The sequence below is a fragment of the Kribbella sp. NPDC050820 genome (assembly GCF_040653975.1).
Lineage (GTDB): Bacteria > Actinomycetota > Actinomycetes > Propionibacteriales > Kribbellaceae > Kribbella.
The window spans coordinates 1-55,369 of the sequence record NZ_JBFAHB010000016.1 but is presented as its reverse complement, the minus strand read 5'-3'; the positions used below and the strand labels follow the sequence as shown (position 1 = coordinate 55,369).

Annotated in this window: 57 protein-coding genes; 25 read left to right on the top strand and 32 right to left on the bottom strand. The window is 68.9% G+C overall.

Annotated features, from left to right (window positions below; translation table 11 throughout):
• Window positions 1–51 precede the first annotated feature (51 nt).
• The 4 genes from AB0H36_RS16795 (at window position 52) to AB0H36_RS16780 (ending at window position 3,683) form a co-directional block, all read left to right on the top strand.
• Window positions 52–891 carry an alpha/beta hydrolase gene (locus tag AB0H36_RS16795; RefSeq protein ID WP_360523144.1) on the top strand — a complete coding sequence of 280 codons (840 nt, stop codon included), beginning with the start codon at window positions 52–54 and terminating at the stop codon, window positions 889–891.
• A 225-nt stretch (window positions 892–1,116) separates the two neighbouring features.
• Entirely contained in the window at window positions 1,117–1,914 is a 798-nt protein-coding gene (locus AB0H36_RS16790) for an ABC-2 family transporter protein (RefSeq protein ID WP_360523141.1), read from the top strand.
• The gene (locus AB0H36_RS16785) at window positions 1,907–2,722 is read left to right on the top strand and encodes an ABC transporter permease (protein ID WP_360523138.1); all 816 of its coding nucleotides are present in this window, start codon (window positions 1,907–1,909) and stop codon (window positions 2,720–2,722) included. The genes AB0H36_RS16790 and AB0H36_RS16785 overlap by 8 nt, the downstream gene beginning before the upstream one ends.
• A 4-nt stretch (window positions 2,723–2,726) precedes the next feature.
• Window positions 2,727–3,683, top strand: a complete 957-nt coding sequence (locus tag AB0H36_RS16780; protein ID WP_360523135.1) for an ATP-binding cassette domain-containing protein — start codon at window positions 2,727–2,729, stop codon at window positions 3,681–3,683.
• Between the two features lie 264 nt (window positions 3,684–3,947).
• Here the strand turns inward: AB0H36_RS16780 and AB0H36_RS16775 are convergent, their stop codons facing one another.
• From AB0H36_RS16775 to AB0H36_RS16755, 5 genes are read right to left on the bottom strand one after another with little or no spacing between them, the layout of a single operon-like run.
• Window positions 3,948–4,133 (bottom strand): hypothetical protein, encoded by a 186-nt coding sequence (locus AB0H36_RS16775; protein WP_360523132.1) that lies wholly within the window; start codon window positions 4,131–4,133, stop codon window positions 3,948–3,950.
• Window positions 4,134–4,163: 30 nt separating this feature from the next.
• Complete coding sequence (locus AB0H36_RS16770) at window positions 4,164–4,475, bottom strand: hypothetical protein (RefSeq protein WP_360523129.1); 312 nt, start codon at window positions 4,473–4,475, stop codon at window positions 4,164–4,166.
• A gap of 4 nt (window positions 4,476–4,479) precedes the next feature.
• Complete coding sequence (locus AB0H36_RS16765; protein WP_360523126.1) at window positions 4,480–4,794, bottom strand: hypothetical protein; 315 nt, start codon at window positions 4,792–4,794, stop codon at window positions 4,480–4,482.
• Between the two features lies 1 nt (window position 4,795).
• Entirely contained in the window at window positions 4,796–5,107 is a 312-nt protein-coding gene (locus AB0H36_RS16760) for a hypothetical protein (protein ID WP_360523123.1), read from the bottom strand.
• The gene (locus tag AB0H36_RS16755; RefSeq protein ID WP_360523120.1) at window positions 5,104–5,919 is read right to left on the bottom strand and encodes a hypothetical protein; all 816 of its coding nucleotides are present in this window, start codon (window positions 5,917–5,919) and stop codon (window positions 5,104–5,106) included. Before AB0H36_RS16755 ends, AB0H36_RS16760 begins: the two co-directional genes overlap by 4 nt.
• A gap of 197 nt (window positions 5,920–6,116) precedes the next feature.
• On the opposite strand from AB0H36_RS16755, the gene AB0H36_RS16750 reads away from it, so the two are divergent.
• Together AB0H36_RS16750 and AB0H36_RS16745 are read left to right on the top strand one after the other, a co-directional pair.
• Entirely contained in the window at window positions 6,117–6,623 is a 507-nt protein-coding gene (locus tag AB0H36_RS16750; RefSeq protein ID WP_360523117.1) for an RNA polymerase sigma factor, read from the top strand.
• Window positions 6,620–7,684: a hypothetical protein gene (locus AB0H36_RS16745; protein ID WP_360523114.1), complete on the top strand. Its 1,065-nt coding sequence runs from the start codon at window positions 6,620–6,622 to the stop codon at window positions 7,682–7,684. The genes AB0H36_RS16750 and AB0H36_RS16745 overlap by 4 nt, the downstream gene beginning before the upstream one ends.
• A gap of 32 nt (window positions 7,685–7,716) precedes the next feature.
• Here the strand turns inward: AB0H36_RS16745 and AB0H36_RS16740 are convergent, their stop codons facing one another.
• Window positions 7,717–8,589: an alpha/beta hydrolase gene (locus AB0H36_RS16740; RefSeq protein ID WP_360523111.1), complete on the bottom strand. Its 873-nt coding sequence runs from the start codon at window positions 8,587–8,589 to the stop codon at window positions 7,717–7,719.
• 19 nt (window positions 8,590–8,608) lie between these two features.
• Entirely contained in the window at window positions 8,609–10,090 is a 1,482-nt protein-coding gene (locus tag AB0H36_RS16735) for an MFS transporter (RefSeq protein WP_360523108.1), read from the bottom strand.
• Window positions 10,091–10,175: 85 nt separating this feature from the next.
• Between AB0H36_RS16735 and AB0H36_RS16730 the strand changes: the two genes are divergently transcribed.
• Window positions 10,176–10,925 (top strand): AAA family ATPase, encoded by a 750-nt coding sequence (locus tag AB0H36_RS16730; RefSeq protein WP_360523105.1) that lies wholly within the window; start codon window positions 10,176–10,178, stop codon window positions 10,923–10,925.
• A gap of 1 nt (window position 10,926) precedes the next feature.
• Here the strand turns inward: AB0H36_RS16730 and AB0H36_RS16725 are convergent, their stop codons facing one another.
• Both AB0H36_RS16725 and AB0H36_RS16720 read right to left on the bottom strand, forming a co-directional pair.
• Window positions 10,927–11,835, bottom strand: coding sequence for a DUF4349 domain-containing protein (locus tag AB0H36_RS16725; RefSeq protein WP_360523102.1), 909 nt, complete (start codon window positions 11,833–11,835; stop codon window positions 10,927–10,929).
• A 101-nt stretch (window positions 11,836–11,936) separates the two neighbouring features.
• The gene (locus AB0H36_RS16720; RefSeq protein WP_360523099.1) at window positions 11,937–13,601 is read right to left on the bottom strand and encodes a DEAD/DEAH box helicase; all 1,665 of its coding nucleotides are present in this window, start codon (window positions 13,599–13,601) and stop codon (window positions 11,937–11,939) included.
• Window positions 13,602–13,918: 317 nt separating this feature from the next.
• Between AB0H36_RS16720 and AB0H36_RS16715 the strand changes: the two genes are divergently transcribed.
• Complete coding sequence (locus AB0H36_RS16715; protein ID WP_360523096.1) at window positions 13,919–14,599, top strand: ferritin-like fold-containing protein; 681 nt, start codon at window positions 13,919–13,921, stop codon at window positions 14,597–14,599.
• 52 nt (window positions 14,600–14,651) lie between these two features.
• Here AB0H36_RS16715 and AB0H36_RS16710 read toward each other — a convergent pair whose 3' ends face one another.
• From AB0H36_RS16710 to ligD, 5 genes are all read right to left on the bottom strand, one after another.
• Complete coding sequence (locus tag AB0H36_RS16710) at window positions 14,652–14,927, bottom strand: GlsB/YeaQ/YmgE family stress response membrane protein (protein ID WP_360523093.1); 276 nt, start codon at window positions 14,925–14,927, stop codon at window positions 14,652–14,654.
• 144 nt (window positions 14,928–15,071) lie between these two features.
• Window positions 15,072–15,299 (bottom strand): DUF3107 domain-containing protein, encoded by a 228-nt coding sequence (locus AB0H36_RS16705; protein WP_132326680.1) that lies wholly within the window; start codon window positions 15,297–15,299, stop codon window positions 15,072–15,074.
• Between the two features lie 120 nt (window positions 15,300–15,419).
• Window positions 15,420–16,049 carry a TetR/AcrR family transcriptional regulator gene (locus AB0H36_RS16700; protein ID WP_360523089.1) on the bottom strand — a complete coding sequence of 210 codons (630 nt, stop codon included), beginning with the start codon at window positions 16,047–16,049 and terminating at the stop codon, window positions 15,420–15,422.
• 153 nt (window positions 16,050–16,202) lie between these two features.
• The gene (locus AB0H36_RS16695; protein ID WP_360523086.1) at window positions 16,203–16,409 is read right to left on the bottom strand and encodes a hypothetical protein; all 207 of its coding nucleotides are present in this window, start codon (window positions 16,407–16,409) and stop codon (window positions 16,203–16,205) included.
• A 41-nt stretch (window positions 16,410–16,450) separates the two neighbouring features.
• Window positions 16,451–17,377: a non-homologous end-joining DNA ligase gene (gene ligD, locus AB0H36_RS16690; protein WP_360523083.1), complete on the bottom strand. Its 927-nt coding sequence runs from the start codon at window positions 17,375–17,377 to the stop codon at window positions 16,451–16,453.
• A 121-nt stretch (window positions 17,378–17,498) separates the two neighbouring features.
• Between ligD and AB0H36_RS16685 the strand changes: the two genes are divergently transcribed.
• The 3 genes from AB0H36_RS16685 to moeZ all read left to right on the top strand — a co-directional run bounded on the left by AB0H36_RS16685 (window position 17,499) and on the right by moeZ (window position 22,705).
• Window positions 17,499–18,416 (top strand): alpha/beta hydrolase, encoded by a 918-nt coding sequence (locus AB0H36_RS16685; protein ID WP_360523080.1) that lies wholly within the window; start codon window positions 17,499–17,501, stop codon window positions 18,414–18,416.
• Window positions 18,417–18,649: 233 nt separating this feature from the next.
• Window positions 18,650–21,280, top strand: a complete 2,631-nt coding sequence (locus AB0H36_RS16680) for a Calx-beta domain-containing protein (protein WP_360523077.1) — start codon at window positions 18,650–18,652, stop codon at window positions 21,278–21,280.
• A gap of 234 nt (window positions 21,281–21,514) precedes the next feature.
• Window positions 21,515–22,705 (top strand): adenylyltransferase/sulfurtransferase MoeZ, encoded by a 1,191-nt coding sequence (moeZ, locus tag AB0H36_RS16675; RefSeq protein WP_360523074.1) that lies wholly within the window; start codon window positions 21,515–21,517, stop codon window positions 22,703–22,705.
• Here the strand turns inward: moeZ and AB0H36_RS16670 are convergent.
• Both AB0H36_RS16670 and AB0H36_RS16665 read right to left on the bottom strand, forming a co-directional pair.
• On the bottom strand, window positions 22,702–23,481 hold the full coding sequence (locus tag AB0H36_RS16670; RefSeq protein ID WP_360523071.1) for a maleylpyruvate isomerase family mycothiol-dependent enzyme: 780 nt from the start codon (window positions 23,479–23,481) through the stop codon (window positions 22,702–22,704). The genes moeZ and AB0H36_RS16670 overlap by 4 nt on opposite strands.
• Before the next feature lie 2 nt (window positions 23,482–23,483).
• The gene (locus tag AB0H36_RS16665) at window positions 23,484–24,122 is read right to left on the bottom strand and encodes a TetR/AcrR family transcriptional regulator (protein ID WP_360523068.1); all 639 of its coding nucleotides are present in this window, start codon (window positions 24,120–24,122) and stop codon (window positions 23,484–23,486) included.
• 84 nt (window positions 24,123–24,206) lie between these two features.
• Between AB0H36_RS16665 and AB0H36_RS16660 the strand changes: the two genes are divergently transcribed.
• Complete coding sequence (locus AB0H36_RS16660; protein WP_360523065.1) at window positions 24,207–24,473, top strand: DUF2277 domain-containing protein; 267 nt, start codon at window positions 24,207–24,209, stop codon at window positions 24,471–24,473.
• Between the two features lie 21 nt (window positions 24,474–24,494).
• Window positions 24,495–24,851 (top strand): hypothetical protein, encoded by a 357-nt coding sequence (locus AB0H36_RS16655; protein WP_360523062.1) that lies wholly within the window; start codon window positions 24,495–24,497, stop codon window positions 24,849–24,851.
• On the opposite strand, the gene AB0H36_RS16650 is transcribed toward AB0H36_RS16655, so the two are convergent.
• The gene (locus AB0H36_RS16650; RefSeq protein WP_360523059.1) at window positions 24,848–25,855 is read right to left on the bottom strand and encodes a hypothetical protein; all 1,008 of its coding nucleotides are present in this window, start codon (window positions 25,853–25,855) and stop codon (window positions 24,848–24,850) included. The genes AB0H36_RS16655 and AB0H36_RS16650 overlap by 4 nt on opposite strands.
• Window positions 25,856–26,013: 158 nt before the next feature.
• Here AB0H36_RS16650 and AB0H36_RS16645 point away from each other — a divergent pair, with 158 nt between their 5' ends.
• The 4 genes from AB0H36_RS16645 (at window position 26,014) to AB0H36_RS16630 (ending at window position 33,834) form a co-directional block, all read left to right on the top strand.
• The gene (locus AB0H36_RS16645) at window positions 26,014–26,853 is read left to right on the top strand and encodes a TIGR03560 family F420-dependent LLM class oxidoreductase (RefSeq protein WP_360523056.1); all 840 of its coding nucleotides are present in this window, start codon (window positions 26,014–26,016) and stop codon (window positions 26,851–26,853) included.
• A 30-nt stretch (window positions 26,854–26,883) separates the two neighbouring features.
• Window positions 26,884–27,180, top strand: coding sequence for an MGMT family protein (locus AB0H36_RS16640; protein ID WP_360523053.1), 297 nt, complete (start codon window positions 26,884–26,886; stop codon window positions 27,178–27,180).
• 196 nt (window positions 27,181–27,376) lie between these two features.
• Window positions 27,377–30,610: an ATP-dependent DNA helicase gene (locus AB0H36_RS16635; protein WP_360523050.1), complete on the top strand. Its 3,234-nt coding sequence runs from the start codon at window positions 27,377–27,379 to the stop codon at window positions 30,608–30,610.
• The gene (locus tag AB0H36_RS16630; RefSeq protein ID WP_360523047.1) at window positions 30,610–33,834 is read left to right on the top strand and encodes an ATP-dependent DNA helicase; all 3,225 of its coding nucleotides are present in this window, start codon (window positions 30,610–30,612) and stop codon (window positions 33,832–33,834) included. Before AB0H36_RS16635 ends, AB0H36_RS16630 begins: the two co-directional genes overlap by 1 nt.
• Here the strand turns inward: AB0H36_RS16630 and AB0H36_RS16625 are convergent.
• From AB0H36_RS16625 to AB0H36_RS16610, 4 genes are all read right to left on the bottom strand, one after another.
• Window positions 33,831–34,367, bottom strand: coding sequence for a Uma2 family endonuclease (locus AB0H36_RS16625; protein WP_360523044.1), 537 nt, complete (start codon window positions 34,365–34,367; stop codon window positions 33,831–33,833). The genes AB0H36_RS16630 and AB0H36_RS16625 overlap by 4 nt on opposite strands.
• A gap of 119 nt (window positions 34,368–34,486) precedes the next feature.
• Entirely contained in the window at window positions 34,487–34,999 is a 513-nt protein-coding gene (locus AB0H36_RS16620; RefSeq protein ID WP_360523041.1) for a Uma2 family endonuclease, read from the bottom strand.
• Window positions 35,000–35,140: 141 nt separating this feature from the next.
• Window positions 35,141–35,974 (bottom strand): SAM-dependent methyltransferase, encoded by an 834-nt coding sequence (locus tag AB0H36_RS16615; RefSeq protein ID WP_360523038.1) that lies wholly within the window; start codon window positions 35,972–35,974, stop codon window positions 35,141–35,143.
• 114 nt (window positions 35,975–36,088) lie between these two features.
• Entirely contained in the window at window positions 36,089–36,721 is a 633-nt protein-coding gene (locus tag AB0H36_RS16610; RefSeq protein ID WP_360523036.1) for a DsbA family protein, read from the bottom strand.
• Between the two features lie 60 nt (window positions 36,722–36,781).
• Between AB0H36_RS16610 and AB0H36_RS16605 the strand changes: the two genes are divergently transcribed.
• Window positions 36,782–37,369 (top strand): helix-turn-helix domain-containing protein, encoded by a 588-nt coding sequence (locus AB0H36_RS16605; RefSeq protein ID WP_360523033.1) that lies wholly within the window; start codon window positions 36,782–36,784, stop codon window positions 37,367–37,369.
• On the opposite strand, the gene AB0H36_RS16600 is transcribed toward AB0H36_RS16605, so the two are convergent.
• On the bottom strand, window positions 37,350–39,101 hold the full coding sequence (locus AB0H36_RS16600) for an IucA/IucC family siderophore biosynthesis protein (RefSeq protein ID WP_360523030.1): 1,752 nt from the start codon (window positions 39,099–39,101) through the stop codon (window positions 37,350–37,352). The two genes, AB0H36_RS16605 and AB0H36_RS16600, sit on opposite strands and share 20 nt — an antisense overlap.
• Before the next feature lie 3 nt (window positions 39,102–39,104).
• Entirely contained in the window at window positions 39,105–39,692 is a 588-nt protein-coding gene (locus AB0H36_RS16595) for a GNAT family N-acetyltransferase (protein WP_360523027.1), read from the bottom strand.
• Between the two features lie 166 nt (window positions 39,693–39,858).
• On the opposite strand from AB0H36_RS16595, the gene AB0H36_RS16590 reads away from it, so the two are divergent.
• Window positions 39,859–40,536 (top strand): GPP34 family phosphoprotein, encoded by a 678-nt coding sequence (locus AB0H36_RS16590; protein WP_360523024.1) that lies wholly within the window; start codon window positions 39,859–39,861, stop codon window positions 40,534–40,536.
• On the opposite strand, the gene AB0H36_RS16585 is transcribed toward AB0H36_RS16590, so the two are convergent.
• Genes AB0H36_RS16585 through AB0H36_RS16575 form a run of 3 tightly spaced genes read right to left on the bottom strand, consistent with a single transcriptional unit; the run spans window position 40,533 to window position 44,034 of the window.
• A complete protein-coding gene (locus tag AB0H36_RS16585; protein ID WP_360523021.1) occupies window positions 40,533–42,086 on the bottom strand; it encodes a long-chain fatty acid--CoA ligase in 1,554 nt (517 codons plus the stop codon). The genes AB0H36_RS16590 and AB0H36_RS16585 overlap by 4 nt on opposite strands.
• Before the next feature lie 10 nt (window positions 42,087–42,096).
• Window positions 42,097–43,221 (bottom strand): DUF5938 domain-containing protein, encoded by a 1,125-nt coding sequence (locus tag AB0H36_RS16580; RefSeq protein WP_360523018.1) that lies wholly within the window; start codon window positions 43,219–43,221, stop codon window positions 42,097–42,099.
• A gap of 6 nt (window positions 43,222–43,227) precedes the next feature.
• Complete coding sequence (locus tag AB0H36_RS16575) at window positions 43,228–44,034, bottom strand: SDR family oxidoreductase (RefSeq protein WP_360523015.1); 807 nt, start codon at window positions 44,032–44,034, stop codon at window positions 43,228–43,230.
• Between the two features lie 165 nt (window positions 44,035–44,199).
• Here AB0H36_RS16575 and AB0H36_RS16570 point away from each other — a divergent pair, with 165 nt between their 5' ends.
• Window positions 44,200–44,835, top strand: a complete 636-nt coding sequence (locus AB0H36_RS16570) for a TetR/AcrR family transcriptional regulator (protein WP_360523012.1) — start codon at window positions 44,200–44,202, stop codon at window positions 44,833–44,835.
• A 25-nt stretch (window positions 44,836–44,860) separates the two neighbouring features.
• Here AB0H36_RS16570 and AB0H36_RS16565 read toward each other — a convergent pair whose 3' ends face one another.
• Together AB0H36_RS16565 and deoD are read right to left on the bottom strand one after the other, a co-directional pair.
• A complete protein-coding gene (locus AB0H36_RS16565) occupies window positions 44,861–45,367 on the bottom strand; it encodes a hypothetical protein (protein ID WP_360523009.1) in 507 nt (168 codons plus the stop codon).
• 8 nt (window positions 45,368–45,375) lie between these two features.
• Window positions 45,376–46,089: a purine-nucleoside phosphorylase gene (gene deoD, locus AB0H36_RS16560; RefSeq protein ID WP_360523006.1), complete on the bottom strand. Its 714-nt coding sequence runs from the start codon at window positions 46,087–46,089 to the stop codon at window positions 45,376–45,378.
• Window positions 46,090–46,116: 27 nt separating this feature from the next.
• Between deoD and nudC the strand changes: the two genes are divergently transcribed.
• On the top strand, window positions 46,117–47,052 hold the full coding sequence (gene nudC, locus AB0H36_RS16555; RefSeq protein ID WP_360523004.1) for an NAD(+) diphosphatase: 936 nt from the start codon (window positions 46,117–46,119) through the stop codon (window positions 47,050–47,052).
• Here the strand turns inward: nudC and AB0H36_RS16550 are convergent, their stop codons facing one another.
• A complete protein-coding gene (locus tag AB0H36_RS16550) occupies window positions 47,053–49,425 on the bottom strand; it encodes a hypothetical protein (protein WP_360523001.1) in 2,373 nt (790 codons plus the stop codon). It lies immediately after the preceding gene.
• 135 nt (window positions 49,426–49,560) lie between these two features.
• A complete protein-coding gene (locus AB0H36_RS16545) occupies window positions 49,561–49,800 on the bottom strand; it encodes a mycoredoxin (RefSeq protein WP_360522998.1) in 240 nt (79 codons plus the stop codon).
• 102 nt (window positions 49,801–49,902) lie between these two features.
• On the opposite strand from AB0H36_RS16545, the gene AB0H36_RS16540 reads away from it, so the two are divergent.
• A complete protein-coding gene (locus AB0H36_RS16540; RefSeq protein ID WP_360522995.1) occupies window positions 49,903–52,005 on the top strand; it encodes an ATP-dependent DNA helicase UvrD2 in 2,103 nt (700 codons plus the stop codon).
• 1 nt (window position 52,006) lies between these two features.
• Here the strand turns inward: AB0H36_RS16540 and AB0H36_RS16535 are convergent, their stop codons facing one another.
• Window positions 52,007–52,891 (bottom strand): AraC family transcriptional regulator, encoded by an 885-nt coding sequence (locus tag AB0H36_RS16535; protein ID WP_360522993.1) that lies wholly within the window; start codon window positions 52,889–52,891, stop codon window positions 52,007–52,009.
• A gap of 9 nt (window positions 52,892–52,900) precedes the next feature.
• A complete protein-coding gene (locus AB0H36_RS16530) occupies window positions 52,901–53,851 on the bottom strand; it encodes a YihY/virulence factor BrkB family protein (RefSeq protein ID WP_360522991.1) in 951 nt (316 codons plus the stop codon).
• A gap of 431 nt (window positions 53,852–54,282) precedes the next feature.
• On the opposite strand from AB0H36_RS16530, the gene AB0H36_RS16525 reads away from it, so the two are divergent.
• The 3 genes from AB0H36_RS16525 (at window position 54,283) to AB0H36_RS16515 (ending at window position 55,164) form a co-directional block, all read left to right on the top strand.
• Window positions 54,283–54,480 (top strand): hypothetical protein, encoded by a 198-nt coding sequence (locus AB0H36_RS16525; RefSeq protein WP_131467411.1) that lies wholly within the window; start codon window positions 54,283–54,285, stop codon window positions 54,478–54,480.
• 146 nt (window positions 54,481–54,626) lie between these two features.
• Complete coding sequence (locus AB0H36_RS16520) at window positions 54,627–54,914, top strand: WhiB family transcriptional regulator (protein WP_132151798.1); 288 nt, start codon at window positions 54,627–54,629, stop codon at window positions 54,912–54,914.
• Window positions 54,915–54,978: 64 nt separating this feature from the next.
• Window positions 54,979–55,164, top strand: a complete 186-nt coding sequence (locus AB0H36_RS16515) for a hypothetical protein (protein ID WP_360522988.1) — start codon at window positions 54,979–54,981, stop codon at window positions 55,162–55,164.
• Window positions 55,165–55,369 lie beyond the last annotated feature (205 nt).

Sequence of the window (55,369 nt, the reverse complement as noted above, 5' to 3'; positions counted from 1 at the left end):
GGGGTGCCAGCGGGTCGGTGGAGGCTGAAGGCAACTGAGAGGGGTTGCCTGATGAGCGCGAAGACTGTGAACAAGCTGCCGGTGCCGGGTGCGACGCTGCACTACGAGGTGACCGGATCCGGGCCGGTGCTGCTGCTGATCGCCGGCGGCGGTTCGGACGCGGGGATCTTCAGCGGAATCGTCGGCCAGCTTTCGGCCGATTACACGGTGGTGGCGTACGACCCGCGCGGCAACTCCAGGAGCCCCTACGTCGGTCAGCCCGCCGGCGAGGCCGTGGTGCAGGCGGCCGAGGACGCGCTGGCCGTGATCGACGCGGTCGCCGGCTACTCACCGGCGTACGTGTTCGGGAGCAGTTCAGGCGCGATCACCGGGCTCGAGCTGATCACCCGCCACCCCGACCGGGTGCGGATGCTGGTCGCGCACGAGCCGCCGTGCGTGGACGTGCTGCCGGACGCGGCCGACGCCGCCGCGTTCTTCCAGGACGTGTACGACACCTACCGGCGAGACGGGCTGGACGCGGCGGACGTGCTGTTCGCGATCGGCACCGGGATGGATCAGGACGAGCTGCCACCGCCGGAGGACCTGCTGCCGGAGTACCAGGAGCTGTTCCGGCGAATGCGCGCCAACGCGGCCGGCTTCTACGAGCACAAACTCCTCCCGTTCACCCGCTACCAGCCCGACCTCGACGCCCTCAAGCAGGTCACGCACAAAATCGTCCCCGCCGCCGGCCACGACTCCGCCGAGTACCTCCCCGGCCGTCCCATCCAGGTCATCGCCGACCACCTCGGCTGGCCCGTAGTGACCTTCCCCGGCCCGCACACCGGCTACGCCACCCACCCAGCCCCCTTCGCCACCCTCCTTTCCCGAGTCCTGGAAGCCGAACTCACCTGAACCCCGGCCGGGCGAGGTCAGAGGGGGCCTCGCCTGGCCGGTCGGCTAATCCAGTTGACTCCCGGCGACGAAGCGGCGTAGCGTCACGATCCTTTCCTTGACAACGGTGTGGGCTGCCATGCCATCACAGTGGTGTCCGAACCCCCGGGTCTTTCCAGATTCGGGGCAGTTCTGCGTGCCGCTGGAGCGATCGGACGCCACCTCGAGTACTGAGAGGAGGTTGCCGTGGGCGTCTACTGGGCGATCGGCGTACGGTCGTTCCGCCGGTTCTCGACGTACCGGATCGCCACCGCGTCCGGCGCGTTCACGAACACCGTGTTCGGGTTCATCCTGTGCGGCGTGTACCTGACGCTCTGGCACGAGCGCCCGGGCCTCGGCGGGTACGACGTGTCGGACGCGCTGACATTCGTGTGGTTGCAGCAGGGACTGCTGATGCCGATCGGGATCTTCGGTGCGACCACCACGGTCGAGCTCGGTGCGCGGGTGCGCAGCGGAGAGATCGCGGTCGACCTGTACCGGCCGACGCACCTGATGCTGTGGTGGCTGTCGGTGGATCTCGGGCGGGCCGTGTTCCAGCTGATCGTGCGCGGTGGTGCGCCGCTGCTCGTCGGCGCGCTGGTGTTCGACCTCAAGTTCCCTTCCGATGCGCTCACCTGGCTGGCGGTCGCGCTCGGCCTGGTCCTCGCCATCCTGGTGAGCTTCGGCATCCGGTACCTGGTCGCACTGTCCGGGTTCTGGATCACCGACTCGCGCGGCATGGAGGCGATGGCGCTGGTGCTGTCGCTGTTCTTCTCCGGCACGATCCTGCCGCTCGTGGTGTTCCCCGGGTGGATCGGCGAGTTCGCCCGGGCGACGCCGTGGGCCGCGACCCTGCAGGTGCCGATCGACATCTGGCTCGGCCGCAACCCCGGCGGGATCGGGTCCGCGCTGCTGTTCCAGTGCGGCTGGTTCCTGGTGCTGCTGCTGATAGGCCAGCTCGTCACGTTGTTCGCGACCCGGAAGGTGGTGATCCAGGGTGGTTGAGCGGCTCCGCCGGGCGCCGGCGCAGTACTGGATGCTCGTGCTGATGTGGATCCGGTCCGCGCTGGCCTACCCGGCGTCGTTCGTGCTGATGCTGTTGAGCACCATGCTGATCACGGTGACGGACTTCGCCGCGATCGTGCTGATGTTCAGCCACATCGACGCGTTCGGCGGGTTCACGCTCGGGGAGATGGCGTTGCTCTACGCAACGGCCTCGATGACGCTCGGGCTGGCCGATCTGGTCACCGGGTCGATCGAGCGGGTCGGCCAGCGGATCCGCTCCGGCTCGCTGGACGTGTACCTGATCCGCCCGGTGCCGGCGTTCATCCAGACCGCCGCGGACGAGTTCGCGCTCCGCCGGATCGGCCGGCCGTTGCAGGCGACCGTGGTCCTGGTCTTCGCCCTGACCAACCTCGACGTCGACCGGACCGTTGCCAAGGGCATCATGCTGCCGTTGTCGATGATCTTCGGATCGGTCATCTTCGCGGCGATCTTCGTGCTCGGTGCGGCCTTTCAGTTCCTCGCGATCGACTCTGCCGAGGTGGCGAGCGCGTTCACGTACGGCGGCCAGACGTTGACGCAGTACCCGTTGAGCGCGTTCGGCAAGGACATCGTGCGGGCCGTCACGTTCGTCGTACCGCTTGCCTTCGTCAACTACTACCCGGTGCTCTTCGTACTGGGCAAACCGGCCCCGTTGGGCCTGCCGTCCTGGATCGGCCTGCTGTCGCCGATGGTCGCCGTCGTGATGGTCGCGCTGGCGTCGTTGGCCTGGCGGGGCGGTCTCCGTCGCTACCGCAGCACAGGGAGTTGAGCCCGTGTCAGTCATCGAGCTGTCGCATGTGTCCCGCGCGTTCACCGTGACGTCGCGCGCCGGGTTGCGCCGTACTCGCCGAGTGGTGAACGCAGTGGACGACCTGTCGTTCACGGTCGAGCCGGGGGAGGTGGTCGGCTACATCGGGCCGAACGGCGCGGGCAAGTCGACCACGATCAAGATGCTCACCGGCATCCTGGTCCCGAGCGGCGGCACGATCCGGGTCGCGGGCGTGGACCCGTCGCGCCACCGGCTCAAGCTGGCCAAGCGGATCGGCGTCGTCTTCGGCCAGCGCACGACCCTGTGGTGGGACCTTCCGCTGAAGGATTCGTTCGCCGTACTGCAGAAGATGTACGACGTCCCGCTCGCCAGGCACCGGGAGAACCTGGAGACCTTCGTCGAACTGCTCGACCTCCAGGATCTGCTCGATGTGCCGGTCCGCCAACTGTCGCTGGGCCAACGGATGCGTGGGGATATCGCGGCGGCGCTGCTGCACGACCCGGAGATCGTCTACCTGGACGAGCCGACGATCGGGCTGGACGTGATCAGCAAGGCCCGGTTGCGCGAGTTCCTTGCCCAGGTCAACGCGGAACGCCGTACCACCGTCATCCTCACCACCCACGACCTCGACGACATCGAGGCGCTGTGCTCCCGCGTCATGGTCATCGACCACGGCCACCAGATCTTCGACGGCACCCTGCCCCACCTCAAAGCCAGTCAGTCAGCCCCCCGCACCCTGGTCGTGGACCTCGCCACCTCCCTCCCGCCCATCACTGTCCCCGGCGCCACCGTCGTCAAGGTCGACGGCCCCCGCCAGCACCTGACCTTCCCCACCACCACCAAAGCCGCCCCCCTCCTCGCCGAAATCGCCGCCAACTACCCCCTCGTAGACCTCACCATCGCCGAACCCACCATCGAATCCGTAATAACCCAGCTCTACACCCAACCCGTCAGGGGTTAACCGGCTCTTGTGACGGATGTGTGGGCGCGGGTTGAACGGGCGCACACCGTTGGGTTGTCGGGTTTGTGAGCGTCGAGGGCGGACCGCCGGGCCATCACAATCGGCTGGCGCCGGCGGTGCCAGGCAGGGTGCCGGGTTGGAGGTGGTGATTGTGATGGCCTGGCGGTCCGCTGCCTCGGGGATCCGTTCGCGGGGTGGCATGGGTGCGGTGCACTCGACCGCCATGCGTGGCGAACTAGGGCACCAAGCTGACCCACACATCAGTCAGAAGAGCCGGTTAACCCCAGCAGCAATGGACAACACGTCCGCAGCCTCGAGCGCCTTGGAATCGGCCCGCCACTGAGCAAGGGCATCCGGGTGATCGGTCTCGTTGAGCATGCCAACCCCGTCGTCAATCAGCCGCCGAGCCTCCGCCGGCCCAATCTCCGTATACGAGAACCAACGCTCCATGTAGCTCGTCTTCTTCCACCAAGTAGCGCCTCATCGGAGGTCCGCGACGACGGTGGCGAACACCTGCTCGGGGACGAATGCCTTGGGGTCGGCCCGCCATTCGGTCAGGTGGTCTGCCATCACGTCAGGGTCGAGTGGGTCGAGGCCGGCCTCGATCAACGCCTTGGCTCTGGACACGGTGATCTGCTCGTACTGAAGCTCCTGCTCAACGAAGAAGTCGCCCCGCAGGCCCTCGTTGCGGTGGAAGTTCCCCGTCTCCGGCACAAAGCCATAGACATCCTCACCAACCACAGCCACCACCCACAGGAGGCGCTCCACGTCTCTCACTACGTACAGACTCATGGGTCTAGGCGAGGTCTGCTGCCATGGAGGCGAAGACGACCTCGGCGTGCATGCCGTCCGGGTCGTCGCGCCACCGCTGGAGTGAGTCGGCAAGCTCCTGCTCGTCAACTGTGCCTATCCCGGAACGGATCAGACGCTCGGCCTCGGCGATGCCGATTTCGGCGTACTCCAGCTCGTTCAGAAAGTAGAAGTCGTGCCGGGCACCCTCGTTCCGGTGGAACTTGCCCGTGTTGACGACGTACGTCCACACGTCCTCATCCACCAACGCAGCCACCCACAGCTCCCGCGCCCCATCCTTCACGAGATACAAGCGCGTCATGTCAGCGGTGGTAGCCAGCGGCTATGGAGAGTACGTCGGTGGGGTCGAGGGGTTTGGGGTCCGACTGCCAGATCGCGAGGTCTTCCGCCTCCTCGACCTCGTCCAAGCGACCGATGCCGTCATCGATCAGCCGCCTGGCCTCAGCCGGCCCGATCTCCTCGTAGCTGAAGTGCCGTTCCATGTAGTAGTCGTTGCGCAAGGCATTGTTGTCATGGAACTTTCCCGTGTTCGCCACGTACCCATACATCGTCTCGTGCGCCAGCGCCGCGACCCACCGCGGATCGTCCTCTTCCTTCACCAGATAGAGCTTCATCGCATCATCCCGTCGTTCTTCGTGATCACTGGCAGGTGCTCCGTCGCTGGTGATGAGTCGGCCGACAATTGCTCGGGGGCATTCGGCCGCTGTCGGGAGTCACTGTAGTTGCAGACCGCCACCGACCGGCCGCCGAGCACGGTCAGGCTCTCGATGCCCCTTGGAGGTGACAGCGTCGCCGACAGATCAACGCATTTCTGCCGCGCGGCGGCGCGCTCCTCCTTCGGGAACTCGCCGCTGCGCTCGATCTCGTACCAAGGAGTGGTCAACTCCTTGACGTTCACAGAATCGGCGGAGTGAAACTGCACCTCGACCCGCTCGATCCCGTCGGCGGCGAGGTAGGCATGAAGCCCCTTGTAGCGGGATCCATCGGTGTAGGACTGCACGGCGTACTTCACCCGCCACCCCTGGTCCGTCAGGCTGTCAATCGCACGGCGTGCGGCCTCGACCAGTTCGTCGGGCGAGGCGGTGAGCGCCGTGTAGCGCAGCACGTCGTCCAGTGGCACCCGCCGCCGCTTCGTCGCGGTGTTCTGGATCTTCCGGGCGAGCGATTCCGGTGACTTGACGCGGCGGGCGAGGTGGTACGGCGATGCAGATGGCGGCAGCGAGGCGAGGAACTGGGCAGTTATCCGGGGCTCGAGGCCGACTGTGTGCTCCAGCAGCCGAAGGCTCCTTCTCGTGGCCTTCGCGCCGTGAAGCCGGGCGATGTCTGCCGCGGACACGACGTTGTCGCCCCAGTCGACAGGGCCGTTGCGGCGGAAGGCTTCGTGGAGGGCGGACGGCTCGGGTGGGCGGTCCGGAGCGGGTGGCATGTGGTCTCCCCAGGTCGATTGGTGCTTTGACCGTAGTGAGTGGGGGAGGGGGTTGTGGGGTGGAAAACGGGATCTGTGGATAAGTCGGGGTGGTTACGGATGGGGTGGGGGTGTGACTTGGGATGGGTGGGGTCGTTGGAAATCGGGTAGGGACCCAACCGGAAGTGGGATTCGGGGGTAGACGAGGTATGCCGACGATGACGGAAGAGCCGGCTGTGGTGGTGGGGCCGCCTTCGGACGGGGCCGGGTTTGCGGAGTGGGTGCGGCCGCACCTGCCAGCGATGGCTCGGTTGGCGGCTCGGCTTGCCGTGGGCGCGGACCGGGACGACATCGTGCAGGAGGCGCTCGCGCGCGCCTGGGCGAAGCGGAGTCAGTACGACGCCAGCCGTGGGACTGCCTCGGCCTGGCTGCTCGCGATCACCGCGGACCAGGCCCGGAAGGCGGCCCGGCGGTTGCGCCCGGCCGCGGAGCTGGACGAGCACGACGGGCCGATGTCGCGACCGGATCTGGACGCCCGGATGGACGTGGACCACGCGCTCACGAGCCTGTCGGCACGGCAGCGCCTCGCGGTGGACTGTTACTACTTCGCCGACCTGTCGATCGCCGACACGGCCGCGGTGATGGGCTGCTCCGAAGGCACCGTCAAGTCCACCTTGTCCGATGCGCGGGCCCGCCTGCGCACCCTGCTGGAGGTCAGCGAATGAACCCGACCGACGAGGTCGACGACCTGCTCACGCGGGCCGGCGCGCGATGGCGCGCGGACCAGCCGTCAGCTCCCGAACCAGACCTGGACCGGATCATGGGCGGTCGCCGCCGCCCTCGCGCCTGGGTCCCGGCCCTGGCGGCCGCCAGCGTCGCCGCGATCGCCGCGGCCGCGCTCACCGTCCTGCCGGGTGGCGAGCAGGAGCCCACGGCCGGACCGCCATCAGTTGCTGAGGGCAACGCGACACCGCAGCTCGCGGAAGCGCCGGCGGATCCGGCGAATGATCAGTTGCTCGTCCGCCCTGGCGACAAGGTCCAGGCCGGCGGCGAGATCATCGCCGCACCCGGCCAGGACCCCGTCTTCTGCCCGTCCCGGCCGACGAACCTTGTGGGATATCCGCCCGGTCAGGAACCAGCCCCGGTCTGTCCGGCGGAGCTCGCTGTGACCCTGAAGAATGTCGACCTCGGCCGGCTCGGCAACGTCAGGACGACCAAGGGAGTACGAACGGGCACCGCGACGCTGACCGGGACCTGGGCCGATCGGTCCATCGAGGTCCAGGAGCAGAAGGCCTTCGTCCCACCGCAGGCCACGCCGTTGCCGACACTGCCGTGCCCGCCGCCGACGGGCGGTTGGGTGGCCAAGCCGAGCAACCTGAACTCACCCGCGGTCCTGGCGTTCCTCGACGCGCACAGCGACCAGATCGCCGACCCGGTCGTCCAGCACCCGAGGGGTCATGGCCGGGGCAAGCCGGTCGTTGTCCAGATCGGCGTTGCCCACGGGGATCTCGCCGCTTTCCAGACCAGCTTCGAGAACGTGTACCACGGCAACCTCTGCGTCTCCCGCGCCCTGCTCAGCCGCGGTGACACCAACAGGATCTACCAGAAACTGACGACTCTGACTGGCCGCAAGGAACTCGGCATGCTCGTGACGACCGCTTCGACCCCGGGTGGTGGCCCGGCGGAGGTCGGGGTCGTGGTCTACACCGAGCAAGTCAAGGCCGCGCTCGCGCCGGTCGGGCTCGAGTTGCTGAAGATCAACCCGGCGGTGAAGCCGCTCCGTTGAGGCGGTGACGTCCCGGGTGGATGGCGTGTGAGCTACCCCTCGAAGCGGTCCCGGTCGTGGAAGAACCGGACCAGGAGCTTCGCGGTCGCGGCCGGTTGCTCGATGGCGGGGGAGTGCAGGGCGTCCGGGATGACCTCGGCCTCGACGCCCAGCCCCTCGGCCATTGCGCGCTGGACCGGAAGCGGCCAGCCGTCGTCGCCCTCGCCGTACAGGACCTGCGCGCGTACGCCGGACTTCGCTAGCTGATCGGTCTTGTCCTGCGCGTCCATCAGCCGCCGGGTGATCTCGGCCAGGCTGACCGGGACGTTGCCGGTGAACCGCTTCCGCAGGAAGGCCGCGATCTCCTCGGGCGGCGCGATGTATCCGGCGGCCAGGCTGTCGTGCTGGAGCTTCAGGTCGTACACCTGCTCGATGGGCAGGTTGTCCAGCCCGTACGCCAGCATCTGCAGGCCCTGCACCTTGGCCTCGTCAGTGAAGGCCGCCGGGCCGGAGCACAGCAGGCTGATCGTCGAGAACACCGACGGATCGGTCAGCACCGCCTCACGGGCGACCAGCCCGCCGAACGAGTGCCCGACCAGCTGGCTGTAGCCGCCGAGCGCCATGCTCATCGCGACCACGTCCGCGCCGAGCTCGGCCAGCGCGTACGCCGAGGGGTCAGCCGGGCCGGCCGTCTCGTACTGACCGCGCTGGTCGACCGCTACCGTGCGCCAGCCGTAGCGGCACAGGTGGTCCACCAGCGGCGTGAAGTCCTCCTTGCTGCCCGTCCACCCCGGCACGAGCAGCACCGTGCCCAGCGGCGTGCCGATGTCCGGCACCGCCATCAGGGTCGCAAAGGACCCCCGGTCGGTCTCGAGGGTCGCAGGGTGAACCCCGTCGGGCAACGTCAGCGAACGCGGCGTACTCACAAGTAAAGAGGGTATCCGCTCAGTCCGTCCGAACCAGTGTGGCCGTGGCCACGCCGAGCAGAATCACGATGGCCGCACTGACGACGACCGCCAGCTGTACGCCGTTCGTGTACGCGTCACGCGCGAGCGACAGCAACTGCTCGGCGGCCGGACCAGGCAGGCGATCCGCAGCCGCAACCGCACCACTCAGCGTGTCGCGCGCAGCGTCCGGCGCGTCCGCCGGGACTCCGGCCCGGTAGACGGCCGTGACCAGGCTGCCTGCGATGGCGATCCCGAGCGCCATGCCGAGCTCAGTGCCCGTCTCGCCCATCCCGGACGCAACACCGGCCCGCTCGGGCGGCGCACTGCTCACGATGACGTCGTACGTGAGGGCCAGCACCACCTGGATGCCCAGGCTGGCGACGGCCAGGCCGAGCACCACCGGTAAGCGGTCCGTCAGAGCCATCAAAGCCAGCCCTGGTACGGCGGCCGCGAAGCCGAGCGTCATCGCCGTACCGGCCCGCAGGTGACGCACGACCCACGGCGCACCGAGCGTGCCGGCGATCCCGGTCACCATCATCGGCAGCATCCACAGCCCGGCCTCGAGCGGCGACATGCCGAGCACGAGCTGGAAGTACTGAACCGTCAGGAACTGCATCGCCGCCAGCACGTACAACCCGAACGTCTGCGCCCCGAGCGACGCGCCGAACGCGGCCCGCCGGAACAGCCGCAGATCGATCAGCGGCTCGGTGAGCTCCAACTGCCGCCGCGCGAACACCCATCCCAGGAGTACGCCGGCCACGGCGATCCCCAGGTTGCTCAGGTGGAACCCGTCCTTCGCGGTCTCCTTGATCGCGTACACGACCGGGAGGATCGCGCCCGTCAGCAGCGCGACGCTGGCCAGATCGATCCGCCCGGCGTGCACGTGGCGGAACTCCGGCAGCAGGATCGGCGCGGTCACGAGCAGCACGATCAGCGGCGGCACGCCGATCAGGAACACCGACCCCCACCAGAAGTGGTCGAGCAGGATGCCGCCGACGAGCGGACCGGCCATCCCGCCGATCATGAAGTTGGTCATCCAGATCGCGATCGCCAGCCGCCGCTGACCGGGGTCGCGGAACATGTTGCTGAGCAGGGACAACGTCGACGGCATCAGCGTCGCACCGGCCAGGCCGAGCAGCGCGCGGGCCGCGATCAGCAGCTCAGCGCTGGTCGCAAACGCGGCCAAGACCGACGCGGCCAGGAATCCGGCGGCGCCGAACATCAGCAGCCGGCGACGGCCGATCCGGTCGCCGACCGTCCCCATGGTTACGAGCAGGCCGGCCACCACGAACCCGTACACGTCGATGATCCAGAGCAGCTGGGAGGAGCTGGGCGCCAGGTCGGCGCTGAGCGCCGGGGCCGCGAGGTGCAGCACCGTGCCGTCCATGCCGATCAGGATGGTGGGCAGCGCCAGTACGGCGAGCCCCAGCCACTCCCGCCGCCCGGCCTTGACCTCTGTGGTCGCTGTCATCTGGTCCATGCCAACCGATGGTGGGAGTTAAAGCAGGGTTGAGGTCAACCCCCGGGGTGCGGTCCGGCGTTCCGGAGTGCGGCACAATGGCCGGGTGCCTCGCACCATGGTGGTAGCCAACCAGAAAGGCGGCGTGGCCAAGACGACCACCGTCGCGACGCTCGGCGCTGCCCTGGCCGAGCGTGGTCAACGGGTGCTTCTGGTCGACCTGGACCCGCAGGCCTGCCTGACGTTCTCGATAGGTATCGATCCCGAGGACCTGGACAAGTCGATCCACCACGTGCTGCTCGGCGGCGTGAAGGCGCGCGAGGTGCTGGTCGAGTTCGACGAAGGTCCGGATCTGCTGCCGGCCACGATCGAGCTCGCGACCGCCGAGGTGCAGCTGGCCCGCGAGAGCGGCCCGGAGCAGGTGCTGCGGACCGCGTTGCGCCCGCTGCGAGCGTCGTACGACTGGATCATCGTCGACTGCCCGCCGACGCTCGGCCTGCTGACGGTGAACGGGCTGTCGGCGGCGTCCGACGTACTGATCCCCTTGCAGTGCGAGACGTTGGCACATCGTGGCGTAGGGCAACTACTTGACACGATCCACGACGTACAGCGGCTGACCAACCCGAGCCTCAACGTTCTCGGCGTGCTGCCGACCCTGTACGACGGCCGGACGACGCACGCCCGCGCGGTGCTCGAGACGATCGCCGACACGTACTCGCTGGATGTGCTGGAGCCGGCGATCCCGAAGTCGATCCGGTTCGCGGAGGCGCCGGCGATCGGCGAGACGGTGCTGACCACGTCGCCGGCCTCGCCCGGTGCGAAGGCCTACCGGGCGCTGGCCGGCGCGTTGCTCTGACCTACGGCCCGCTGACGGACGGCCCGCTGTCCGGCGCCGGCTGCCGCCGGACCCGGTTCCGGAACTTCCACAGCGGTACGGCGATCAGCGCGATCAGCACCAGGAACGGCAGAAGTGCGCCAAGTGCCGTCGCCAGGAAGGCGAACGCCGCGGCGAACGCGTCCCAACCGCCCTTCAGCCCGGCCACGAAGCCACGATCCGGGTCGGTCGGCACCGGCGGCTCGCCCTTGGCCGTCAGGGTGAGCGCGAGCGTGGCGAGCTCGGTCTGCAGGGCGAGGTTCTTCTGCTTGGCCAGCAGGGACTCGAGGTCGGCCTCGCGCCGGGTCAGCTCGGTCTCCACGGAGACGATCTCGCCGATCGTGTTGGCCTTGGTGAGCAGGGTGCGCATCCGCTCCAGGCTGGCGCGCTGGGAGGCGATCCGGCTCTCCACGTCGACCACCTGCTCGGTGACGTCGCTCGACTCCTGGTGGATCTGCATCCGCTTGCCGAGCTCGGACAGCCGCTGGATCGCGGTCTCGTACGACGCGGTCGGCACCTTCAGGACCAGGTTCGCCCGGGTGATCTTGCCGTCGTCGTCGCTGCCGGTGTCCTCGGAGGCGACCTGGCCCTTGAGCCCCGAGATCACCGTGATCGCCTGCTGCCGCTGGGCGTCGACGTCCTCGGCCTCGATCGTCAGCGACCCGGTCTTGATGATCGCCCGGGTCAGCGTCGGCTGAGCTGCCGCCTTGTCCTGCCCCTGTGGTGCAGTGCCTGACGCGTTGCCGTTGGCCGACTCGTTGGAGCCGGTGTCCTGCCGGTCAGCGGGTGCAGCAGTTCCGGCCTCGCTGTTGCCGCTCTCGCCGGAGCACCCTGCCAGCAGCACCATCCCCAGCAATGCCACCCCGGCCGCGGCAGTCTTGATCCGCCTCATCACCCATGCCCCTCTCTCGTGGTTACCGCTAGGACGGCCACCGAGGGGCAGGGTGTTGCAGGCTCAGATCACCGTTCAGCCACGGTCGGGCGACGGGCAGGTCACTCCGGAGCGGTGAAGGTCGGCAGGGTCGGGCTGGTCCCAGGGGCGGGCAGCTCAGCGGCGGGTGCCTCAGCAGCCGGCGCGTCGGCAGCGGGTGCCTCAGCAGTCGGTGCTTCGGTAGTCGGGGCCTCGGCCTTGGCGGCCGCGGTCTTGCGAGTGCGGCTCCGGGTGCGCTTGACCGGCTTCTCGGCCGGCTCGTCCGCAACCACCTCGGCGGCAGCCTCGGCCACGACCTCGTCGGCAACCTCAGACACGACCTCGTCGGCAACCTCGGCCGGCGCCTCCGCGGTCTTCCGGGTCCGGGTGCGCTTGCGGGGCTTGCGCTCGCGCGGCGCCTCGGCGGCCTCGGTCGACGACTCCTCGGTCGGCGGCACCTGGGTCTTGGCGGTGACGTCGGCCTCGGACTTCTCGTCGCCCTCGACCGGCTGCCCCGAGCGAGTGCGCTTCCGCGTCCGGGTGCGCTTGCGCGCCGCCGCCCGCTCGCCGCTCTCCTCGGTACGGCGCCGCGGCTTGTCCTCCCGCGGCTCGCGAGCCTCGCGAGCCTGTCGGATCCGGCCCTTGGCCTCGTGCGGGATGCCCAGGTCGTGGTAGAGCTCCGGCGACGTCGAGTAGATCTCCTGCGGCTCGTCGTACGGCAGGTCGAGCGCCTTGTTGATCGTCTTCCACCGGGTCACGTCCGGCCAGTCGACGAAGGTGATCGCGATCCCGCTCGCCCCGGCCCGGCCGGTCCGGCCGATCCGGTGGATGTAGGTCTTCTCGTCCTCGGGGCAGGTGTTGTTGATGACGTGGGTGACACCCTCGACGTCGATCCCGCGGGCGGCGACGTCGGTGCAGACCAGGACGTCGATCTTGTCGCCGCGGAACCGGGTCAGCGCCCGCTCCCGGGCCTGCTGGTTCAGGTCGCCGTGGATCGCGGCCGCCTTGAAGCCGCGGTCCTGCAGGTCGTCGGTCAGCCGGGACGCCTCGCGCTTGGTCTTGCAGAAGATCATCACCCGGCCGCGGTCCTCGGCCTGCAGGATCCGGGCCACCACCTCGGGCTTGTCCAGGTCGTGCGCGCGGTAGACGAACTGGGCCGTGGTCGGCACCATCTGGGTGTCCTCGTGCGACTCCGCCCGGATGTTCAGCGGGTGCCGCATGTGGGTGCGCGCCAGGCCGATCACGGCCGACGGCATCGTTGCCGAGAACAACATCGTCTGGCGCAGCTCGGGAGTCTTGCGCAGGATGCGTTCGACGTCGGGCAGGAAGCCGAGGTCGAGCATCTCGTCGGCCTCGTCCAGCACCAGCACCTTGATGTGGCTCAGGTCGAGCACACCGCGGTTCGCCAGGTCCAGCAGGCGGCCCGGGGTGCCGACGACCACGTCGACACCGGTCTTGAGCGCGTCCAGCTGTGGCTCGTACGCGACCCCGCCGTACACGGTCAGCACCCGGACGGTCCGGACGGTGGATGCGGTGGTCAGGTCCTTGGCGACCTGGATGGTCAGCTCGCGGGTCGGGGTGACGACCAGCGCCTGCGGCTTGCCGGGCGCGGCGAGTTCCTCGTAGTCGGCCTCACCGGGGGAGATGGTGCGCTGCAGCAGCGGGATGCCGAAGCCGAGCGTCTTACCGGTCCCGGTCCGGGCCTGGCCGATCAGGTCGGTGCCCATCAGGGCGACAGGGAGCGTCATTTCCTGGATCGGAAACGGCTCCACGATGTTGACGCGGTCGAGCGCGTCACAGATCTCGGGCAGCACCCCGAGCTCTCGGAAGGTGGTCAGGCTGATCGCCTCTCACATGCTTGTGCGGACAGTTGCATCAGTGGCCGGGCGCCTGGGGCTCTGCAGCCCCGTCGTGAGGCGCGGGGACACTGTGCAAGCACCTCGCACCAGCTTGCCCATCTGGGCGCGTCACCGGCGAATCGCCCACCAGTGTAACTGCTGAAGCTGTCAACGCCGCTTCGTGTGGTTTGCGCCACTCGCGGCGGTGGACAGATAAGGTGCCGGGCATGGAGCAGACGGCCTTTGATGATCCCGCCTACCGGGCCGCGGCGGTGGATCTGCTGGGAGTGCTCGCGTACGGCGAGCTGATCGCCTTCGAGCGGATGGCCGAGGACGCCAAGCTGGCGCCGACGCTGAACGACAAGGCGGAGCTCGCCGCGCTGGCGACGACCGAGTTCGGCCACTTCCAGCGGCTGCGGGACCGGCTGGTCGCGCTCGGGGTGGACCCGATGGAGGCGATGCGGCCGTTCGTCACCCCGCTGGACGCGTTCCACGACCACACCGCCCCGTCGGACTGGCTCGAGGGCCTGGTCAAGGCGTACGTCGGAGACGGCCTCGCGAACGACTTCTACCGCGAGATCGCTTCGTTCGTGGACGCGGAGACCCGGTCCCTGGTGCTCGAGGTGTTCGCCGACTCCGGGCAGGCCGAGTTCGTGGTGGACCGGGTCCGGGCCGCGATCGAAGAGGACCCGAAGCTCGGTGGCCGGCTGGCGCTGTGGGGACGCCGCCTGGTCGGCGAGGCCCTCAGTCAGGCGCAGCGGATCGCCGCCGACCGCGACTCGCTGGCCGCGCTGCTGGCCGGCAGCGTCGACCGCCCAGGGCTGGACCTGGCCGCGATCGGCCGGATGTTCACCCGCCTCACCGAAGCCCACACCGCCCGAATGACCGCCCTGGGCCTCCAGGCCTGAGCACGGCAACGGCCGCCTGCCCTTGAAGGGCGGCGGCCGTTGGGAGAGTGCGTCAGGCGGCTGATGGTTTGCTGTTGCGGGCGGAGATGACCGCGATCACGATCGCGGCGCAGACGATCTGGATCAGGTACTGGATCCAGTCCGGGCCGCTGGTGTCCTTGACGCCGAGGAAGTAGGCGATCAGGCCACCCAGGAAGGCGCCGATGCCGCCGCCCAGGATGGTCCAGCCGAGGCTGATGTTCTGCTTGCCGGGGAGCACCAAGCGGGCCAGCGGCCCGAAGATGATGCCCGCGATGAGGCTGACGATGATCATCCAGACCCAGTACACGGTTCCTCCTTGAGGGATGGCTGACCTGCGCCCTGTCCGGTGCCCCGTGACCAAACCAGACCACCGCAACGCAGGTCTACCGCCATCGTGCCCATTGCACGGCACTCCGCAACCGGGACACGCGCGACTGTGTCCGGACCGGGATCAGATCGCGCCGAAGCCGACCTTGCGGATCGACACCTCACCGATCTCGACGTACGCGAGCCGGTCGGCGGGCACGATCACCCGGCGGCCCTTGTCGTCGGTCAGCTGCAACAGGCCGGACTTGCCGCTGAGCGCGTCGGCGACGGCCTGCTGCACCTCGTCCGGGCTCTGCTCGCTCTCCAGCACCAATTCACGATTGGCGTGCTGCACGCCGATCTTGACCTCCACGAAACCCTCCGGGCACGTTCCGACCGGCGGCTCTCGCCGGTGACTGTTCGAGCCTATCCGCTGCACGCCGCCAGCTCTCACCCGTCCGCCGAGAGCAGAACGGGTACGGCGGCCGAGCGGTCAGCCTTCGGTGCGCGGGAAACCGCCGATACCGCGCCAGGCCAGGGACGCGACCAGGTTGGCGGCGTTGTCCTGGGTCAGCGACGGGGTGTCCGCGGCCAGCCAGTAACGGGCGCTCACCTGGGCCATGCCGACCAGGCTGACGGCCAGCACCATCGACTGCTCCCGGTTCAGGCCGGCGTCCGCGCTGATCACCTCGGACACCGCCTCGGCGCAGGTGTGGGTGACCCGGTCGACCCGCTCCCGCACGGCCGGCTCGTTGGTCAGGTCCGACTCGAACACCAGCCGGAAGGCGCCCTGCGCGTTCGCCACGTACTCGTAGAACGCGTGCATGGTGGCCGCGACCCGCTGCTTGTTGTCGTCGGTCGACTTCAGCGCGTCCCGGACCGAGGCGACGATCGCGTCGCAGGACGTGTCCAGCAGCGCCAGGTACAGCTCCAGCTTGCCGGGGAAGTGCTGGTAGAGCACCGGCTTGGAGACGCCGGCGCGGTCTGCGATGTCGTCCATCGCGGCGGCGTGGTAGCCGTTGGCGACGAAGACTTCCTGGGCGGCCTCGAGCAGCTGCGCACGGCGGGCCAGCCGCGGCAGGCGGCTACCGCGCTTCGGCGCGGTCTCGGGTGTCGTCGACACGTCGGCTCCTTCGGTGGTGCGGCACCGGCGGCTCGGGCTCGACCGCCGGGTCGTTCCCCGAATCCTACCCAGCAGTCCTTCCGGCCAGTAGCTTCCCCGCCGATGGGGGTTCCATCGTGGTACTGCGCGTCCTTCCGGCGTACTGATCCACGCTCAGCGGTAGTCGTCCTCGTCCTCGTCGCCGATCTCCCGGCGCTGCTCGTCCACATCGGCCGGGTCGGCCTCGATCGGCGCCCCGGACTCTCCGGAGTGGTCGTCCACCACGGTTGAGCTCTGGCGTTGCTCCAGCACGTCGGCCTCGGGCGCGTCATCGGGGACGCTGTCGAAGCCGGGACCCTCGTAGTCGGTCTCGCTGGTCATGCGACTCAGTCTCCTCTCGGTGGAACGGCGGTCACGAACAGTTACTGCGGGAGGGGCTTCGGGTCGTCGTACATGCCGTCCAGGACGTCGCCGTACTCCTCGATCCGGGCCAGCACCTCGTGCGGGAGGAACCTGAGCTCCTCCGGGCTGGTCGCCGAGGCCACCTCGTCCCAGTCGATCGGCGTGGACACCCGCGGCTCGTCGGAGCCGCGCAGCGAGTACGGCGCCAGGGTGGTCTTGGCGCTGGCGTTCTGGCTCCAGTCGATGAACACCTTGCCGGGCCGGAGCGCCTTGGTCATGTTGGCGGTCACGTTCTCCGGCAGTGCCTCGGCCAGCTGCTCCGCGAGCTGCTTGGCGAACGCGCTGGTCTGCTTCGACGGCGCCGGCTCGATCGGCACGTACAGATGCATGCCCTTATTGCCGGACGTCTTCGGCCATCCCTCCAGCCCGAAGTGGCTGAGCAGCTCCCGCAGGGCGAGCGCCACGTCGCAGCACTCGACGATCGTGGCTCCCGGCCCCGGGTCGAGGTCGAACACGATCAGGTCGGCCTGCGGATCCTTGCCGTGGTCCGACAGGCCGATCCGCCATTGCGGCACGTGCAGCTCGAGTGCCGCGAGGTTGGCCAGCCACACCACCGTCTGTACGTCGTCAGCCACCACGAACTCGGCCTCGTCGCGCCCGGTCGAGCTGCCGGGCGTCGGCAGTGTGACGGTCCGCACCCAGGCCGGCGTACCGCGGGGAGCGTTCTTCTCGAAGAAGTACGCCGCCTCCGTGCCGTCAGGCCACCGCTTACGGGTCAGTGGACGGTCGGACAGGTGTGGCAGCAGCAGCGTGGCGACCTGGTGGTAGTAGTCGATCACCTCGGCCTTGGTGAAGCCGGTCTGCGGGTACAGCACCTTTCCGAGGTTGGTGAGCTTCATCGTCTGCCCATCGACCTCGGTCGTCAGTTGCTGCGCTGCGGCTGCCATGCCTCCCAGTCTCCACCCGCAACCCGTCCTAACGTGTGCTTCTTCCTCGTGGGCTGGGGCGGTTGCTGGTACTGCGTCCTGCCTGGAGTGTCCCGGACCTAGGGGTCTTACCATGGGACTCGTGGAGAGTTACGCGTCAGTAACCGAAAGCGGCGTGCCGCTCGGCGCGCAGGAGTGGCCGGCCCGGCAGGTGCCGGTCGCAGGGGTGGATCTCCTGGTCCGAGAGGTCCCTGGGGTCGCGGCGGACCTCCCGCCCGCGCTCTTCGTGCACGGCCTCGGCGGATCATCGCTGAACTGGACCGAGCTCGGGCTGCGGCTCAGCGACTCCGTGCGCGGCATCGCACCGGACCTCCCCGGCTTCGGCCGTACGCCGCTTGCCGGGGCTGCTGGGATCCACGGGCAGGTCGAAGTTCTGATCGAGTTGATCGAGCGCGAGTGCGGCCAACCGGTGCACCTGTTCGGCAACTCGATGGGCGGAGCGTCGTCGGTGGCGCTGGCCGCGCGCCGGCCCGACCTGGTCGCGTCGCTCACCCTGATATCGCCCGCGCTGCCACATCCGCGGGTCTCCGCCAGTGCGCTGTGGTTCACCGCGGTCGCGACCCCGCGGCTCGGCCGGGTGGTGCTGGAGCGGACCCGGCGGCTTCCGTTCGACCGCCGGTTCCGGGCGTCGCTGGCGATGGTGTTCGGTGAGCCGCGGATGCTGCCGGCCGAGGTGCGGGCGGCGTACGAGGCCGAGTTGCGCCGCCGCGACGGCGACCCGTGGGGGATGCAGGCGATGGTCGAGGGCGCCCGGAGCATCCTGCGCTCGTCGGTCGCCCTGCCGCACCGGTCGCTTTGGGCCGTCGCGGCCCAGGTCGAGTGCCCGGTGCTGCTGGTGTACGGAGGCAAGGACCGCCTGGTCGACCCGCGGATCCGGACCAAGGCCCAGCGCAGCTTCCGGAACGCGCGGTCGCTCTACATCCCGCAGTCCGGGCACGTAGCCCAGATGGAGCACGCGCCTCAGGTCGAGCGCGCGTTCCGCCAGTTGATCGAGTCCTAGCTGTGGTCGTACTGAGACACGGTTGAGCGCCTGGTCGGATCAACTTTCCTCTCGCCCATGAAGTCGGACGAACATCGAGTTCGTCGAACGAGAGGACCACTGTGCGGGTAACGGGCAGACTCATCAGAAGCCTGTCGCTGGGGATGGTCGCACTACTGGGTGTGGGGGCGCTGCAGGCGCACGCCGCACCACAACTTCCGCCATCATCAGTTGCTACTGGCAACAATTGGGACGTGCAGCCGGTGGCCGGGGGTTACCGGCTCACCTTGCGCCTCGAAGCGCCGGCGCCGATGCGCGCGTCGCTGCCGCTGCTGGCCGTGAACGGCACACCGGTCGGTGTGGCGAGGCAGTCGCCGGACCAGCGGACGCTGACCCTGGTCACGACTGATCCGGCTGTGCTCAAGGCGCGCGACGTACGCCTGGTCTGGTCGGGTGACCTCGGCAAGAGCGCCGGCCGGAACCGCGGCCAGGTGGCTGGGCCGACCGACGCCGACTGGCTGAAAGCGAAGCAGGGGCCGCTGCTGAAGGACGATCCCGGTGCTTCGGGCAAGTATCAGGTCGACACGGCCGAGTACGACCTCGGCGACGAGGCCGTCTACCTGCCGGGAATCAAGCAGCGGGCCGAGATGCGCGGGAAGGTGTACTCGCCGCGTGGTGCGGTCGGGCCGCGGCCGCTGGTGGTCTTCCTGCACGGCAGGCACCAGTACTGCTACGGCGAGGACGTCGAACAGCCGGAGAAGCCGTGGCCGTGCCCGGCCGGCATGAAGGCGGTGCCGAGCTTCCGTGGGTACGACGGTCCGGCAGCGGCGCTCGCGAGCAACGGCTACCAGGTCGTGTCGATCAGCGCGAACGCCGTGAACGCGTACGACGGTGACGTCTACGACTCGGGTGCGCAGGCGCGGGCCGAGCTGATCCTGGATCACCTGGCGTTGTGGAAGAAGTGGTCGACGACCGGCGGTGGACCGTTCGGACGTCAGTTCGTCGGCAAGGTGAACCTGCAGAACGTCGGTCTGATGGGCCACTCGCGGGGTGGCGAGGGCGTCGCGCGGGCCGCCGTACTGAATGCTGATCGCGGTGGGCAGTACGGCATCCGCGCGGTGCTGCCGCTGGCGCCGACCGACTTCGCGCGGGCGACCGTGCCGGGTGTGGCGATGAGCGTGCTGCTGCCGTACTGCGACGGTGATGTCGCTGACCTGCAGGGGCAGAAGTTCTACGACGACACGCGCTACTCCGTCAGCGGCGACACCGCACCCCGGTCGACAGTGACCGTGCTCGGTGCGAACCACAACTTCTTCAACACCGAGTGGACTCCGGGGCAGTCCGAGGCGCCGTCGGGTGACGACTGGTTCGGCGAGGAGAAGGAGTCGCCGTGCGGCGCGAAGTACGCGGGTCGGCTGGCGGCCAAGGAGCAGCAGGCAGTCGGTACGGCGTACGTCGCGGGCTTCTTCCGGTTGCAGCTTGGGCACGAGAAGCAGTTCCTGCCGCAGTTCGACGGGTCTGACTCGCGGGCGGCGTCGGCGGGCCGGGCCGTCGTACGGGTGGTGTCGCAGGCACCGCTGGTGTCGCGGCGGGACGTGAACGCGCTCGACAAGGCGCTGCCGGCCGGCGCGGTCACTGGCAAGGCGTCGGCCGAGGTGTGTGCGGGGCTTAGCGAGCCGTCCGGTCGGGCTGCCGCGGCCGCGACGTGCATGACGACCGACGACTGGGCCAACGCGCCGCACTGGGTCGCTTCCTGGTACGCCGCACGCACACCCACCACTGCGGTCACCAAGCTGAAGTGGACGGGGAAGGACGGGGTCCTGCGACTCAACCTGCCCGCTTGGCAGCGTGACGTACGGCCCTTTGCCGCACTGTCGTTCCGTGCGGCTCCGGACCCGGTTGGTGCGCCTCGGACCGATCTGAGTGTGCGTGTGGTCGACGGGAAGGGCCGGGCGGCCGCCGTACCGGTCTCCAGTGTGAGTGATGCGCTGGTGCGGATGCCGGGGAGTGACGGCAGTGGGCTGCCGAAGAACCTGCTGCGGACCGTGCGGATCCCAGTGGGATCGCTGAGCGGTGTGAACCTGCGGGACGTCCGTGCGGTGGAGTTGCGGACGGATCGGGTGGCCAGCGGGTCGGCGTACGTGAGCGATGTCGCGTTCTCGTCGCCTGGGGTGGGGCTGTCGGCGCCGGCGCGGTTGCTGCCGCAGTTGTCCGCGTCGAGCGTGACGGTGAAGGAGGGCGACAAGGGCACGAAGTCGATGGACTTCTGGGTGACGATGTCGCGCCCGAGCATCCGCCCGGTGAGCGTGTACGTCGAGACCAACGGGGACCTGGGGACGGCCGTCGGGGATGTCGCGCGGCAGCTGGTGTTCAAGCCGGGGCAGGTGCGACAGAAGGTGAGCGTGCCGGTCGCCGGGAACACGCGGGACAGCTACGACCTGCCGTTCAGCCTGGTGCTGTCGGCGCCCCGGAACGGGTTGCTGAACCAGTCGTTCGGTCACGGGCTGGTGCTCGACGACGACGCCACGCCGACCCTGACGATCGGGAACGGGACGGCGTCGGAGAAGGCGGGCGCTGTGCGGTTCCCGGTCACGCTGTCCGCGCCCAGTGACAAGTACGTCAACGTCCTGGGCCAGCTGAAGGACGGCACGGCGGTGATCCGGAAGGACTACATCGGCGAGCACGACCACGGCGAGGACCCACCCGACCGCGGCGTCAACGGATATGTGGAGCCCGGTCGGACCACCGGTGAGCTCGTCGTCCGCCTGGTCGACGACAAGCTGAAAGAACCCGCCGAGACCTTCACCATCCAGGTCACCGCGGTCGAGGAAGCCGAAATCAGGCTCCCGCTCACGCTGAAGGGCGCCATCACCGACAACGACTGAGGTGGGGGCGGACCTGCAGGCCACACCAATCGAGCCCGCGAGCTGCTGCCGAGCGTGGCGCCGCTCACATCGGGCGCGTTGTGATGGCCTGCAGGTCCGCATCCCACCGTGAGACATCGGTCCCGCGATACGGACCCGGGCCGGGGTGCTTGGGGATGTGCGGGAACATGGAGGTGGGACGGATGGTTGAAAACCGGAGAGCCTGACTTACATCGTTCACGAGGAGCCGACAACGTGTCATTGCCACCGCTGGTCGAACCGGCTGACGAGCTGACCATCGACGAGGTTCGCCGGTACTCGCGGCACCTGATCATCCCCGAGGTGGGGATGGCCGGGCAGAAGCGGCTGAAGAACGCGAAGGTGCTGGTGATCGGTGCCGGCGGCCTGGGCAGCCCGGCGCTGCTCTACCTGGCCGCGGCCGGGGTCGGCACCCTCGGCATCGTCGAGTTCGACACCGTCGACGAGTCGAACCTGCAGCGCCAGATCATCCACGGCCAGTCCGACGTCGGGAAGTCCAAGGCGCAGTCGGCCAAGGAGTCGATTCTCGAGGCCAACCCGTACACGAACGTGGTCCTGCACGAGGAGCGCCTGGACAACGACAACGTGTTCGGGATCTTCGAGCAGTACGACCTGATCGTCGACGGCACCGACAACTTCGCCACCCGGTACCTGGTGAACGACGCCGCGGTGCTGCTCGGCAAGCCGTACGTCTGGGGCTCGATCTTCCGCTTCGACGGCCAGGTCAGCGTCTTCTGGGCCGAGCACGGCCCGTGCTACCGCTGCCTCTACCCCGAGCCGCCGCCACCGGGCATGGTCCCGTCCTGCGCCGAGGGCGGCGTGCTGGGCGTGCTGTGCGCGTCCGTCGGCGCCGCGCAGGTGACCGAGGCGATCAAGCTGCTCACCGGCATCGGCGACCCGTCGCTGGGCCGGCTGAACATCTACGAGGCGCTCGACCTGAACTGGCGCGCCCTGAAGGTCCGCAAGGACCCGAACTGCGCGATCTGCGGTGAGAACCCGACCGTCACCGAGCTGATCGACTACGAGAGCTTCTGCGGCGCGCTGACCGAGGAGGCGGCCGACGCGGCCGTCGGCTCGACCATCTCCGTCAAGCAGCTGAGCGAGTGGATCAAGCTGAAGGACAACGGCGAGAAGGAGTTCGTGCTGATCGACGTCCGGGAGCAGAACGAGTACGAGATCAACCGGATCCCGGGCTCGGTGCTGATTCCGAAGGCGGAGTTCCAGACCGGCGTCGCGCTGGAGAAGCTGCCGCACGACAAGCAGCTGGTCTTCCACTGCAAGTCCGGCGTCCGCTCGGCCGAGGTCCTCGCCATCGCGAAGGGCGCCGGCTTCGCCGACGCCGTCCACGTCGGTGGCGGTGTGGTCGCCTGGGTCGACCAGATCGACCCGAGCCAGCCTGCCTACTAGAAAGGCATGCGGCAGGTTGCGACCGCCTCGGCGGCCAAGGGGTCGCCGGTGACGACTGGGTTGTCGTCGCGGCCCGACAGCGTTCGCATGTAGCTCACCGCGTCCACGGCGGCGCGGCCGACCGGCTCGTCCCTCCCCAGCCGGTAGGTCCCGCCGCCCTGGCCGGTGAGCTCCAGCACAACACTCGGCCGCTCACCCCAGAACGGCAGCGTGTCCACGTCGTACACCACCTGTGCGATCACCTCGTCGGCGTACGGCCCGGCGTCGAACGGCCGCCCGAGCGCCTGGCACATGTCGTCGCGGTGCATCCACAGGTCCCGCGCGAGCAGGATGTCCTGGATGTACCCGAGGGCCATCGGAAGGCCCTCGACGTTCATGCTGATCCGCCGGAACAGCTCCGGATTGCGCGAGATCTTCCGCGTCGCCTTCGCCCACACCTTGTCGAACAACGCCCGCAGTTCGGCCGGTGGCGTACCCCGGTGCTCGTCGGCCTGGACCATCATGTGCGCGTCGAACCGCGGCTTGTCCGGGTACACGCGCTTCGCCTTGCGGAACCGGCGCGGGAACGACCACGGCGTGTTCACGTCCTCCGCCTGGCCGATCAGGTGCCCGGCGATATCCGCGACGTCCCATTCGTCACACACCGTACGGCGGTGCCACTCGGACCCCTCGATCGACGCCAATAGCTCGTGCCACGCCTCGAGCTCGGCGTCCCGGTGCACTCGGCACCGTTCCCGGCCGGCTCGGCCGATCTCCCCCGCGAGTACTGCAGTCATGACTACCCCCTGGTCGGTGCATACCGCTGATAGAACATCTCGAGTACGACGGGCAGCAGCCGAATGAACCGCCCGTCCTCGAAGGACGCGTCCGGCTGGTTCGCGATCTGCTGCGAGAGCAAGCCGGCCAGCATCGAGGTGTAGAGCGCCACACCCTCCTCGCTCGCCACCTCGGGCCGGAGGCGGCCGGCGTCCACCATCAACTGCAGGTAGTCCCGCAGGTCCTGGATCGACTCCTGGGCCGGCGCGAACGCCTCCGGGCTCGGCTCGAAGCCGGGGATCGTCCGCCAGAACAGCAGCTGGGCGTACACCTGGTGGTCCAGGCACCAGCGGCAGAACGCAGTGGCGGTGACCAGTCCGACCTCGAGTGGCTCGTCGGTGTTCGCGGACGCGTAGGCGGCCCGGTAGGCGTCCCGCAGCTGCTCGTTGCCGCGTTGGAAGAGCGCGTCGTAGATCGCCATCTTGGACGGGAAGTACTGGTAGAGCGACGGCGGCTGCATGCCGAGCTGCCGGGCCACTGCGGACAGGCTGAGCGCCGCGACGCCCTCGGTCTCCATCAGCGTGATGGCGACCGCCAGGATCTCCTCGATGGTCTCCTGGCGGCGGCGGGTCCGGCGGTCCAGTCCGGAAGTAGTGCTCATGCACTGAGGAAAACCTAAAGGTATTAGGGAAGTCAATAGCCTGTAGGACATCGTTTGGTCCGCGTGGCCACGTACTGTCGTGACATGTGCAGAAACATCACCGTCCTGAGGGGACTCGAGCCGGCCGCGACCTCTGAGGAGATCTACGCGGCCGCGTTGCAGTACGTGCGCAAGGTGACCGGCGTCGGCTCGCTGAGCGGGGCCACCCGGGAGCCGATCGAGCGCGCTGCGACCGAGGTCGCGCGGATCACCGAGCAACTGCTGGCCGAGATGCCGCAGCGCCGGAACCCGCCGCAGACCGTGCCGCCGCTGCGCCGGCCCGAGGTGCGGGCCCGGCTCGGGCTCGACTGAGCCCGACCGGGGGGCGGGCTCATGGGGGAGGCGCCGCCGGCCGGTCGGCACCGGCAGGCGGTGGTGTTCGGGGTGCTGGTCGCCGGTGTGCTGCTGTCGACGATCAACACCAACGCGCAGGCCGAGCTGATCCGCCGGCGGCAGGACAGCTGCGACGGCACGATCCCGTTGCCGACGTCGGCGTACGTCCTGGGCTTTGCCGGCCTGGCCGTCGGTGCGGTCGCGCTCTTCCTGCTGCTGCGCTGGTTCCGGCACAACCGCCAGCTCATCGTGATCGTCCTGTTCGGCACCGCGACGGCCGCGCTGATCTTCGAGGCCTTCGCCGTCGTCACCGCCTTCCAGGAAGGCCGCCCGGTCGTGCCGATGTGCGGCGGCTAGCCGGCCAGCTGTGGCAGGAACGCGGCCAGTGCGCTGATCAGCAACGGCGCGATGACGCTCAGAATGGTCAGCGGGTTGCGCAGGATCGAGATGTCCAGGTGCAGCAGGTGCTCGATCCGGTGCCGTTCCTCCATCCACTCCTCGGTCGGTCGGCCGTCCTCCGGCAACGGGCACGCGTGATCGAGGAGCTCCTCGGCGCGCGTCCGCCAGGCCAGCGCCATCGGTACGGCGATCACCGCGAGACCGAGCGCGAACATCCCGCCGTACAGCAGGACGTTGGACGGCGGGAACTCGCCGGCCCGGTCCGGATGTGCTGCCACGAACGCACCGCGCAACGCACCTGAGGTCGCGACCGCGGCGACCACGCCGACGGTGAACGCGCCGACGCACAGCACCAGCAGTTGCCACAACCGCAGTAGTCGTTCGACGGCCGGGCGGAGGTGCGCCGGGTCGCCGTTCGACTCGTCCATGAGGGTCCGGAACGCGTCACCGGACCGCCGGTAGCTGTCCTTGCCGAGGTCGTGGCACTCGGCGTGCGCGAGCCACACGATGGTCAGCCACGGAATGCTGGCGAGCAGGCCGGTCACGAGCACGATGCCCGTGCGCAGGTGCAATCCCTGAATGGGCAGGTCCGGGCTGACCTCCGGGAAGAGCAGCCGGTAGGCGGTCACCGCGGCAGCGCCGACGGCCGCGCTGATCAGATAGCGCCAGCTGCGCTCGCGGCTCGGGTACATGCCCCAGTTGGCCGGGTGCTGCAGGACGCGGATCGCCTGGATGGTCAGTACGACGAAGACGACCAGAGCCGCACCGGCGACGACGCGCCAGATCGTCCACGGCACGCTGGTCACGAACGTGGCGCTCGCACTGGTCCCGTCCGAGCCGGCGATGCCGAGCAGGGCTGCGAACGCGAACAGCAGGCCGAACAGGATCATGCTGCGCGCGGGTGGCGGCAGTCGCACCCAGAAGGTGTCCTCGATCAGCTCACGCGGGAGGTACCTCGCCATGCCAACCCCTTTGCCCCAGACCTGTTCCAAGTCTTCCGGTCCGCGGCCCGGCGCGGCGGACGAGCCCGGCGTGCCCTGCCTTTTCGGGCAGCTCGTGCGGGTTCGGTCGAGGGGGTAAGGTCGGTCGCGGCGGGCAAACGGTTACCTAGGAGGCGGTCATGCGGTTCGCGATCAAGACGAGGCCGGAGCACACCACCTGGCAGCAGATGCGGGACGTGTGGATCGCCGCGGACGACTTCGAGATCTTCGAGTCCGCGTGGCACTGGGACCACTTCTACCCGCTGAGCGGCGACATGGCCGGCCCGAACCTCGAGGCCTGGACCACGCTGGCCGCGCTCGCCCAGGCGACGCACCGGATCCGGATCGGGTGCCAGGTGAACGGCATGATCTACCGCCATCCCGCGGTCACGGCGAACATGGCCGCGACCACCGACATCATCTCCGGCGGCCGGCTCGAGCTCGGCCTCGGCGCCGGCTGGAACGAGATGGAGACCGCGGCGTACGGCATCGACCTGTACGGGCTGAAGGAGCGCTTCGACCGGTTCGACGAGGGCGTGCAGGCGATCATCGCGCTGCTCACCGAGAAGGTAGCGAACTTCGACGGCCAGTACATCAAGCTCACCGACGCGTACTGCGAGCCGAAGGGCGTGCAGACCCCGCACCCGCCGATCGCCATCGGTGGCAAGGGGCCGAAGCGGACCCTGCGCGCGGTCGCCCGCTGGGCCCAGCACTGGAACGTCATCGTGCCGAGCCCGGAGGAGTGGAAGCCGCTCAAGGACATCCTCGTCCAGCATTGCGCCGACGTCGGCCGCGACGTCAACGAGATCACCTGCTCGGTCAACGTCCGGATCGAGCCCGACCAGCCCCTCGACGCAGCGGTCGCGCAGGCAGCGGCGTACGGCGAAGCAGGTGTCGACCTGGTCGTGATGAACCTCCCGCTCGACGCGCCGCCGTCGGTCGTGGAGCCGCTCGCGAAGGCGCTGGCGCCACTGGCCTGAGCTGTCGGCGGTTGCCGCTAGGTTGGGGCCGTGGACAGGGAGGAGTACGTCGAGGCGGTGCTGCGCGCCGTGGAGTCGATCCCGCCGGGCAGCGTGGCGACGTACGGCGACATCGCCGAGTTCGTCGGTCAGGGCGGGCCGCGCCAGGTCGGCGCGATCATGCGCGAGTACGGCGGCAGCGTGCCATGGTGGCGGGTGATCCGGGCCAGCGGTGTGCCGGCCGACGAGGTCGGTGACGAGCAACTGCACCGGCTGCGCTCGGACGGCGTACGCGTCACGAACGGCCGGGTCAACCTGCGCCAGGTGCGCTGGGATCCCGGGGAATGACGGCACCGGGTGACGGCACCGGCGGTGCGCCGGCCCCGCCCCGGACCTCGCACCGCCGATGCCCGACCGGCCGTTGAGGGTGCCGGTCTTACGCACCACTTGATGCCGCGAACGGACCGGAAGTTGTCCGCAGTCCGGCGAGGTTCGTCGTACGCGGTGTGTGCCCCCGCGGATTGTCGGTGGGCTCTGATGGGATGTGGCGGTGGTCAGCAGACAGGGGTCCCGGAATCCAACGCGGTACAGGTTGGTCCGGGCGGAGGGACGCAGCGCGGATGCTCCTGTTCTGGATGCCGATCAGCAGGCCGTGGTGGATCATCCGGGCGGGCCGTTGCTGGTGCTGGCCGGGCCGGGGACCGGGAAGACGACGACGTTGGTCGAGGCAGTCGTCGACCGGGTGCGCAATCGCGGGCTGAGTCCCGACCAGGTGCTGGTGCTGACGTTCGGGCGGAAGGCGGCGACCGAGTTGCGCGACCGCATCACCGGCAGGCTCGGGCGGACCACGCGATTGATGCCGTCGATGACGTTCCACTCATTCTGCTACGCGTTGCTGCGCCGGTTCACGCCGGCTGACGCGTTCGACGTACCACTGCGGCTTCCGTCCGGGCCGGAGCAGTCGCTGCGGTTGACCGAGGCGCTGTCGGGCAGTCGCGAGGTCGGTGCGGTGCACTGGCCGAGCAGCTTGCACCCGGCGTTGAAGACGCGCGGTTTCACCGACGAGGTGCAGGCGGTCATCGGCAAGGCGCGGCAGCTCGGGCTCGACCCCGAGGACCTGTCCGCGATCGGGCGGTCCGCCGAGCGCGCCGAGTGGGTCGCGGTCGGCGACTTCTTCGAGGAGTACCTGCAGATCCTCGACCACGAGCAGGTGCTCGACTACTCCGAGCTGATCCACCGCGCCGTGATCCTCGCGCAGCAACCGCAGGTGAAGGCCAAGCTGCGCAGCGAGTTCAAGGCCGTCTTCGTCGACGAGTACCAGGACACCGATCCCGGTCAGACCCAGCTGCTGCAGGCGATCGCGGGCGACGGCGGCGACCTGGTCGTGGTCGGCGACCCGGACCAGTCCATCTACACCTTCCGCGGCGCCGACGTCCGCGGTCTGCTCCGCTTCACCGACGAGTTCCGTACGGCGACCGGCGCGGAAGCCGACCAGATCGCGCTCGGCACGACCAGACGGTTCGGTACGACGCTGCAGCGCGTCTCCCGCAACGTCGTCAGCCGACTCGGTGTCCCGGGGACGCTGGACCGCGACACGTTCGAGCGCTTCCGGAACCCGGATGCGAGTGGATGTGTCTACGGCTCCGGCAAGGTCGAGGCCAACCTGTACTCGACCAGCGGGGCAGAGCTCGAGCACATCGCGGACCTGCTCCGGCGTGCCCATGTGCAGGACGGGGTCGGTTGGCACGAGATGGCGGTGCTGGTGCGGTCCGGCAGTCGGTCGATCCCGCCGTTGCGTCGCGCGCTCGCGGCGGCCGGGATCCCGGTCGACGTGGCCGGTGACGAGTTGCCGTTGTCGCGAGAGCCCGCCGTACGTCCGATGTTGCTGGCGTTGCGGGCCGTTGCGGATCCGTCGACGCTGACGGTGGACGTCGTACGGGCGCTGGCGTTGTCGCCGTTGGGGGCGATGGACGCGGGCCAGTTGCGGCGGTTGGCTCGGGTGCTTCGGCGGCGGGATCGCGAGGCCGCGGGCGGTCAGCGGTTGCCGCGGTCGTCGGACGAGCTGCTGCGGGAGGCGCTGCTGAATCCATTGCTGCTCGACGAGCAGTCGTCGCCGGCCGAGGCCCGGTTTGTGGCCCTCGGCGAACGGTTGCTCAAGGCAAGGAACATCGTAACCGCCGGCGCCGCGCCGGACGAGGTGATGTGGTCGCTGTGGTCGGAGTCGCCGTGGTTGCGGCGGCTTCGTGGGCAGGCGCACTCAGGTGGTGAGCAGGCTCGGACGGCCAACCGGGACCTGGACTCGTTGTGCGCGTTGTTCGACGCGGCCGGCCGGGCCGAGGAGCAGGTCGGGTTCAAGGGGGTGTCGGCGTTCCTCTCGGAGCTCGAGTCGCTGGACATCGCCGGGGACAACCGGTTCGACGGGACGTATCGCGAGGCCGGCGTGCAGCTGATGACTGCACACCGCTCGAAGGGGCTGCAGTGGCGGCTCGTCGTCGTGGCGAGTGTGCAGGAAGGGCAGTGGCCGGATCTGCGGCGGCGCGGGTCGCTGCTGGAGCCGGACCGGCTCGGGCCGGACGGCCTGGTGGATCCGTTGTCGGCGGGTGCGCTGCTCGCGGAGGAGCGGCGGCTGTTCTACGTCGCGATCACGCGGGCCCGGGAGCGGTTGATCGTGACGGCGGTGCAGGCGCCGGAGGCGGACGGGGATCAACCGTCGCGGTTGCTGGCCGAGCTGGACATTCCTTTGAAGCTGGTCGCGGGACGGCCGCGGCGACCGCTGTCGTTGCACGGTCTGGTCGCGGATCTGCGGTGCGTGCTGGCGGATCCGTCGTCGTCTCCTGCCCTGCGTCGTGTCGCGGCTGATCGGTTGGCGCAGTTGGCGGATGCGGTGGACGAGCGCGAGCGGCCCCTGGTGCCGACGGCGGATCCGGCGCGCTGGTGGGGCGTGCGGGAGCGGACTCGATCCGAGCAGCCGATCGCCGACCCCGACCAGCCGGTGCCGTTGTCGGGGAGTGCGCTGACGACGATCGTGGACTGTCCGCTGCGCTGGTTCCTGCAGCGCCGGGCAGGCGGCGAGACACCCAGTACGTCGGCCATCGGCTTCGGCATGGTGTTGCACACGTTGGCGGACGCGGTCGCGACGGGGACGCTGCCGCCGGACTCGGACGAGTTGAACGGCTGGCTCGACAAGGTGTGGACGCAGCTCGAGTTCGAGTCGACGTGGATCTCGGACCGCGAGCGGGTCGAGGCCGAGGACGCGCTGCGGCGGTTCGTCGCGTGGCACAAGGGCCGGCCGGACCGGCGGCTGGTCGGGACCGAGGTCGACTTCGACGTCCTGCTGCCGGACACCGACAAGCCCGCCGTCCGGGTGAAGGGCCGGATGGACCGGATCGAGGAGGACTCCGAGGGCACGATCCGGGTGGTCGACCTGAAGACCGGGCGCTCGATCCCGACCAAGCCGGCGCTGGAGCGGCACGTGCAGCTGGCGATCTACCAGCGCGCGATCGCGTCTCGGCAGCTGCAGAAGCTCGGTGAGGATCCGGTCGCGGGCGGCGCGGAGCTGGTTCAGCTGCGCCACGACGACAGCGGGTTCCCGAAGGTCCAGCACCAAGGTCCGCTGGAGTCCGACGAGGACGGCCGCACCTGGCTCGACGAGGCCGTCGACGACGCCGCGGCGATGGTGCGCTCCGAGGAGTTCGTCGCCAAACGCAACGACGGCTGCAGCCGCTGCGACGCCCGCCCGCTCTGCCCCATCCAACCCGAAGGCCGAGAGATCCTCTGATGCGCGCTCACCTGAACACGACGGCTGAGTTGTGCGACCTGTTGGGGATTCCGTTCAGTGATCAGCAGTTGGCGGCGATCACGGCTCCGTTGGCGCCCGGGGTGATCGTGGCGGGCGCCGGGTCCGGGAAGACGACCGCGATGGCGGCCCGGGTGGTGTGGCTGATCTGCACCGGCCAGGTGAAGCCGGAGGAAGTGCTCGGGCTGACGTTCACGAAGAAGGCTGCCAACGAGCTGGATGTGCGCATCCGCGACGACCTCACGAAGGCCGGCGTGCTCGGGTCGACGCTGCCGAAGGACCAGCACCCGATCCTCGCCGCGCACCTGCGCAGCAACGTGCCGAACTGGGAGCCGGAGGAGCCCGGTGAGCCGGTCGTGTCGACGTACCACGCGTTCGCCGGCACGTTGATCGCCGAGCACGGTCTGCGGCTCGGGCTCGAGCCGGACGCCCGCGTGCTGGCCGACGCGACCAGGTTCCAGCTTGCAGGTCGCGTCGTACGGCGCTCCGCCGGGCCGATCCGGCACGCGTCGCATCACGTGCCGACGCTGGTCAACAGCTTGCTCGCGCTGGACGGTGAGCTCGCGGATCACCTGCTGCGCGCGGACGACGTACGCGAGCACGACGAGGCAGTACGACGGGAAGTCGCGGCGGCGCGGAAGCAGACGATCGAGGTGCGCAAGCTCGGGGAGACCGCGTTGAAGCGCGGCGAGATCCTGCAACTGGTCGAGGAGTACCAGGCGTACAAGGCCGAGCGTGGAGTCGTGGACTTCGCGGACCAGATGGCGCTCGGTGCGCGGCTCGCGGAGGAGTGCCCGGAGGTCGCGGTCGCCGAGCGGTCGCGGTACAAGGTCGTGCTGCTCGACGAGTATCAGGACACCTCGGTGTCGCAGCGCCGGATGCTGACTGCGCTGTTCGCCGGGCCGGACGGTCGCGGTCATCCCGTGACGGCGGTCGGTGACCCGTGTCAGGCGATCTATGGGTGGCGCGGCGCGTCCGTTGCCAACCTGGACGAGTTCCCCGAACACTTCCCTCAGGCCGATGGCACTCCGGCTCAGCGCTATGTGTTGAGCGTCAACCTGCGGTGCGGCAGCCGGATCCTTGCCGCGGCCAACCAGCACGCGGCCGAGCTCTACGAACAGCACCCCGGGGTGATCCCGCTCGAAGCGCCCGAGAATGCGCCGGAAGGTGCGATCACGGTCGGCCTGTTCGAGACGCGCTCGCAGGAGATCGAGTGGGTCGCGGACGCGATCGTCGCCGCGCACCGGACGCCGAACCGCCGGTGGAAGGACATCGGCATCCTGATGCGCACGAACGTCGACCTCAGCGCAGTCCACGAAGCCCTGATCGCCCGCAAGGTCCCGGTCGAGGTCGTCGGCCTGGGCGGCCTCCTTGCACTGCCCGAGGTCGTCGACGTCGTCGCCACCCTGCAAGCGGTGAACGACCTGACGGCGAACGCCGCGATGCTGCGAATCCTTACCGGTCCGCGGTACCGGATCGGTCACCGCGACCTCGCCCTGCTCGCGAACCGGTCCCGCGCGCTCGCCGACTCCGGTGACCGACCGGACGCGGACGACCTCGTCGCCGCACTCGATGCCGCGGTCGCCGGGATGGACTCGACCGAGGTGATCTCGCTCGCTGAAGCGGTCGACGATCCGGGTCCGCTGCCGTACGCACCGGAGGCGCTGGTCCGGTTCAAGGAGCTGTCCACCGAGCTCCGCGAGTTGCGTGCGCACGCGGCGGAGCCTCTGCTCGACCTCGTGCGCCGGGTGATCAGCACGATCGGCCTGGACGTCGAGCTCACCGCGACACCCGACCACGTCGACTCCGGGCGCCGGGACCACCTGGCCGCGTTCATGGATGCCGTCGGCAACTTCGTGTCGACCGAGTCGGACGGGTCGCTGGACGGCCTGCTGGCGTACCTGGCGGCCGAGGAGGAGTACGCCGCCGGCCTCGATCTCGCCGTACCGAGTGAGGCCGACTCGGTGAAGTTGCTGACCACGCACCGGTCGAAGGGGCTGGAGTGGCCGATCGTGTTCGTGCCGACGCTGGTGCAGAAGGTGTTCCCGTCGGATCGCGGCCGGGACAAGTGGACGACGAACGCGAAGGTGCTGCCGTGGCCGTTGCGCGGTGACGCGGACACGTTGCCCGACTTCCACGACCTGTCCAACGCCGGGCTGAAGGCGTTCGCGGACGAGTGCAAGGACGTGAACGCGCTGGAGGAACGCCGGCTCGGGTACGTCGCTTTCACGCGCGCCAAGGAGATCCTGGTCGCGACCGGTCACTGGTGGGGGCCGACGCAGAAGCGGCCGCGCGGCCCGTCGTCGTACCTCGAGCTGCTGAAGAAGCACGCGGGGGAGCGGGTCGTCGCGTGGGCCGAGCAGCCGGAGCTGACCGAGGAGAACCCGGAGCTCGCCGAGCAGACGCAGGCGCCGTGGCCGGCGCCGTACGACGCCGAGGCGTATCAGCGCAGGCTGGACGGAGTGGCGCTGGTGCAGTTGGCGCGCTCGGAGGGTCCGTCGCTGGAGGCCGAGGAGTCGTTGCTGCTGGACGAGCAGGCGACGGTCGCGCGCTGGGACGCCGAGATCGAGCGATTGTTGTCCGAGGCAAGGGTAAGCCGGAGCCGGAAGGCGTACGACGTGGAGCTGCCGACCGCGTTGTCGGCGACCCAGGTGATGCGGCTGGCGAAGGACCCGGACGGGCTCGCCTCCGAGCTGGCCCGGCCGATGCCGCGCAAACCCAACCGGGCGGCGCGGTTCGGCACCCGCTTCCACGCCTGGGTGGAGAGCTACTTCGGCCAGCAGCTGCTGCTCGATCCCGACGACCTGCCGGGCGCCGCGGACGAGGACATCGTCGACGACACCGACCTCACCGACCTGATGGACGCCTTCCGCACCGGCCCGTTCGGTGAGACCACGCCGTACGAGATCGAGGCCCCGTTCGCCCTCGCCATCGCCGGCCGCGTCGTCCGCGGCCGCATCGACGCCGTCTACCAGGTCGTCCGCCCCGACGGCTCCCGCGGCTACGAGGTCATCGACTGGAAAACCACCCGCACCGAAACCGCCGACCCCCTCCAACTAGCCATTTACCGAGTCGCCTGGTCCGAGCTCCACAACATCCCCCTCCACCAAGTAACCGCCGCCTTCTACTACGTCCGAACCGGCGACATAATCCGCCCCCCAAACCTCCCCGACAAACAAGCCTTGACCACCCTCCTGAACGGCTAGTCCACCAGGTCCGCGGGGACGATCCGCACCGGGAAGGGAAGCTCGGCGTCGAACGCGTCCTTGCCGGTGACCACGGCTCGCTCGTCATAGGCGCCATTGACCAGTTCGAGCACGGTGAGCTCTACCTTGGCCGGATCGAAGATCCAGTACGAGGTCACGCCGGCCTCCTCGTAGAGGCTCCGCTTGAGGACGAGGTCCGTCGAGCGGGTGGCCGGCGAGAGGATCTCGACGGCAAGGAGCAGTGGCTTCTCGATCGCCTTCGGACCGACGTCCACCCGGCGGCAGACAAGCACGTCCGGCTGGAGGGAACGGCGAGATGTGGGCTGGAAGTCCAGTGGCGCAACGAACACCCGCTGGTCATCCGGGCAGCTTTGCCGGAGCAGGACCGTCAGCTCGACAACAGCAAGCTGATAGATCGGCAGTGGTGCAGGTGTCACCAGCAACACTCCGTCAACCAGTTCGTACCGCTTCCCGTCGTCGGGAAGATCTTCGAGATCGGCCAAGGTGAACGTTCCCGGCTCATGTGTTTCCACGGACACAATGGTGCCTCCTTCTCGGTCACTCGACCAGCATGGTGGGTGTCCGTGGGTGGTCGGTGCCAAATCGGCGATCTGCCCCTGGTTGCCCGGTATCTGCCCCGGGATGCCCTGGGTCAGCGGGTGAGTTCGGCTGGGGTGAAGGTGATGGGGAAGGGGGTTGTCGTCTCGAAGGGTTCTTCGGCGTGGACGACGGCCAGGCAGGTGTAGCCGGTCGGGGTTAGGCGGAGGACTGTCAGTTCTTGGTGGGTGGGGTCGAGGAGCCAGTAGGTGGGGACGGCGTAGGTTTCGTAGAGGGTGCGTTTGAGGACCACGTCGGTCGTTCGGGTGGAGGGGGAGAGGACCTCGACGGCGAGGAGGGGTGGGGATTGGAGGAGGTGGCGTCCGGCGGCCTCGCGCGGGCAGACGAGGAGATCGGGGCGGAGGGAGATGGTGCGGGTGGGGCGGAAGTCCAGGGAGCCTACGGAGACGAGTAGGTGGGGCGGGCAGGCTTGTTTGAGGCGGATCATCAGGGCGATGACGGCTGCGTGATGGGCGGGTGGCTGGACACCAGTGACCAGCAGCCGGCCGTCCACGACCTCGTACCGGCGGCCATCCCTGGGAACGTCAATCGTCTGTTCGCTGCGCACCACCCCAGCTTGACCGAGTCCCCCGACCCACCGCAGAAGTTATCCACAACCGCCACCGACCACAGGCCGACGACCGCAGTCGCGGTACAACAAAGAGCCGGGACTCAGCATGGAGTCGCCGGCTCTTGGTTGGAGGCTGGGTCAGGGTTTGCGGGCTACGCCTACCCAGAGGCTGCACATAACGTCGGTGAACTCGCCCTTTTCGACGAGCTGGGTGGTCTCGGCGTCGGGGTGCCAGCGGAAGGGGGCGGAGACGCCGGGCTCGATCAGCTCGAGGCCGTCGAAGAAGCGGGTGACCTCTTCCTTGCTGCGGACCTGGGCGTCGCCGCCGTCGGCCTTGTAGACCTGGATCGCCCGCTCCCACAGGTCCGGAGCGAAGTCCGGCGTGCAGTGCGAGAAGATCAGGTACGACCCCGACGCGAGCGGCTCGAGGAGCTGCTTCACCAGGTCGTACGGCTTGAGCGCGTCGGGCAGGTAGTGGAAGACGCCGACCAGGCTCAGCGCGACCGGCTTGCTGAGGTCCAGGGTGTCCTTGACCTCCTGCGAGCCGATGATCGACGCCGGGTCGGTCACGTCCGCCTCGAGGTACGTCGTCTTGCCCTCGGGACGGCTGGTCAGCAGCGCCCGCGAGTGCGCGAGCACGATCGGGTCGTTGTCGACGTAGACGACCCGGGCCTCGGGCACGACCTCCTGCACGACCTCGTGCAGGTTCGGGCTGGTCGGGATGCCGGTGCCGACGTCGAGGAACTGGGTGACACCCTGCTCGGCGACGTACCGGGCGGAGCGGTGCATCCACATCCGGTTCGACTGCGCGGCGGTGCGGAACCCGGGGAACGCCTGCAGCAGGTGCTCAGCCGCCTGCCGGTCGATCTCGAAGTTGTCCTTGCCGCCGAGGAAGTAGTCGTAGACCCGCGCGCCGTGCGGCCGGTCCAGCTTGAGTCGCTCGTACATGGCAGGTACTTCGTTGTCGGCCATCGATGGCTACTCCCTACTCCGGTGCTGTCGAACGCGGCAAGTGCGATCGTAGCTGATTTGCGACAGTACGTGACCAACGCGGGACAACCTTTGCCTGGATCGAAGGTGCGCCGATCACTGAGCGAAGCTAGGCATCGGCAAACCCGCAGTGGACAGGCCGACGAACGACGGCTCCGACGTGAGAATCTCCAGCGCGTCCCAGACCTCCAGCCCGTCCGCCGCCGACACCGGAGCGGACAGTACGGCGCCCGAGAACAGCACCTGTCGTCCTTCGACCAGCGTCGGCACCACCGGCGTACCTGACGTCAATGCAGCCAGCGCAGCGTTGGAGCTCTCGATCGCGGCATCCCACCGGACATCGTCGGCAGCGTCTGCCCAGGACGCCTCCAACTCGGCGGCCGCAAGAGCTTCGAGGAGTACGGCGGGCGCCGGCGCCTGAGGTGGACCGGGGACGAACACCCGCGAGCCCCACTCCAGGTAGAGCCGCTCGATCGCATCCCCGCGCCCGGCGTCGCGCAGGGCTTCGAAGACGCGCATCACCCGCACGGATTCCTTGCTCGCGGCAACAGCCACCGCACGGACGAACTCGGGCACGCCGGGTGCCTGATCCGAGCCGTCGCGCATCCAGAGGCTGAACGAGCGGAACGTCAGTTGCAGCTCCCGTGCCGGCGCCACCGCGGTGAGCCAGCGGACCGCGAGCCAGCTCCACGGGCAGGCCGGATCGGCGTACAGCTCCAGTGTCTTCATCAGATCCCCCATCTGTTCATCAGAGTAAGACTATGATGAACAGAGTGATAGATTCTTGACGTGGCTGTCAAGGAGGAATCCCACCGCGCTCGCCAGGCACAGGCGACCAAGGAGCAGGTCGCGCGGGCGGCCCGCGAGCTGTTCGCGGAGCAGGGGTACGTCGCGACGACGATCACGGCGATCTCCGAGGCGGCCCGGATCCCGGCGCAGACCATCTACTCGGCGTTCGGCAACAAGGCCGCGATCCTCAAGGAGATCTCCCGGATCTGGATCGTCGAGGCGGAGACCCGGCGGCTGGCCCAGGAGTCGCTCGCCATCGCCGACCCGGCCGCCAGGTTGCGCGCCGCCGCGCACTGGCAGACCCGGCAGTTCGAGACCGGCGTCGACGTGATCCGGATCTACCAGGAAGCCGCCCGCGTCGACGCCGAGATCGCCGAGCAGTTCGAGCGCATGCTGTGGGCCCGCGAGCAGGAGCTCGAGATCTACCTGAAGTCGTTCAAGGGCCAGCTCAAGCCCAAGGCGCTGGACCTCTTCATCGCGTGCACGGCGGCGGAGATCTACCGCACCCTGGTCCTCGACCGGAACTGGCCGGTCGAGGACTACGAGCGCTGGCTGGCCGACACGCTGGTCAGTCAGCTGCTTCGGTGACCAGCGGGTTGTCGAGCGTCCCGAGGTACTGCAGTGACCCGGCGATGTCCGTCAGGTCCACCATCTGCTGGTTGTTCTTCAGCTGCAGCCGGTTCAGGCACGACAGCGCGAACGATGGCGCGAAGACGTCGTACTTCGCGAACGCGTCGGCCAGCTCCGGCGTCGCCGCCTGGTAGTCCCGCACCGCGGCCGCGACCACGGACCAGAACGCCGACGGCGTCAGCAGCCCCTCCCGGTCCAGCATCGGCGAGAGGAACCGGAAGATGCAGTCGAATATGTCGGTGAAGACGCACAGCAGCTTCTCGTCGTGCGGTACGTCGGCCCGCACCCGCTCGGCGTCGGCCGGCAGCGGCGTGTCCGGGCTCATCACCGCAATCTCCTCGGCGATGTCCTTCATGATCACCCGGATCGGCACGGCGTCCCGCAGTACGAGGATCAGGTTCTCGCCGTGCGGCATGTACACCAGCTCGTAGGCGTAGAAGCAGTGCAGCAACGGGATCAGGTAGGCGTCGATGTACGACCGCAGCCAGTCGGCCGGCGCCAGGCCGGATGCCCGGATCAGCTCCGCGGCCAGCGACGTGCCGTCCCGGTCGACGTGCAGCAGGCTCGCCATCGTCGCGAGTCGCTCGCCCGGCTCGAGCGTCGGCACCGGGCTCTCCCGCCACAGCGCCGACAGCATCTTCCGGTACGGCGACGTCTTCTCGGTGGCCGCCTCGTAGTACCGGTTGTGGTACCCGGCGGCCGCGATCTCCCGCAGCACCGAGAAGCCGTACCGCTTCAGCACCAGGTCGTTCGCGACCAGGCCGAACACCCAGTCGTTGATCGCCGGCGTCGCGGCCATGTACGTCGGCGACAGCCCGCGCATGAACCCCATGTTCAGCACCGACAATGCCGTCTTCACGTAGTGCCGCGACGGCTCCGTCCGGTTGAAGAACGTCCGGATCGACTGCTGTGGCTGGTAGTCGTCGTCGCTGGACCCGAGGTGGATGATGTGCCGCTGCGCGATGTCGGCCGCGAACGTGATCGACGTCTTGTTCTCCCACTGCCACGGGTGCACCGGCAGGTACACGTAGTCCGCCGGGTCGGCGCCCGCGGCAACGATCTCCGCGGCGAAGCGCTCCAGCACGTCGGGTCCCAGCTCGGTCCGCAGCAGGTCGTCGTACGTGATCGTGGTGCTGTGCGAGATCGTCGCGCGGTCCTTGCGGGCGGCGATCCAGGTCAGCCGGACCGGTTGCCCGGTCTCCGGCGCGAAGGCGCGGTAGTCGGTGACGCCGAAGCCGAGCCGCCCGTTGTTCGCGACGAAGCACGGGTGCCCCTCGGTCATCGCGGACTCGATCACCTGGAAGTCCGCGTCGACCAGGTCCCCGGCGGTCTGTGCAGGCTTGGACAGCTTGTACGCCGTACTCGCGAGCGTGCTGCTGATCTCCTCGAGGTACACCGGCAGCATCGCGGCGCCGATGCCGAGCTGCTCGTGGAACTCGGTGACGAAGTCGAGCGCGTCGACCGGGCGGTCGCCGTCCCGCTGGATGGACTCGGCGTCCACCTCCCAGTGGTTCAGCGGGTAGCGGGTGGCCGCGAAGGTGTACCGGCTGCGCGCGCTCGCCACCTCGTACAGGTTGCCGACGGCAACCGGCTCGAGGATCCGCTCGTGACTGAACTCGGCCAGCGCCTTGCGGACCAGCGCGCGGTTCGCGACGGCCCAGGCCTCGGGGGTGAGATGTTCGGTGGTCATCGGTCAGCCGGCCTCGTTCATCCTGGTCGCCTCGGCGTACTGGTCGCGGGTGCAGAAACTCAGCCAGGCCTGCTTGTCGGGCAGGTCCACGATGCTGTGCTTGCGGAACCCCATCCGCTCGTTCAGCGCCTGGATCTTGGTGTTGCGGACGTCCGGCTCGACCACGACGCGGTCGATCAGCGGGTCGCTGAACAGGCTGTCCAGGATGGTCTCGAAGATCGCGCCGGTGAAGCCCGGGATCCGGGCCTGCGGCGGCGCAACGAGGACGTGCATCCCGACGTCGCCGGGCGCGACGTCGTACGTCTTGGCGACGGCGTCGTACGACGGTTCGTAGCGCTCCATCAGGAACGCCGGGCGGCCGTCGTGCTCGCCGAGGAAGGCGCGGTGGTGTCCGGTGCTCTCGATCCGGCGGTACTCCGCGCGCACGTCGTCGACCGAGGCGTCCAGCAGGCCCCAGTACTGCGCGTAGGGCTGCGTGACCCAGCCGTGCAAGGTCGGCACATCCTCGGTCAGGTCGAACGGCCGGAGGCTGAGGGTGCCGATGCCGGCGAAGAAGCGCCGGTACATCGGCTCGGGCAGTGCTCTGGTCATGGCGGTCTGCTTTCGAGGTGGGCGAACCTGTTAGCTAAGGCTTACCTTACTAGATAGTCAACGCGTCAAGTTCCGGCGTCCACCCCCAGGCTCGACGGGAGGCGGAGATCACAGGTAGTCCGCGAGGCGGATGTGCGCCCAACACCCGTTTGCCTACGTTGGACACATGTTGATTGCCGAAGATCTCTTGCTGCTGCTGTACGACGACGAGAGCGGTAAGCCGATCACCGGGTCGCCAGGGCTGGACTACGCGCTGGCGGGGGCCGTGCTGATCGAGCTGACCATGCTCGGGAAGCTGGACGTCGCTGGTGAGGGCGAGGAGGTCAAGCGCGGCCGCCTCAAGGTGCTGGACGCCACCCCGACCGGTGACGGCATCCTGGACGAGCGGCTGGCCTACGTGGCCGGCAAGCCCGGCAAGCGACCCAAGGACCAGATCGGCCGGCTCTCGAAGAAGCTGCGCGAGCAGGTGCTCGCCAGGCTCGCGGAGCGCGGCGTGCTGGAGGCGGACCAGGACAAGGTGCTCGGCCTGTTCCCGGTGACCCGCTGGCCGGCCAAGGACGCGCGGCACGAGGCACAGATGCGTACGGCGCTCGAGAGCGTGCTGAAAGTGGGTACGACGCCGGACGAGCGCACCGGGGCGCTGGTCGCCTTGCTGAGCGCGTTGAACGTCGTACCGAAGATCGTCACCGACGCGGTCGACAAGAAGGCGCTCAAGCAGCGGGCGAAGGAGATCGCCGAGTCGGACTGGGCTGCCGACGCTGTGAAGAAGGCTGTCTCGGAGATGCAGGCTGCGGTGACCACTGCGGTGGTCGTGAGCACCGGTGCGGTAGCGGCCGGCAGCTAAGCCAGGCGCTCCTTGATCTCGGACTTGAGCACCTTGCCGACCTTGGACCGGGGCAGGTCCGGCCAGACCAGGACCTCCTTGGGCGCTTTCACGCTGCCGATCCGGGACTTCACGAACGCGATCAGCTCGCCCGGATCGACATCGCCGCCGGCGAGCGGCTGGACGACCGCGACCACTCGCTCGCCCCACTTGTCGTCCGGGCGGCCGATCACCGCGCAGTCCTGGACGGCGGCGTGCGCCAGCACCGCCTGCTCGACCTCGGTGGAGTACACGTTGAAGCCGCCAGTGATGATCATGTCCTTGGCGCGGTCGACGATGTAGAGGTAGTTGTCCGCGTCCAGGTAGCCGATGTCGCCGGTGTGGTGCCAGCCGTGCCGCGACGCCTCCGCGGTGGCCTCGGGGTTGCGGTAGTACCCCTGCATCACCAGCGAACCGCGGACGACGATCTCACCGCGGTCGCCGGGCGGCAGGAGGGATCCGTCCGGCGCCATGATCGCGGTCGTGACGAGTGGGGACGGACGGCCCGCCGACGACAGCCGCGACCGGGCGATGTTGCCGTCGGCATCGAAGTGGTCGGCCGGCGCCATCGTCGAGATCATCATGGGGGCCTCGGTCTGGCCGAACAGCTGGGCCATCACCGGGCCGATCCGGGACAGCGCTTCTTCGAGCCGGGCGACCGACATCGGCGCGGCGCCGTACCAGAAACACCGCAGGGACGTGAGGTCGGTGCTGTCGAGCTCCTCGGCCGCTAGCACCATGTAGATCAGCGTCGGCGGCAGGAACGTGTGGGTGACGCGGTGCCGTGGGATCAGCTCCAGGAACGCGTGCACGTCCGGGGTGCGCATGATGACGATCTCGCCGCCGCAGGACAGGACGGGGAAGCATAGTACGCCGGCTGCGTGGGTCAGCGGCGCCAGCGCGAGGTAGACGGGCCGGTCGCCGAACGGGTAGCCGATCAGGGTCAGCGCCGTCATCGTCTCCAGGTTGCGGTTGCTCAGCATGACGCCCTTCGGGCGCCCCGTGGTCCCACCGGTACCGACGATCAACGCCAGATCGTCGGGCCCGGTGAGATCGACGGCCGGCTGGGACACGCCCCCGCAGAACGCGTCCCAGCCGACACTCCGGCCACGGACGTGGGGGTCTCGGCCGGAGTCGGGATCGGCATCCAGGCAGACGAAGGTGTGCACCTTCGGCAAGGCCTCCCGGATCCGATCCACCAGGGGCGCGAAGGCCGCCTGGTAGATCAGCACTTCACAGTCGAACTGGTCGAGCAGCTCGCGGTTCTCGGCCGCCTCGTTGCGCGGGTTGATCGGGCACCAGACCGCACCGGCCCGGCTGATCCCGAACACGCAGCTGAAGGCGATCGGGTCGTTCGCCGACAGGATCGCGACCTTGCCACCCGGTCGTACGCCGGTCGCCGCGAGACCGGCCGCGATCCGGTACGACAGCTGCTGCACCTCGCCGTACGTGAGCGTCTCGCCGTCGGTGGTCAGGCACGGTGCGTCCGGACCGAGCGAGGCGCCCTTGTCGAGGTAGTCGACCAGTCTCACTGCGACCCCTTCAGTGCAGCACGGTCAGCTGTGGCTCGGAGACCAGCCCGAAGCTGCGCAGTACGCCGAGCAGCTCGCGATGACCGAACGCCTGGCAGCCACTGGCGAACCCGACCCGCTTCGGCGGAGTCTGCAGCAGCGAGTACGCCGCGTAGGCCTGCAGCAGACCGGTCTGCTGGTAGTTGCTGTTGCCGTGGATGACACAGTGCGCCCGGCCGAGCGGTCCGGAGGCGTGCACGGAGTCCAGGGTCTTGTTGACGCGTGGGTTCTCCCGGGGCGGCATCTGGTTCATCACCTGGCGGGCGGTCTCGGTGAGCGCCGCGTTGCGCTCGTCGGGAGCCATGTCCTTGGTCGCTTCCAGTGCAGCGGCGACGATCTGCGGCACGCCGTTCATCAGGGCGGCGTTGAAGACACCGCCCTGTGCCTTGCAGTTGGCCACGCGCGGGTCGCGCTTGAACCAGACCGGGTGCGACATGCCGCCCCAGGGCAGGGACAGTGCCAGTTCATGGTGACCGGGAACCACCAGTGGCACCAATCCCTGCTCTGGGAACTCGGTGTACTCGTTGTGCTCGAGGTAGTGGGCCTTGGAGGTGGCCGCATTGACCAGGATGGTGCGCGTCGACGCGATGGTCGGGCTGCCGCCCCAGAACACTGCGATGTCCAGCGTGTCCAGGCCCGGCTGCTCCAGACACAGCTGTGCAGCGATCTCGCTGGTCGTGTACATCTGCGCGATGCCGGGCGCGAGGAGCAGTCCGGCTGCGGCGAAGTCCGCGCCGTACTTCTCGTCGCAGGTCATCAGCCAGTCCTGCTCACCGGTCGTGTCGGTGTAGTGCGCTCCTGCGGCGAGCGCCGCCTCCACAGCCGCGGGACCGAGCTCACTGAACGGCCCGACAGTGTTGAGTACGACGGACGCGCCCTTGAACAGGTCCGTCAGCGCAGCCACGTCGTGGTCGACGACGGCGACCTCGTAGTCGGCGGTCTCGATTCCCGCCACGTGGGAGTCCATCGACTCCTTCAGCTTCTCCTCACTGCGACCGGCGGCCACGAACGGGACGTGGTACTGGCGGAGGAACTCACAGACCAGGCGGCCGGTGTAGCCGGAAGCGCCGTACACGACGACAGGCTTGGTGGTCATGGGGCCTCACATCCCCATTCCGCCGTCGACCGGCAGGCCGGCGCCGGTGATGAACCGGGCCTCGTCCGAGGCGAGGAAGACGACCGCGTCGGCCATGTCGGTGACCTCACCGAGCCGGCCGGCCGGGGTCAGCCCGACGACTGCGGTGACCGCTGCCTCTGGGGACTCGAACAGTCCGAGCCGGGCCACGTCGTTGGCCAGTCCGGCGCCCATTGCGGTCGGCACCAGGCCGGGGTAGATGCAGTTGACGCGGACGCCGTACCCGAGCTTGCCGGACTCCATCGCGGCGACCCGGGTGAGCCGGTCGACCGCGGACTTGGTCGCGGAGTAGACCGCGATGCCGGGGAACGCGATGGTCGCGGCGACCGACGCGACGTTGACGATCGCACCGCCCTGGCCGGCCAGCCCGTCCGGCCGCATCGTGCGCAGTCCCCACTTGATGCCGAGCGTGGTGCCGAGGATGTTGACGTCGAGCATCCGGCGGATCTCGTCGGCGGTGACCTCGGTGAGCAGGCTGGTGATCTCGATCCCGGCGTTGTTCACCAGGATGTCCAGGCCGCCGAGGATGTCGTTCGCGGCGACGACCGCGTTCTCCCAGCTGCCCTCGTCGGTGACGTCGTGGGCGACGAAGCCGTTGCCGGCGCCGTACTCGCTGTCCAGCGCGTCGGCGACCGCCTCGCCGGTGTCCTTCTGGATGTCGCTGACCACCACTTTGGCGCCGGCCGCCGCGAGCGCCTTCGCCATCCCTTCGCCGAGCCCCTGGGCTCCGCCGGTGACGAGGGCCTTGCGGCCGGAGAGGTCGAGTCCGCCCATCTGAAGCTCCTTTGCTCGAAGCATCGCGCTTGCTTTTCACTCTGGAGAATCCTTTGACAGTCGTCAAGACTTTGTTTGACACTTGTCAAGAAATCTCCCACCGCGGGTCGCGCCTGGGTCCGCGGCGGGTAGATTGACGCTCGACGCACTGGGAGGTGGTTGGTCTTGACGTCAGCGGAGGCCGCTGAGCCGGATCGGCCCGCCCGGGTGTCCGGGATCGACAAGATCGAGCGCCGCCGGGTCGCGCTGGCCGAGTCGGCGCTGAAGACGCTCGGCGAGCTCGGGTACGCGCGGACCAGCCTGCGGGAGATCGCGAACAACTCCGAGTTCACCCACGGCGTCGTGCACTACTACTTCCGCGACAAGATCGACCTGATCAGCTACTGCGTGCGGTACTACAAGACCAAGTGCGCGCAGCGGTACGACGAGGTCGTCGAGACCGCGGCCTCGGCCGACGAGCTCGCGACCGGCTTCCTCGCCAAGATGACGCAGACGCTGGTCGAGGAGACCCCGATGCACCGGCTCTGGTACGACCTACGGGCGCAGAGCATGTTCGAGGAACAACTGCGCGACGACGTCACCGCGATCGACCAACTGCTCGAGCAGATGATCTGGCGCATCCTGACCCGGTACGCCGACCTCGTCGACGGCACGCCCACGGTCGACGCCCCCACGGCGTACGCCTTGATCGACGGCCTGTTCGAGCAGGCCGTCGTCGGCTACGCCGCCGACCCCGACGAGGTCCCGACCCAGCTCACCGACCGAGTCAGCCAGGTCCTTCCCAAACTGATCGCGACTTGACGGGGCCCCAGGCTGCGGCCGGAGCCTACTCGGCCTGACAGTTCGTCTTGCAGAGTTTGTCGGTGAGGGTCAGGTGTACGCCGGGTTCCTCGGTGTCGACCTCGGCCGAGATGTCGACGAGCCAGTCACCGAACGCCTGCTGGGCGATCGGCTTGCCCTTCTGCTGGTCGAACCAGCCGGCGATCTCCGGCTGGTTGACGTGCGCGAGCTCCAGGATTCGCGGCAGCGAGTTGGAGATCTCGCCCCAGGCGACGTCCACCTGACCGGACGCCTGCACCGACAGCACGGGCGGTCGCGGGTGCGTTCCGGTGAGCACCCCGATCGAGGTGATCCCCTTCCGGCAGACCGCGTAAGCGACGTCCGTCGTGCAGTCGTAACCGTCCGTCTTCAGCGCGCTCACAACCTGCGTGGCGGTGAGATCCGGCAGCACGGTCGGCGTCGGACTGGAAGACGACTCGGTTGCCGCCGGCTCGTCGTTACCTGAGCAGGCAGTCAGGAGCAGCAGGGTGGCCAGGGCGGTGACTGTGCCCATACGCCGGTTCAGACCGGCACCTCGATCGCCGCGTCGAGGGCGATGGTGATCATCTCGGAGAACGTCGTCTGCCGCTCCTCGGCGGTCGTCTCCTCCTTGGTGATCAGGTGGTCCGACACCGTCATGATGCCGAGCGCCCGGCGGCCGAACTTCGCCGCCAGCGTGTACAGCGCGGCAGCCTCCATCTCGATGCCCAGCACGCCGTACGCCGCCGTCTGCGAGACCAGCTCGGGACGGTCGTTGTAGAACAGGTCGCCGGAGAACACCTGGCCGACGTGCACGTTCAGCCCGCCCGCCTCGGCGGCGTCCACCGCGGCCCGCAGCAGCTGGTAGTCGGCCGTCGGCGCGTAGTCGATGCCGTGGAAGCGCAGCCGGTTCATCTGCGAGTCGGTGCTCGCGGACATCGCCACGATCACGTCGCGGACCCGGACCGCCTCGGTCAGCGCGCCGCAGGTGCCGACCCTGATCAGCGTCTGCACGTCGTACTCCGCGAAGAGCTCGTGCGCGTAGATCGAGGCGGACGCCTGGCCCATGCCGGAGCCCTGGACGGAGATCGGCTGACCCTTGTAGGTGCCAGTGAACCCGAACATGTTCCGGATCTCGGTGTAGCAGATCACGTCCGACAGGTAGGTCTCCGCGATCCACTTGGCTCGCAGTGGGTCCCCCGGGAACAGCACCCGCGGTGCGATCTGCCCCTTCTTGGCGGCGATGTGAATACTCATGCCGGGATGCTCTCACGGTGCCGGGATATGTTGAGGTATGTGGCCTACTCCATCGCACGTGGTTCGCTAGCCCTGTCCCGGTCCGTGCTGGACCGCGCCGCCGATCGCAGGCGCGACCACGACTGGCTGGAGAAGGCCTGGGTCGCTCCGGACACGCAGGTGGCGCTCGTCGCCGGTGACAAGCTCCAGGTGACCGCCGACCGCAGCGCGCTGAACCTGGTGCACCCGTCCGAGGCGCCGGAGGGTGTGCGGGTCTTCCTGGGCATCGACCGGGAGTCTGGTGCAGGGCAGACCGCAGAGGGTCGCGCTGTGTTCGCCGTACTGGTCGACACAGAGGCCGACGAGTCGTACGGCGGGCTGCGTGAGATCGGCGCCGTACTGAACGATCGCGAGGCCGGTATGGCGGTCCACGTGGTCGGGCTGTCCAACTGGCACGGCGTGCACACGCACTGTGCGAACTGCGGCGAGCACACTGAGGTGGCCGAGGCAGGCCATGTGCGGCAGTGCCCGGCGTGCGGTCTGTCGCACTTCCCGCGCAGCGACCCGGCGATCATCGTCCTCGTCACCGACGACCAGGACCGCGCACTGCTCGGCCGCAACGAGGCCTGGCCGGAGGGCCGCTACTCGACCCTGGCCGGCTTCGTCGAACCAGGTGAGTCGCTCGAGGCCGCCGTACGGCGGGAGGTGCTCGAGGAGACCGGTGTGCTGGTGGGGGAGGAGATCGAGTACGCCGGCAGTCAGCCGTGGCCGCTGCCGTCCAGCCTGATGCTCGGCTTCTACGCCAAGGCGGTGAGCACCGACATCGAGGTGGACGCCGACGAGATCGCCGAGGCCCGCTGGTTCACCCGGGAGGACCTTCGTGCGCTGGTCGAAGCCGGCACGATGGCCCTCCCCGGCAACATCTCCATCTCCCGCCGCCTGATCGAAGGCTGGTACGGCGAGGAGCTCACCGGCAGCTGGTGATCAGCGGCCGACGTCGGAGCGGGCGGCGGCGAGCCGGATCAGGGCACCCTCCCAACGTTCGATCGTGCCTGCCTTCTCCAGCTCTCTGGCCTTCTTGTCCACCGCGATGACGTAGGCGGCGTGGCTGGGCCAGTCGGCCTTCGCATCCGGCAGTACGTCGGTCAGCGTGCAGCCGTACTCCACGTGCCGGTTCGTCACGTGGCTGTTGATGTTCCCGGTCCACACGGTCGCCCGGAGGTCGGACTGCGGACACGGATCGGTCGGTGGGGTGTAGGAGGCCAGGTTGGTCGGGTTGGTCCAGCCGTCCGGTCGCAGCAGCGTGTAGTACGTGCCGTCCGGGGTCTGGGTGAGCCGGTTGAGACCGTGGTCGCGCAGCATGGTCGACACGCCACCGAGGCTGTCCACGACGAACAGTCGCCCGGCCGTGACGCCGTACAGGTAGCCGTCACGCCACTGCAGGGCTCCGTCGTTCGCTCCGGCGCGGCCGCTGAAGACCGGGATCTGTCGCAGTACGGCGCCGGTCGTCGGGTCGGCGACGAACACGATGCCGTCCGCCAGGCCCCACAGGTTGCCGTCCGGACCGATGGTCAGCTCGTTGATGCTGGCCGCACCGGGCACGGGTACGACGTCTGTGAGTACGGCGCCGGTGGACGGGTCGACCTTGACCAGGTGGGCCTCGGTGGCGATCGGCTCAGTGCCCTGGCCGCCCTCGATGCCGGAGCCGGCCCACACTGCGGTGCCGACTGGTAGCAGTGAGGAGATGGTCTGGTCGGCCACCAGGTTGCGGTAGACGGTGAACGCTCCGGTCGGTACGTCGTACACCGTGAGGGCTCCGCCGTATTCGCCGTACGCCGGTGTGGTGCCGACGTAGACCTTGTCGCCTGCAGGGACTACTGCGACGGGCCGGTTCTGGTGGTGGCTGTCGACGAGACTGAAGAGTTCCTTCGGGTTCGTCGGCGTGGCGGGTGCGTTCGGGTCCCACAGCGACAGCCTGCCGTAGGGGTAGATGCCGACGTACATCTTGCCGTTGCCGTCCCAGGCCCAGTCCTCGACCTGGCCCTGACGCGTCGTGACCGTGGACTTGCCGGTGGCTGGGTCGTAGACCGACGTCGAACCGTTGAGGTACGCGTTGACGAAGACCTTCCCGGTCGCCGGGTCCGCGAGCGCGTGCATGAGGGCTACCGGAACGTACTGGAACGGTGAGCTCCACTGGGCGAGCGTGCCGTCCTGTGGGTTGTACCGGAACGTTCCGCCGGAGTAGTTGCCCGCCAAGCCGTACAGCACCTGGCTGCCGTTCTCGGTGACCCAGCCGTAGCCGATCGATGCACCACGGGTCACCGTGCGGGGCGGTGACACCGGACCGACGGTGTTCGTGTCCAGGTCGTAGTGGGTGAGGGCGAGCGTGTTGTTGGTGAAGTACACGCCACCAGGACCGGCCGCGGACACACCGCGGGCGGCGATGGGGTAGTCCATGACCAGACTGCCCGTGGCGGCGTCGGTGAACTTGACCTGCTCGCCGGTGACCGCGTCGACCACGACCAGCCGGCTGCTGGCGTTGGCGAAGACCCGTCCGTTCGCGTAGTCGAGGTCGATGAAGTCCTTGGCCGTCGTACCGGGCGGAGTGATGTCCTCGACCTGCCGGGTCTCCACGTCGATCCGGAGCAGCCTGGCGTTCGGGGTGGAGATGCCGACGAACAGCTTGTTGTGGTCCGGGTCGTAGACGGTCGACCGTGCGTACTGCTGCACCGGGTCGAGTGAGCCGTAGTCAGTCACCTGGCTGGTCGACGGGTCGTACTTGAAGGCATGGGCCGTCGGGTAGGTGCCTGCGTACACGTTGCCGTTCTGGTCCGCGGTGAGGCCGTAGATGACCGACTCACCGGGGATCGGCTGGCCCAGGTCGGTGACGGTGCCGGTGCCCGGGTCGTAGCGATACAGGTGGGCGTTGGGGTAGGTGCCGACGTACAGGCGGCCGTCGGGCGCGACCACGATCGCCCACGCACCCGCTGCCCCTGCCAGTGGCAGCGCGTGGATCAGCTGGCGGCTGTGCAGGTCGACGACGTTGAGCTGGGCGTTCTCACCGGCGGGTACGGCGTACACGACGTCGCGGCCGTCCGGCGTCCGGCCGACGGCGCCCTCCATCACGGTGAGCGAGCTGATCGGGGCGCCGAGGTCGCGGACCGGATCCTCGGCGGCGATGCCGATCCGGCTGTCGTCCTTGCGGATCGGGCCGGTCTCGGACGGGAACGGCTCCGGCCGCTGCGGGTCCGGGCCGGCGGAGGCGGTGCGGCCGCCGGTGGCGAGGAGGCCCAGCATCAGGGCGCAGGCCAGAGCGGCACGAATCAGGACATGGCGGAAATGACGGCGCGGAATCATGGGCGGGCTCCCTGCGGCGTTGTTCCGAGGAAGGTATAACGGTCATGACCGTAAAGTCCATAACTCGCGCCCTATGAGTGTGCGGGCAGCACGAAACGGCGCCGCCCGCTCGGGACGGCGCCGTGATCGCGGGACCTAGGCGGCGAGCTTCTCGGCGACCTGGGCCAGCGACGGGTTCGTCATCGCGGTGCCGTCCTCGAAGACGACGGTCGGAACCGTCTGGTTGCCGTTGTTGATCTTCTCGACGATCTTCGCGGCCTCCGGGACCTGCTCGATGTCGACCTCGGTGAACTCGATCCCGGCTCGCTTGAGCTGGCCCTTGAGGCGGTGGCAGTAGCCACACCAGGGGGTCGAGTACATCGTGAAAGCCGCCATCGGCTGACTCCTTCGTGCGGTGGGAGGGGGTTTCTGTCGGGCCGCCCGTCTAGGGTTGCTCTCGACGTATCCGAACCGGCTCGCAGGTGGTGCTGTTCCCGAATGTCCCCGTCCGTGAGCGATCTCACACGTTCCGCGTCTGCGGATGACCTCTTGGAGGCGCTCGACCCTGAGCAGCGGGCGGTCGCGACCGCGCTGAACGGGCCGGTCGTGGTGATGGCGGGGGCGGGGACCGGCAAGACGCGGGCGATCACCCACCGGATTGCGTACGGCGTGCGTACCGGCACGTTCGACCCGCTCCGGGTGCTCGCGGTCACCTTCACCCAGCGAGCCGCGGGGGAGATGCGCGGCCGGCTCGCGCAGCTCGGCGTCGAGGGCGTGCAGGCGCGCACGTTCCACTCCGCCGCGCTGCGGCAGGCGAAGTGGTTCTGGCCCAAGGTGTACGGCGGGGAGCTGCCACCGATCGCGGACCGCAAGTTCCCGCTGCTGACCGAGGCGGCCTCGCGCTGCCGGGTCCGCGTGGACACTCCGGCGCTGCGCGACCTCGCCGGCGAGGTCGAGTGGGCCAAGGTGAGCAATGTCCGGCCGGACGACTACGCGAAGCTGGCGCCCCGCTCGGGCCGGACGCTGGCCGCGTTCGACCCGGCCACGATCGCCCGGGTGTTCGCGGCGTACGAGGATGTGAAGCTGGAGCGCGGCCGGATCGACCTGGAGGACGTGCTGCTCTGCGCGGTCGCGCTGCTCGCCGAGGACGAGCGGGTAGCGGCGGAGATCCGGCGGCAGTACCGGACGTTCGTCGTCGACGAGTACCAGGACGTGAGTCCGCTGCAGCAGAGCTTGCTCGACCTGTGGCTCGGCGGGCGCGAGGACGTCTGTGTGGTCGGCGACCCGGCGCAGACCATCTACTCCTGGGCCGGCGCCGAACCGGAGAACCTGGTCCGCTTCGCCGCCCGGCACCCGTCCGCGACGGTGATCAAGCTGGTGCGTGACTACCGGTCCACCCCGCAGATCGTCGACGTGGCCAACAAGATCCTCGACGCGACCGGTCCGGCCGGGCTGCCGGGGCGAGTCACGCTCCGGTCGCAGCGTGAGGCGGGCCCGGCGCCGGTGTACCGCGAGTACTCCGACGAGGTCGCCGAGGCCGATGCGGTGGCGCGGGCGGTCACGCGGCTGCAGGACGAGGACGTGCAGTTGCGCGACATCGCCGTACTGTTCCGGACGAACGCGCAGTCGGAGAACTTCGAGCAGGCGCTGGCCGAGCGGAAGATCCCGACCGTGCTGAAGGGGGCCGAGCGCTTCTTCGAGCGCGCCGAGATCCGGCAGGCCGCCGTACTGCTGCGGGGTCAGGCGAAGGCCGGGGATGTGTCCGACGACCTGGTCGAGGTGGTGACCGGCGTGCTGGGCGGAGCCGGCTGGACTCCGGAGCCGCCGACGGGCACGGGCGCCGTGCGGGATCGGTGGGAGTCGCTGAGCGCCCTGGTGACGATGACGTCGGACTTCGCCCGCGAGAACCCGTCGGCCCGGTTGCCGGAGCTCATGGCGGAGCTGGACCGGCGGGCGTCGATCCAGCACGCGCCGCTGGCCGAGGGCGTCACGCTGGCGACGCTGCACGCGGCCAAGGGGCTGGAGTGGGACTGCGTCTTCATCGTGGGCGCGCACGAGGGGACGCTGCCGATCAGCTACGCCCAGACGCCGGCGCAGGTGGAGGAGGAGCGGCGGCTGTTCTATGTCGGTGTGACCCGGGCGAAGCAGCAGCTCTTCATCAGCTGGTCCACCTCACGGTCCCCGGGCGGCCGCGGTCAGCGCGGTCCGACGCGCTTCCTCGACCCCATCGGGGTGCGTACGCCGTCCCGGCCGACCACCCGGGAGCCGTCAGGCGAGCGATCGACCAAGGCCGGCAAGCCGATCCCGAAGTGCCGGGTCTGCGGGCGTGGCCTGCTCGACCCGGGTGCGCGGAAGCTCGGCCGCTGCGAGGACTGCCCGTCATCGATCGACCAGGAGCTGTACGACGCGTTGATCGCCTGGCGGACCGAGCAGGCGGCGAGCGAGCGCATGCCCGCGTTCGTCATCCTGACCGACGCCACACTGACCGCGATCGCCGAGACCCGGCCCACCGACGAGCAGGCTCTGCGCCGGATCCCCGGCATCGGTCACACCAAGCTGACCAAGTACGGCGAGCGGATCCTGCTGCTCTGCACGCGCTGACTCAGGGCGTGGGCGCGAGCAGACGGCCTGCGTCCTCACTGGGCGGGACGCCGTACTGGCGGCGGTACTCGCGGCTGAACTGGGACGGACTGTCGTAGCCGACCTCGTGAGCGACGGTGGTGATGTCGCGCGGGTGGGATGCGAGCAGCAGCCGCGCCTGCTGCAGCCGGATCTGCTTCTGGAACTGGATCGGGCTCAGCGCCGTGACTGTCTGGAAGTGCCGGTAGAACCCGGACGGGCTCATGCCGGTCAGCCGGGCCAGGTCCTCGACGCGGAACGGTTCGGCGTAGTGGTCGCGGATCCAGCGGGCGGCGCGGGTGATGTGGCTGAGGTTGCTGTCGGCCAGACCGAGCTGGCGCACGGCGACGCCCTGCTCGCCGGTGACCAGCCGCCAGAGAATCTCCCGCTTGACCATCGGTGCCAGCACAGCCCGATCCCGCGGGCGCTCCAGCAGCCGAACGAGCCGGACCAGGCTGTCCACCAGGTCGTCGGTCAGCGCACCGACCGCAATGGCCGGTACGGCGCTTGCGCGCGGGCGGGGCAGATCGCCCGGCGCGGCGTGCAGGAGCAGGTCGGCGATCAGCGGGGGCTCGAGCGTGAGCGCGAGGCCGAGCGCAGGGTCCTGCGGGGTGGCGTCGACGAAGTGGCCGGTGACGGGAAGGTCGACCGAGGCGACCAGGTAGTCGCCTGGGCGGTACAGGTACACACGGTCGCCGACGACCAGGCGCTTCGCACCCTGCACCAGAACTGCCAGGACCACGCCCGACATCGACGGCGCCGGTGGCCCGGACCGCTCGACCTTCGCGATGTAGAAGCCATCGATCGCAGTGGACTCGTCCGCGCGGACATGCCGAACCAGCAGGTCCCGGAGCTCGTCGAGTGCCACCTTGGCAGGTTACTCGGGGACTGAGTCGGCCTTCACTGCATTGCGCCGGCCGAGCGGCATTGGTTCACCCCTGGTGGTGTCGCGGGCTGTTTGCTGTTCGGCTTCCGCGTTGATCTCGGCTCCGAGGAGGACGGCGTACGCGGTGAGCCACAGCCAGAGCATCAGGATCGCGACGGCGGCCAGGCTGCCGTAGGTCTTGGCGTAGTTGCCGAACGTCTCGACGTAGATCGAGAACCCGACCGAGGCGGCCAGCCAGATCACCATCGCCACGGCCGCACCGATGGACACCCAGCGCATCCGCGGCGCGTCCCGCGACGGAGCGACCCGGTAGACGACCGCCAGCACGACGAGGATCAGCAGCACGGCCAGCGCGAACCGCGCGACCTGCAGGCCGACGCGGACCGGTCCCGGTACGTCGTCGCCGATCGCAGCGCCGGCGGCGAACAGCGCGACGGCCAGCAGGACGAAGACGATCGCCCCCAGGGTCATGCCGAGCGCGAGCAGCTTCTGGCGGACGAAGCCCCGCGACTCCTCCTCGTCGTACGCCATGTTCACCGCGGTGACCAGGTAGCCGACGCCGCCGGAGGCGCTCCACAACGCGACGACTACCGCGACGGCCACGCCGATGCCGAGACTCCGGCTGGGCGCCGAGGTCAGCGCGTCGATCTGCTGGAGGAGCAGGTCGCGTCCCGCAGCCGGCATCGCCTTGCCCAGCTCCTCCGCCTGGGTGCGGATCTGCGCCGGGTCGGCGATCAGCCCGTAGGCCAGCACCGCGGCGACGATGGCCGGGAACAGCGACAGGAACCCGAAGAAGGCCACTCCGGCCGCCAGCAACGGGACCTGATCGGCCTTGGCCTCTTTCCACGCCCGCTTGATCACCTGCCACCAGCCGGCCGCCGGAATCTGTCTCGGGGTCTCCGCCTCGACCCCCGGCACCGTGGCTGCTCGTTGTTCCGGCACGATCCCCACCCTTCTCCCCAGGTCGTCCTGCAGGTATCCGCGCGGCTGCCGTGGAAAACCTGCCGATCCGGCCCTGCCCGTTCGGGCAGGTCGAAGGAAATGTGTTGCCAGAGTGGGTGGGGAAGGCGCATGGTGGAGGACGTGCCGGGTTCTGCTCACGGCAGACGTGGCATTTAGGTGACAGAAGCAACGATCCCGGAACGTGCGGATGACGTCCCGGAGCGTGCTGGAAGTCTGCTGTGGCAGCCAGTTCCGGCCACCTCGGCGGCAACTTCCGGCCAACTTCGCGAACTGGCGTTAAATAGTTTGCGGGCTCCGCTGGGGACGGCGTACTGTTCTTTCTGCGGTCGAAGCCTGGCCGAAAACTTCAAACCACCATAGCGATCGAGCTAACCGCCCGCTTCGCCACAACGAGAGGAGGTGCCCTGGAAATGATCACCAACACGGTCAAGAAGCCGTTCAGCGACGCTGCCGCGCTGCCGTGCGCCCCGATTCAGGGTGCCTCGCCGCGCCTGCACGTCGCGACCGTTGTGCTCATGGCTTCCGGCGCTGCCCAGTTCAAGGGCGGAGCTGTCGGCGATGTGAAGTACGGCGGTTCGGGTTCTCGAGCATGGAGTCCACCGGTCTGACAGACGTCAGAGCCGGCACCTCCAAGGCCGCGGAACCCGAAAAGGGTCCCGCGGCCCTTTTGTTTGTCCCTGATTTTGGCGGTCATCAACCGTTGACCGTCACCGACGACAAGAGATCAGCACCAAGTCACTGGGAGGTGACCGGAATGAGCGTGAGCTTCCTCGATGTCTTCACCGAGGTGGCCTCGTCGCAGGACCTGCCCTGTCGGTCCTACGCGCCAGAACTCTTCTTCGCCGAATCGCCGGCGGACGTCGAGTACGCCAAGTCGCTGTGCACCACCTGCCCGCTGAAGGCCGAGTGCCTGGCCGGAGCGCTCGAGCGTTCCGAGCCGTGGGGAGTGTGGGGCGGCGAGCTGTTCGTCCAGGGAGTGGTGGTTCCGCGCAAGCGGCCCCGTGGGCGTCCCCGCAAGAGTGACACCGTGACCGCTGCCTGACGATCCCAGATCCGAATCGAGACCCCAGACCATGACGAACCAGACTTCACCCAGGAGAACTGAGATGCATTTACTCAATGAAGATCTTGCCCGTGCTCATTGTCGTTCCAAATTGAACGACGCAGAGCAGAACCGGCGCTTCTACCTCGCGCTCTCGATGGAGCGTGCGCAGAAGCGGGCCGAGCGGGCCAGCCGGCGAGCGGAGAGGGCCAGCGCACGCGCGCGCCTCGCGCTTGCCCGCCTGGTCTGATCCACCAGCACGACCGAAAGCCTGCGGGCGGTCCGAAAGGGAGGACCGCCCGGCAGGCACCCCAGCCTGACCAGCTGAACCACCGAGGGGGGGGGGGGGCCCGTTTGGCCCCCCCCGGCGCGGTTAAGGTGTGGGGGGGGGGGCGGGGGGGGGGCCGGGGGGGGGGGGGGGGGGGGCTGTGTGGGGGGTTTGTGAGGGGGGGTTG

Excerpts from the sequence above, each read along its gene's own strand:
- AB0H36_RS16795 (WP_360523144.1), top strand. The coding sequence starts at position 52 with ATGAGCGCGAAGACTGTGAACAAGCTGCCGGTGCCGGGTGCGACGCTG.
- AB0H36_RS16775 (WP_360523132.1), bottom strand. The coding sequence starts at position 4,133 with ATGGAGCGTTGGTTCTCGTATACGGAGATTGGGCCGGCGGAGGCTCGG.
- AB0H36_RS16770 (WP_360523129.1), bottom strand. The coding sequence starts at position 4,475 with ATGAGTCTGTACGTAGTGAGAGACGTGGAGCGCCTCCTGTGGGTGGTG.
- AB0H36_RS16765 (WP_360523126.1), bottom strand. The coding sequence starts at position 4,794 with ATGACGCGCTTGTATCTCGTGAAGGATGGGGCGCGGGAGCTGTGGGTG.
- AB0H36_RS16760 (WP_360523123.1), bottom strand. The coding sequence starts at position 5,107 with ATGAAGCTCTATCTGGTGAAGGAAGAGGACGATCCGCGGTGGGTCGCG.
- AB0H36_RS16755 (WP_360523120.1), bottom strand. The coding sequence starts at position 5,919 with ATGCCACCCGCTCCGGACCGCCCACCCGAGCCGTCCGCCCTCCACGAA.
- AB0H36_RS16750 (WP_360523117.1), top strand. The coding sequence starts at position 6,117 with ATGACGGAAGAGCCGGCTGTGGTGGTGGGGCCGCCTTCGGACGGGGCC.
- AB0H36_RS16745 (WP_360523114.1), top strand. The coding sequence starts at position 6,620 with ATGAACCCGACCGACGAGGTCGACGACCTGCTCACGCGGGCCGGCGCG.
- AB0H36_RS16735 (WP_360523108.1), bottom strand. The coding sequence starts at position 10,090 with ATGGACCAGATGACAGCGACCACAGAGGTCAAGGCCGGGCGGCGGGAG.
- AB0H36_RS16725 (WP_360523102.1), bottom strand. The coding sequence starts at position 11,835 with ATGAGGCGGATCAAGACTGCCGCGGCCGGGGTGGCATTGCTGGGGATG.
- AB0H36_RS16720 (WP_360523099.1), bottom strand. The coding sequence starts at position 13,601 with ATGACGCTCCCTGTCGCCCTGATGGGCACCGACCTGATCGGCCAGGCC.
- AB0H36_RS16715 (WP_360523096.1), top strand. The coding sequence starts at position 13,919 with ATGGAGCAGACGGCCTTTGATGATCCCGCCTACCGGGCCGCGGCGGTG.
- AB0H36_RS16695 (WP_360523086.1), bottom strand. The coding sequence starts at position 16,409 with ATGACCAGCGAGACCGACTACGAGGGTCCCGGCTTCGACAGCGTCCCC.
- ligD (WP_360523083.1), bottom strand. The coding sequence starts at position 17,377 with ATGGCAGCCGCAGCGCAGCAACTGACGACCGAGGTCGATGGGCAGACG.
- AB0H36_RS16670 (WP_360523071.1), bottom strand. The coding sequence starts at position 23,481 with ATGACTGCAGTACTCGCGGGGGAGATCGGCCGAGCCGGCCGGGAACGG.
- AB0H36_RS16665 (WP_360523068.1), bottom strand. The coding sequence starts at position 24,122 with ATGAGCACTACTTCCGGACTGGACCGCCGGACCCGCCGCCGCCAGGAG.
- AB0H36_RS16660 (WP_360523065.1), top strand. The coding sequence starts at position 24,207 with ATGTGCAGAAACATCACCGTCCTGAGGGGACTCGAGCCGGCCGCGACC.
- AB0H36_RS16655 (WP_360523062.1), top strand. The coding sequence starts at position 24,495 with ATGGGGGAGGCGCCGCCGGCCGGTCGGCACCGGCAGGCGGTGGTGTTC.
- AB0H36_RS16650 (WP_360523059.1), bottom strand. The coding sequence starts at position 25,855 with ATGGCGAGGTACCTCCCGCGTGAGCTGATCGAGGACACCTTCTGGGTG.
- AB0H36_RS16645 (WP_360523056.1), top strand. The coding sequence starts at position 26,014 with ATGCGGTTCGCGATCAAGACGAGGCCGGAGCACACCACCTGGCAGCAG.
- AB0H36_RS16630 (WP_360523047.1), top strand. The coding sequence starts at position 30,610 with ATGCGCGCTCACCTGAACACGACGGCTGAGTTGTGCGACCTGTTGGGG.
- AB0H36_RS16615 (WP_360523038.1), bottom strand. The coding sequence starts at position 35,974 with ATGGCCGACAACGAAGTACCTGCCATGTACGAGCGACTCAAGCTGGAC.
- AB0H36_RS16610 (WP_360523036.1), bottom strand. The coding sequence starts at position 36,721 with ATGAAGACACTGGAGCTGTACGCCGATCCGGCCTGCCCGTGGAGCTGG.
- AB0H36_RS16600 (WP_360523030.1), bottom strand. The coding sequence starts at position 39,101 with ATGACCACCGAACATCTCACCCCCGAGGCCTGGGCCGTCGCGAACCGC.
- AB0H36_RS16595 (WP_360523027.1), bottom strand. The coding sequence starts at position 39,692 with ATGACCAGAGCACTGCCCGAGCCGATGTACCGGCGCTTCTTCGCCGGC.
- AB0H36_RS16590 (WP_360523024.1), top strand. The coding sequence starts at position 39,859 with ATGTTGATTGCCGAAGATCTCTTGCTGCTGCTGTACGACGACGAGAGC.
- AB0H36_RS16580 (WP_360523018.1), bottom strand. The coding sequence starts at position 43,221 with ATGACCACCAAGCCTGTCGTCGTGTACGGCGCTTCCGGCTACACCGGC.
- AB0H36_RS16575 (WP_360523015.1), bottom strand. The coding sequence starts at position 44,034 with ATGGGCGGACTCGACCTCTCCGGCCGCAAGGCCCTCGTCACCGGCGGA.
- AB0H36_RS16565 (WP_360523009.1), bottom strand. The coding sequence starts at position 45,367 with ATGGGCACAGTCACCGCCCTGGCCACCCTGCTGCTCCTGACTGCCTGC.
- deoD (WP_360523006.1), bottom strand. The coding sequence starts at position 46,089 with ATGAGTATTCACATCGCCGCCAAGAAGGGGCAGATCGCACCGCGGGTG.
- nudC (WP_360523004.1), top strand. The coding sequence starts at position 46,117 with ATGTTGAGGTATGTGGCCTACTCCATCGCACGTGGTTCGCTAGCCCTG.
- AB0H36_RS16550 (WP_360523001.1), bottom strand. The coding sequence starts at position 49,425 with ATGATTCCGCGCCGTCATTTCCGCCATGTCCTGATTCGTGCCGCTCTG.
- AB0H36_RS16545 (WP_360522998.1), bottom strand. The coding sequence starts at position 49,800 with ATGGCGGCTTTCACGATGTACTCGACCCCCTGGTGTGGCTACTGCCAC.
- AB0H36_RS16540 (WP_360522995.1), top strand. The coding sequence starts at position 49,903 with ATGTCCCCGTCCGTGAGCGATCTCACACGTTCCGCGTCTGCGGATGAC.
- AB0H36_RS16525 (WP_131467411.1), top strand. The coding sequence starts at position 54,283 with ATGATCACCAACACGGTCAAGAAGCCGTTCAGCGACGCTGCCGCGCTG.
- AB0H36_RS16520 (WP_132151798.1), top strand. The coding sequence starts at position 54,627 with ATGAGCGTGAGCTTCCTCGATGTCTTCACCGAGGTGGCCTCGTCGCAG.
- AB0H36_RS16515 (WP_360522988.1), top strand. The coding sequence starts at position 54,979 with ATGCATTTACTCAATGAAGATCTTGCCCGTGCTCATTGTCGTTCCAAA.